Origin of the sequence: Methylophilus sp. 13 (assembly GCF_015354335.1) — a bacterium.
Classification (GTDB): domain Bacteria; phylum Pseudomonadota; class Gammaproteobacteria; order Burkholderiales; family Methylophilaceae; genus Methylophilus; species Methylophilus glucosoxydans.
Genome location: NZ_JADKYR010000002.1, coordinates 460613 through 517903 on the forward strand (window position 1 = coordinate 460613; position 57291 = coordinate 517903).

General features: G+C 50.2%; 56 protein-coding genes and 1 tRNA gene (1 of these 57 running past the window's edge). 23 read left to right on the top strand and 34 right to left on the bottom strand.

Features of this window, described 5'->3' with window-relative positions; all coding sequences use genetic code 11:
* Window positions 1-214: the 5' portion of a pirin family protein gene (locus tag INP77_RS06390; RefSeq protein WP_194748182.1), read on the bottom strand. 497 nt of this gene lie to the left of the window's left edge; 214 of the gene's 711 nt are visible here — the first part of the coding sequence; it begins with the start codon at window positions 212-214; its stop codon lies beyond the left edge, outside the window.
* Window positions 215-373: 159 nt separating this feature from the next.
* On the opposite strand from INP77_RS06390, the gene INP77_RS06395 reads away from it, so the two are divergent.
* The 3 genes from INP77_RS06395 to tadA are packed head-to-tail and all read left to right on the top strand — an operon-like array spanning window position 374 to window position 2250.
* Entirely contained in the window at window positions 374-1291 is a 918-nt protein-coding gene (locus tag INP77_RS06395) for a LysR family transcriptional regulator (protein ID WP_194748183.1), read from the top strand.
* A 36-nt stretch (window positions 1292-1327) separates the two neighbouring features.
* Entirely contained in the window at window positions 1328-1783 is a 456-nt protein-coding gene (locus INP77_RS06400) for a phosphate-starvation-inducible PsiE family protein (RefSeq protein WP_194748184.1), read from the top strand.
* A 2-nt stretch (window positions 1784-1785) separates the two neighbouring features.
* Window positions 1786-2250: a tRNA adenosine(34) deaminase TadA gene (gene tadA, locus INP77_RS06405; protein ID WP_194748185.1), complete on the top strand. Its 465-nt coding sequence runs from the start codon at window positions 1786-1788 to the stop codon at window positions 2248-2250.
* 81 nt (window positions 2251-2331) lie between these two features.
* On the opposite strand, the gene INP77_RS14880 is transcribed toward tadA, so the two are convergent.
* The 11 genes from INP77_RS14880 to INP77_RS06460 all read right to left on the bottom strand — a co-directional run bounded on the left by INP77_RS14880 (window position 2332) and on the right by INP77_RS06460 (window position 13886).
* On the bottom strand, window positions 2332-3201 hold the full coding sequence (locus tag INP77_RS14880) for a PEP-CTERM sorting domain-containing protein (RefSeq protein ID WP_228518758.1): 870 nt from the start codon (window positions 3199-3201) through the stop codon (window positions 2332-2334).
* Window positions 3202-3283: 82 nt separating this feature from the next.
* Entirely contained in the window at window positions 3284-4036 is a 753-nt protein-coding gene (locus tag INP77_RS06415; RefSeq protein WP_194748186.1) for a PEP-CTERM sorting domain-containing protein, read from the bottom strand.
* A 236-nt stretch (window positions 4037-4272) separates the two neighbouring features.
* Window positions 4273-6756, bottom strand: coding sequence for a TonB-dependent receptor (locus INP77_RS06420; RefSeq protein ID WP_194748187.1), 2484 nt, complete (start codon window positions 6754-6756; stop codon window positions 4273-4275).
* 246 nt (window positions 6757-7002) lie between these two features.
* Window positions 7003-7689, bottom strand: a complete 687-nt coding sequence (locus tag INP77_RS06425; protein WP_194748188.1) for a Bax inhibitor-1/YccA family protein — start codon at window positions 7687-7689, stop codon at window positions 7003-7005.
* 112 nt (window positions 7690-7801) lie between these two features.
* Window positions 7802-8701 (bottom strand): lipid A hydroxylase LpxO, encoded by a 900-nt coding sequence (gene lpxO / locus INP77_RS06430; protein ID WP_194748189.1) that lies wholly within the window; start codon window positions 8699-8701, stop codon window positions 7802-7804.
* Between the two features lie 72 nt (window positions 8702-8773).
* On the bottom strand, window positions 8774-9820 hold the full coding sequence (nagZ, locus tag INP77_RS06435; protein ID WP_194748190.1) for a beta-N-acetylhexosaminidase: 1047 nt from the start codon (window positions 9818-9820) through the stop codon (window positions 8774-8776).
* Between the two features lie 23 nt (window positions 9821-9843).
* Entirely contained in the window at window positions 9844-10971 is a 1128-nt protein-coding gene (locus INP77_RS06440; protein WP_194748191.1) for a class I SAM-dependent methyltransferase, read from the bottom strand.
* Window positions 10972-11010: 39 nt separating this feature from the next.
* On the bottom strand, window positions 11011-11703 hold the full coding sequence (locus INP77_RS06445; protein WP_194748192.1) for a queuosine precursor transporter: 693 nt from the start codon (window positions 11701-11703) through the stop codon (window positions 11011-11013).
* Window positions 11700-12497 carry an ABC transporter permease gene (locus tag INP77_RS06450; protein ID WP_194748193.1) on the bottom strand — a complete coding sequence of 266 codons (798 nt, stop codon included), beginning with the start codon at window positions 12495-12497 and terminating at the stop codon, window positions 11700-11702. Before INP77_RS06450 ends, INP77_RS06445 begins: the two co-directional genes overlap by 4 nt.
* Entirely contained in the window at window positions 12494-13405 is a 912-nt protein-coding gene (gene nikB / locus INP77_RS06455; protein WP_194748194.1) for a nickel ABC transporter permease, read from the bottom strand. The genes INP77_RS06450 and nikB overlap by 4 nt, the downstream gene beginning before the upstream one ends.
* Complete coding sequence (locus INP77_RS06460; RefSeq protein WP_194748195.1) at window positions 13398-13886, bottom strand: L,D-transpeptidase; 489 nt, start codon at window positions 13884-13886, stop codon at window positions 13398-13400. Before INP77_RS06460 ends, nikB begins: the two co-directional genes overlap by 8 nt.
* Before the next feature lie 156 nt (window positions 13887-14042).
* Between INP77_RS06460 and INP77_RS06465 the strand changes: the two genes are divergently transcribed.
* A complete protein-coding gene (locus INP77_RS06465; RefSeq protein ID WP_194748196.1) occupies window positions 14043-14738 on the top strand; it encodes a VIT family protein in 696 nt (231 codons plus the stop codon).
* Between the two features lie 6 nt (window positions 14739-14744).
* Here the strand turns inward: INP77_RS06465 and INP77_RS06470 are convergent, their stop codons facing one another.
* Together INP77_RS06470 and rlmD are read right to left on the bottom strand one after the other, a co-directional pair.
* A complete protein-coding gene (locus tag INP77_RS06470) occupies window positions 14745-16145 on the bottom strand; it encodes an ABC transporter substrate-binding protein (protein WP_368667927.1) in 1401 nt (466 codons plus the stop codon).
* 70 nt (window positions 16146-16215) lie between these two features.
* Entirely contained in the window at window positions 16216-17589 is a 1374-nt protein-coding gene (gene rlmD / locus INP77_RS06475) for a 23S rRNA (uracil(1939)-C(5))-methyltransferase RlmD (RefSeq protein WP_194748197.1), read from the bottom strand.
* A 67-nt stretch (window positions 17590-17656) separates the two neighbouring features.
* Between rlmD and INP77_RS06480 the strand changes: the two genes are divergently transcribed.
* On the top strand, window positions 17657-18145 hold the full coding sequence (locus tag INP77_RS06480) for a hypothetical protein (RefSeq protein ID WP_194748198.1): 489 nt from the start codon (window positions 17657-17659) through the stop codon (window positions 18143-18145).
* Here the strand turns inward: INP77_RS06480 and INP77_RS06485 are convergent.
* Window positions 18142-18930 (bottom strand): 3'-5' exonuclease, encoded by a 789-nt coding sequence (locus tag INP77_RS06485; RefSeq protein ID WP_194748199.1) that lies wholly within the window; start codon window positions 18928-18930, stop codon window positions 18142-18144. The genes INP77_RS06480 and INP77_RS06485 overlap by 4 nt on opposite strands.
* Before the next feature lie 290 nt (window positions 18931-19220).
* On the opposite strand from INP77_RS06485, the gene INP77_RS06490 reads away from it, so the two are divergent.
* A complete protein-coding gene (locus tag INP77_RS06490; protein ID WP_194748200.1) occupies window positions 19221-19916 on the top strand; it encodes a hypothetical protein in 696 nt (231 codons plus the stop codon).
* Between the two features lie 121 nt (window positions 19917-20037).
* Here the strand turns inward: INP77_RS06490 and INP77_RS06495 are convergent, their stop codons facing one another.
* Window positions 20038-20517 (bottom strand): hypothetical protein, encoded by a 480-nt coding sequence (locus INP77_RS06495; RefSeq protein ID WP_194748201.1) that lies wholly within the window; start codon window positions 20515-20517, stop codon window positions 20038-20040.
* Window positions 20518-20565: 48 nt separating this feature from the next.
* Here INP77_RS06495 and INP77_RS14980 point away from each other — a divergent pair, with 48 nt between their 5' ends.
* Window positions 20566-20691 carry a hypothetical protein gene (locus INP77_RS14980; protein ID WP_255521184.1) on the top strand — a complete coding sequence of 42 codons (126 nt, stop codon included), beginning with the start codon at window positions 20566-20568 and terminating at the stop codon, window positions 20689-20691.
* A 318-nt stretch (window positions 20692-21009) separates the two neighbouring features.
* Window positions 21010-21660: an outer membrane beta-barrel protein gene (locus INP77_RS06500; RefSeq protein ID WP_194748202.1), complete on the top strand. Its 651-nt coding sequence runs from the start codon at window positions 21010-21012 to the stop codon at window positions 21658-21660.
* A gap of 90 nt (window positions 21661-21750) precedes the next feature.
* Here INP77_RS06500 and INP77_RS06505 read toward each other — a convergent pair whose 3' ends face one another.
* From INP77_RS06505 to cysM, 4 genes are read right to left on the bottom strand one after another with little or no spacing between them, the layout of a single operon-like run.
* Entirely contained in the window at window positions 21751-22203 is a 453-nt protein-coding gene (locus tag INP77_RS06505) for a YdbL family protein (RefSeq protein WP_194748203.1), read from the bottom strand.
* Complete coding sequence (locus tag INP77_RS06510) at window positions 22200-22448, bottom strand: hypothetical protein (protein WP_194748204.1); 249 nt, start codon at window positions 22446-22448, stop codon at window positions 22200-22202. Before INP77_RS06510 ends, INP77_RS06505 begins: the two co-directional genes overlap by 4 nt.
* A 42-nt stretch (window positions 22449-22490) precedes the next feature.
* Window positions 22491-24425 carry a hypothetical protein gene (locus INP77_RS06515; protein ID WP_228518759.1) on the bottom strand — a complete coding sequence of 645 codons (1935 nt, stop codon included), beginning with the start codon at window positions 24423-24425 and terminating at the stop codon, window positions 22491-22493.
* 50 nt (window positions 24426-24475) lie between these two features.
* Window positions 24476-25369: a cysteine synthase CysM gene (gene cysM, locus INP77_RS06520; protein ID WP_194748206.1), complete on the bottom strand. Its 894-nt coding sequence runs from the start codon at window positions 25367-25369 to the stop codon at window positions 24476-24478.
* Window positions 25370-25594: 225 nt separating this feature from the next.
* Between cysM and INP77_RS06525 the strand changes: the two genes are divergently transcribed.
* On the top strand, window positions 25595-26722 hold the full coding sequence (locus INP77_RS06525; RefSeq protein WP_228518760.1) for a GGDEF domain-containing protein: 1128 nt from the start codon (window positions 25595-25597) through the stop codon (window positions 26720-26722).
* A gap of 38 nt (window positions 26723-26760) precedes the next feature.
* Complete coding sequence (locus INP77_RS06530; protein ID WP_228518761.1) at window positions 26761-27855, top strand: hypothetical protein; 1095 nt, start codon at window positions 26761-26763, stop codon at window positions 27853-27855.
* Here INP77_RS06530 and INP77_RS06535 read toward each other — a convergent pair.
* Window positions 27800-28300 (bottom strand): disulfide bond formation protein B, encoded by a 501-nt coding sequence (locus INP77_RS06535; protein WP_194748208.1) that lies wholly within the window; start codon window positions 28298-28300, stop codon window positions 27800-27802. The genes INP77_RS06530 and INP77_RS06535 overlap by 56 nt on opposite strands.
* A gap of 139 nt (window positions 28301-28439) precedes the next feature.
* The gene (locus INP77_RS06540; RefSeq protein ID WP_194748209.1) at window positions 28440-29390 is read right to left on the bottom strand and encodes a lytic transglycosylase domain-containing protein; all 951 of its coding nucleotides are present in this window, start codon (window positions 29388-29390) and stop codon (window positions 28440-28442) included.
* A 252-nt stretch (window positions 29391-29642) separates the two neighbouring features.
* Here INP77_RS06540 and xseA point away from each other — a divergent pair, with 252 nt between their 5' ends.
* The 9 genes from xseA (at window position 29643) to prmB (ending at window position 40049) form a co-directional block, all read left to right on the top strand.
* The gene (xseA, locus tag INP77_RS06545; RefSeq protein WP_194748210.1) at window positions 29643-30857 is read left to right on the top strand and encodes an exodeoxyribonuclease VII large subunit; all 1215 of its coding nucleotides are present in this window, start codon (window positions 29643-29645) and stop codon (window positions 30855-30857) included.
* Window positions 30858-30979: 122 nt separating this feature from the next.
* The gene (locus tag INP77_RS06550; RefSeq protein ID WP_194748211.1) at window positions 30980-32863 is read left to right on the top strand and encodes a potassium transporter Kup; all 1884 of its coding nucleotides are present in this window, start codon (window positions 30980-30982) and stop codon (window positions 32861-32863) included.
* Between the two features lie 156 nt (window positions 32864-33019).
* Window positions 33020-33832: a M48 family metallopeptidase gene (locus INP77_RS06555; protein WP_194748212.1), complete on the top strand. Its 813-nt coding sequence runs from the start codon at window positions 33020-33022 to the stop codon at window positions 33830-33832.
* 100 nt (window positions 33833-33932) lie between these two features.
* Entirely contained in the window at window positions 33933-34760 is an 828-nt protein-coding gene (gene dapD, locus INP77_RS06560; RefSeq protein WP_194748213.1) for a 2,3,4,5-tetrahydropyridine-2,6-dicarboxylate N-succinyltransferase, read from the top strand.
* Window positions 34761-35029: 269 nt separating this feature from the next.
* Window positions 35030-37102 carry an EAL domain-containing protein gene (locus INP77_RS06565; RefSeq protein ID WP_228518762.1) on the top strand — a complete coding sequence of 691 codons (2073 nt, stop codon included), beginning with the start codon at window positions 35030-35032 and terminating at the stop codon, window positions 37100-37102.
* Between the two features lie 79 nt (window positions 37103-37181).
* The gene (locus tag INP77_RS06570) at window positions 37182-37535 is read left to right on the top strand and encodes an ArsC family reductase (protein WP_194748214.1); all 354 of its coding nucleotides are present in this window, start codon (window positions 37182-37184) and stop codon (window positions 37533-37535) included.
* Window positions 37536-37540: 5 nt separating this feature from the next.
* On the top strand, window positions 37541-38686 hold the full coding sequence (gene dapE, locus INP77_RS06575; RefSeq protein WP_194748215.1) for a succinyl-diaminopimelate desuccinylase: 1146 nt from the start codon (window positions 37541-37543) through the stop codon (window positions 38684-38686).
* 32 nt (window positions 38687-38718) lie between these two features.
* Window positions 38719-39090, top strand: a complete 372-nt coding sequence (locus INP77_RS06580; protein ID WP_194748216.1) for a GxxExxY protein — start codon at window positions 38719-38721, stop codon at window positions 39088-39090.
* A gap of 56 nt (window positions 39091-39146) precedes the next feature.
* Window positions 39147-40049 (top strand): 50S ribosomal protein L3 N(5)-glutamine methyltransferase, encoded by a 903-nt coding sequence (gene prmB, locus INP77_RS06585; protein WP_194748217.1) that lies wholly within the window; start codon window positions 39147-39149, stop codon window positions 40047-40049.
* Window positions 40050-40121: 72 nt separating this feature from the next.
* Here prmB and thiD read toward each other — a convergent pair whose 3' ends face one another.
* The 6 genes from thiD to INP77_RS06615 all read right to left on the bottom strand — a co-directional run bounded on the left by thiD (window position 40122) and on the right by INP77_RS06615 (window position 46924).
* Window positions 40122-40994 (bottom strand): bifunctional hydroxymethylpyrimidine kinase/phosphomethylpyrimidine kinase, encoded by an 873-nt coding sequence (gene thiD / locus INP77_RS06590; protein WP_228518763.1) that lies wholly within the window; start codon window positions 40992-40994, stop codon window positions 40122-40124.
* A 35-nt stretch (window positions 40995-41029) separates the two neighbouring features.
* On the bottom strand, window positions 41030-42136 hold the full coding sequence (gene rluB, locus INP77_RS06595) for a 23S rRNA pseudouridine(2605) synthase RluB (protein WP_194748218.1): 1107 nt from the start codon (window positions 42134-42136) through the stop codon (window positions 41030-41032).
* Between the two features lie 203 nt (window positions 42137-42339).
* The gene (locus INP77_RS06600; RefSeq protein ID WP_194748219.1) at window positions 42340-43065 is read right to left on the bottom strand and encodes a transposase; all 726 of its coding nucleotides are present in this window, start codon (window positions 43063-43065) and stop codon (window positions 42340-42342) included.
* 221 nt (window positions 43066-43286) lie between these two features.
* Window positions 43287-43973: a hypothetical protein gene (locus INP77_RS06605; RefSeq protein WP_194748220.1), complete on the bottom strand. Its 687-nt coding sequence runs from the start codon at window positions 43971-43973 to the stop codon at window positions 43287-43289.
* Between the two features lie 276 nt (window positions 43974-44249).
* Entirely contained in the window at window positions 44250-45932 is a 1683-nt protein-coding gene (recJ, locus tag INP77_RS06610; RefSeq protein ID WP_194748221.1) for a single-stranded-DNA-specific exonuclease RecJ, read from the bottom strand.
* Window positions 45929-46924 (bottom strand): hypothetical protein, encoded by a 996-nt coding sequence (locus INP77_RS06615; protein WP_194748222.1) that lies wholly within the window; start codon window positions 46922-46924, stop codon window positions 45929-45931. Before INP77_RS06615 ends, recJ begins: the two co-directional genes overlap by 4 nt.
* Window positions 46925-47143: 219 nt before the next feature.
* On the opposite strand from INP77_RS06615, the gene INP77_RS06620 reads away from it, so the two are divergent.
* Window positions 47144-49246 (top strand): EAL domain-containing protein, encoded by a 2103-nt coding sequence (locus INP77_RS06620; protein WP_194748223.1) that lies wholly within the window; start codon window positions 47144-47146, stop codon window positions 49244-49246.
* A gap of 760 nt (window positions 49247-50006) precedes the next feature.
* On the opposite strand, the gene INP77_RS06625 is transcribed toward INP77_RS06620, so the two are convergent.
* The gene (locus INP77_RS06625; RefSeq protein ID WP_194748224.1) at window positions 50007-50273 is read right to left on the bottom strand and encodes a hypothetical protein; all 267 of its coding nucleotides are present in this window, start codon (window positions 50271-50273) and stop codon (window positions 50007-50009) included.
* On the opposite strand from INP77_RS06625, the gene INP77_RS06630 reads away from it, so the two are divergent.
* A complete protein-coding gene (locus INP77_RS06630; RefSeq protein WP_194748225.1) occupies window positions 50272-51051 on the top strand; it encodes a hypothetical protein in 780 nt (259 codons plus the stop codon). The genes INP77_RS06625 and INP77_RS06630 overlap by 2 nt on opposite strands.
* Before the next feature lie 12 nt (window positions 51052-51063).
* On the opposite strand, the gene INP77_RS06635 is transcribed toward INP77_RS06630, so the two are convergent.
* Window positions 51064-52164, bottom strand: coding sequence for an SH3 domain-containing protein (locus INP77_RS06635; protein WP_194748226.1), 1101 nt, complete (start codon window positions 52162-52164; stop codon window positions 51064-51066).
* 376 nt (window positions 52165-52540) lie between these two features.
* On the opposite strand from INP77_RS06635, the gene INP77_RS15080 reads away from it, so the two are divergent.
* On the top strand, window positions 52541-52870 hold the full coding sequence (locus INP77_RS15080) for a helix-turn-helix domain-containing protein (RefSeq protein ID WP_368667920.1): 330 nt from the start codon (window positions 52541-52543) through the stop codon (window positions 52868-52870).
* On the top strand, window positions 52783-53787 hold the full coding sequence (locus INP77_RS06640) for a tyrosine-type recombinase/integrase (RefSeq protein ID WP_368667928.1): 1005 nt from the start codon (window positions 52783-52785) through the stop codon (window positions 53785-53787). The genes INP77_RS15080 and INP77_RS06640 overlap by 88 nt, the downstream gene beginning before the upstream one ends.
* Before the next feature lie 34 nt (window positions 53788-53821).
* Here the strand turns inward: INP77_RS06640 and INP77_RS06645 are convergent.
* The 4 genes from INP77_RS06645 to pheT form a co-directional block, all read right to left on the bottom strand.
* Window positions 53822-53898 (bottom strand) — tRNA-Pro (locus INP77_RS06645).
* A 109-nt stretch (window positions 53899-54007) separates the two neighbouring features.
* Window positions 54008-54436, bottom strand: coding sequence for a MerR family transcriptional regulator (locus INP77_RS06650; RefSeq protein WP_194748228.1), 429 nt, complete (start codon window positions 54434-54436; stop codon window positions 54008-54010).
* Window positions 54437-54450: 14 nt separating this feature from the next.
* Window positions 54451-54765, bottom strand: a complete 315-nt coding sequence (locus tag INP77_RS06655) for an integration host factor subunit alpha (RefSeq protein ID WP_194748229.1) — start codon at window positions 54763-54765, stop codon at window positions 54451-54453.
* Window positions 54766-54902: 137 nt separating this feature from the next.
* Entirely contained in the window at window positions 54903-57269 is a 2367-nt protein-coding gene (pheT, locus tag INP77_RS06660; protein WP_194748230.1) for a phenylalanine--tRNA ligase subunit beta, read from the bottom strand.
* Window positions 57270-57291 lie beyond the last annotated feature (22 nt).

A 57291-nucleotide genomic window follows, 5' to 3' on the forward strand; every position in this document is an offset into this window, starting at 1 on the left:
CCCCCGCCAACATGTAGGTAATAATTTCCATATCCTGATGGCCATGCATACCAAACCCCGTGCCAGGGGCGATTTTGTCGTCATTGATCACCCGCAACACCGAGTAGCTCATATGCTCAGGGTCGTAATAACTGGCGAAAGAAAAACTGTGAAAGCTTTGTAACCAGCCATGATTAGCATAACCACGGCTATTTGAAGGGCGAACATGCAACATTTATTCACTCCATTTGAAAGTTTAAATGTATGATAAAAAAACACTTAATCTTTAGATAGCAAAACATTTTGCATCACTTGTTCAGATTTTTTGATGAAGCCGTTAGCGCTTAAACTACCATGAACCACCCCGCCCTTTTTCAACCTTATCCCTTCAGCTATGGCCATTAAACTGAGTCTGGAAGCCCTTGAAGTCATTGATGCGATTGACCGCAAAGGCAGTTTTGCCGCCGCGGCAGAGTCGCTATACCGCGTCCCTTCGGCACTCACCTACACCATCCGCAGACTGGAAGAAGATTTGGGGCTGGAGCTTTTTGACCGCAGTGGCCACCGCGCCACGCTGACCGAAGCCGGTGCCGAACTGCTCAAAGAAGGCCGTTATTTGCTGGATGCTGCCCATGCGCTGGAGCGGCGCGTACAACGCGTTGCGACCGGCATTGAAACCGATATTGCCATTGCCATCAGTGATTTGTTCGACTTCGACCCGATACTCAATCTGCTACAAGCCTTTTACCAGCAGGGTTTTGGTACCCGCGTGAAGTTAGTCCGTGAAGTCTATGGCGGGAGCTGGGATGCATTGCAGTCGGGCCGGGCTGATATTTCTATTGGCGCTCCGGGAGATGCGCCACCTGGGGGCAGCTTTTCTACGCATTTGCTCGGACAACTGGAATTTGTGTTTGCTGTGGCCCCGCATCATCCGCTCGCCGCATTACCGGAGCCACTGAGCGCCAGTGACATTGTGCAGTATCGCGTTGTAGCGGCCGCAGACAGTTCGCTCAACCTGCCCCCGAGGACCTCAGGCATTCTTTCTGGCCAGGATGTACTCACCGTGCCTGACATGCAGACAAAATTAAAGGCGCAAATGGCAGGAATTGCCATCGGCTATCTACCCAAATTTATGGCACAAGCTGCCGCTGCGCAGGGCAAACTGGTGCTAAAACAGGTATCAGAACCGAAACCGGTAGGGCCCACCTTTATTGCCTGGCGCCAACAACGGCCCAGTGAAATGGGCAAGGCCATGCAATGGCTGCTCAAAGCCTGTTGCGAGATTCCACTGGAGCAATTGCTGAGCAAATGATTTATCATCCTTGCTGTCGCATTGATTGGATCCAATATGTCGCAAGAACAACTACCTGAAGAATTTGCACCACTCAACCGCATCGCCATCAAGGCCATGCTTTGGCTCAATGGGTTCGCGCATATTATTATCGGCCTGGCTCTGGCTACCTCTGTGCTGATGTTTACCTGGCTATTTTTCCTCGACGTGAAGGAAGCGGCTTACGCACACAATCTGGTTCATGGTTTTTTGCGCGCCTTGGGCACCTTGATGTTGCTGTGGTCAATCTCTGCCCTCATCTCGGCAGAAATTCGCTACCTGCGCGGCCACAAATTACTGGTAGAAACCTTTGTCGAGGTGGTACTGGTCATGTTTTTGCGCAAACTGATTGTGCTACCTGTACAAGATGCCACACCGACTTATGAAGAAATCGCCATCTGGCTGGCCGGCGCATTTGTCATGGGCCTGGTGTACATACTGATCCGCCTCGCCGATAAAAATAGTAGTAGATAAGCATGCAAGACGAAGCATTTATGCGTATAGCCATCGCGCTGGCAAATGAGGCAGCAAGCCTGGACGAGGTCCCAGTCGGCGCGATTGTGGTCAAAGAGGGGCAAATTATCGGCAAAGGCCGCAACGCCCCCATCAGCCTCAATGACCCCACCGCCCATGCGGAAATCCAGGCCATGCGTGAAGCAGCGCAGCACTTAGGTAACTACAGACTGGTTGGCTGCACTTTATACGTCACCCTTGAGCCGTGTGCCATGTGTAGCGGCGCCATACAACATGCCAGAATTGCGCGTCTGGTTTACGGTGCCAGCGACCCCAAAACGGGTTGTTGCGGCAGTGTAGTGAATTTGATGGCGGAGCAGAAACTCAATCATCACTGTGAGGTGAGTCATGGCGTCTTGGCTGATGAGTGTGGCGCGTTATTAAGTGATTTCTTCAGGCAGCGTCGCTTAGCCAAATCAAATGGATAACGACCAGATCAAGAGCGCTCATTTAGTCATACAAAAAACAAACCCGCCAAAGGCGGGTTTGTTTAATGCAAAATCAACTAATTAAGCAGATTTACGACGGCGAACGATGCCACCAATCAGACCTAAACCCGCCAGGAGCATTGAATAAGTTTCAGCTTCAGGCACTGCGGTCACTGATGTTGCCAAGAAGTTCAATCGTCCATTCGTAGCATTCATAAAGGGCCGATACCAAGCACTGGTATCACTAGGAATGCCGGAGTTACCGGCAATTGGTTGTAATCGCAACCAAGCATAGGCACTAGGCTGAACGCCATCTTGGTTAGCTACTGGACTACTTAGCAGGCTAGCGACGCTAAATCCATTGTATGCTTGCCCCTTATTCGGGCCATCGCTAAGAGTGCTACCATTGACAAAATCAAATGTAATAGTCTCTCCATCCGTCCAAGATCCCAATTGAACATTAAATTGTTGCTGGAAGAATGCCCATTTGTGACTTGTAGCGGTTCCTGCGGTTCCATTACCAACGGAACCATGCTCAGCCCATTCGATACCACCTTCATCCCCACCATTCAAGGTATAGTTCCCAGAAATGTTTCTGTAACTCTCAACAGTATCAACCCAATCCTTGCCACCACTGGAAATACCCGTACCAAGGAAATTCAGTTCAAGAGTATTCGAGCCGTAGTTACCAAACTGAGAGAGATTTTGTAACTGCGCTTGAATACGCACACCAGTTTTACCATCTCCCAAGTTCAAGTCAGCTAAATCTGTAACTTTTAACCAACCTGCACTTTGACCGCCCAGACTGGATACTGATGCACCGGGAGTTAAGTTTGCTGCTGCATTCGCTTGAGCAATGTAATCAAAATTCAATAACACTGACTGCGCAAAACCATGCGCAGAAAATGTAAACATTCCTCCGATAATCAAAGCTTTTATTAAACCATTCATTTTAGAGTCCCCTCAATAAGGGTGGACTGTGCCACCCTTAGTTATAAATTATTTTTCAAGTTAAAAGCAAGTATTATTAGTATTAAGCTTGCTTGTTCTGACGCCTAGCAGCTATGCCAATCAAGCCCAAACCAGCCATCAACAAAGCAATATTTTCTGGCTCAGGTACTGGAACCGCAACAGTTGGAGCAAACGCGGAGATGTATAGTGAAGCTGGGGCACCTACATCTTCACCGGTTGATCTGAGGAACATGCCGTATGCTGAGGCAGATGTTCCAGTAATCGTTGTAAAAGCAGTTGCATTAGTATTAATCACATACCAACCTGATGTAGGTTTACCCTCTTCTACAGAAATGTCTGAACGCAAATTGATGAAGTCTGATTTATAAACATCTGTAGCAGTACCAATCGAATCGGTATGCCCAGCGCTTTTCAATCTGAATCCTTGACTCGCTACGTTGCTACCAGCATCCTTAAACCAAGTCACATCGGTAGTAAAACCTGTATAGCCGGAACGAACAATATCATTAACTTCATACCCTGCCGTATCCATGACGACACGTGTAAAGAATGAAAGCTGACCAGTTGTATTGTTCTTCCATACTTGATCCAAGACTGAGCCTACAGAGTCTCCAAGGAAGCTTAAAGTCTGGCTAGAGGAAGCCAACATCGTCATATTGCTGCGTGGATCTAATGTATACAACTTATCATTACCAAGTGTTGCAGACCCAAAGACACGCAAGGTTGTGGCATCAACTACGGCCGCTTGTGAGCATAAGCTAACAGCAGAAAACGCAACACTCACAGCCAATTTCATCACTTTTTTATTAATCATACATACTCCTCCAAATGTCTAAAAACAATTAACAGCTACTAGCCATCATGCGAGCATCAAAGACTAGTTAACTCTGGAATCATTACAGCTTCCAAAAGCTATAATGCAAATCTGATGCCAATGAAAAAAAATAGTGCAAGCCATTGAAAATAAAATAAATTTATAAGGAAAAATATTTCTCGCTTTAAATCATGGCTGCAAACAACCGCAGGAAGGCTAAAATCAACCACCACCTATTAGAAATCCCAACCAACTCCTAGCCACGCAGCTCTAGGAGCGCCAGGAGCATAAGAGGTAACACGCTCCCAATTAGATGAGTTGTGATTAAATCCACTAACCCCAAGATTCCCAGGAGCACTGCCAGAACTGACAAATGGATTCGTTACCAAACTGCCTGCAGTGTAATAATGGCGATCAAAAATATTGTTTACCTTAACGAAGAGCGTTATATCTTTGCGAGGCTTGTAACGAAGCTGTAGGTGAAAAACAGCATAGCCAGGGATTTGACCGGAGTTTTGAAAAGTACGCGACTCGGTGGTCCCTGTGTTATCAATCACGCTCACCACCGTGCCCGCTTTATGTTCGTTATTTTCATTACCGCGAACATAAGCTGAACTAAAGATATTCGCATTGATATCAAGATCAAACTTTGGTGAAAAATAATACTCAAGCCCCAACTTCAATTGATGATTAGGTACCCCTGGAAGTTGATCACCTGGTTCCACTTGATAACTAAACCGCTCACTCAGCTTGCCAAAATTGCTGACATCAAATTGTGATGTGCTATTTGCATTATTTCTCAACCTTGCTGCTGTCTGGTAAGTTGCCATCAAGTAGGTGTAATTAATGTCAAACTTGAACTTTTCTTCGATAATACTTGTGCCCAACTCTATACCTTGGCGACGCGTCTCGCCAAAGTTAGTGAAGTAGCCCATTTGATTACTGACCGGGGAACCAACAAACAAGATGTCATTTTTTAGATCAGTATTGAATATTGCAAAATTCCATGTGGATTTTTTACCCCACATCCCCCGTGCACCGATTTCAGTGGTCGTTGACATAACTTGCTTTAAATAAGGGTCATCCGTTAAAGCAGAGGGTACTCGACAGGGCGCATTAGGATTTGCACAAGCCAGCTCCAGGGCAGATGGCAAACGATTCCCGCGACTAACACTCCCAAATACATTTAGCCGTGGAGTGATTGACCATGAACCTCCAATTGAGGGAGTAAACGATTTGTAATCAAAAGATTCGAATTGCTCTGGCCTGTAAAAAATACTGTCATCCGCAGACGAGAGACCATTACGACTGCTGATGAGGTTATTTGACACGGTTGCACGCGTCCAACGTCCTGAAAATGTGAAATGTATGTTAGGGCGTGGGGAATAGGTATCACTAAAAAAGGTAGCCTTAATCACCTCATCACCACGGAGTCGGTTGATTAAAATATCCTCACCAGAATTCACCGGATAATCTGGTAAAGAAACTGTTTGCACTACACGATCACTATCAAGTGTCGCCAACCGTGAGCTGCTTTGATATCGGACATCCTTAGTGTCTTTTGAGACACCGAGAAGGAAATTGTTTTTCTCCCCCTCAAAACGATAGCTGAAAGTCACCCCGTTTGCAGACAAGTCCGATTTGGTTTTATTAAGCAACGCAATTGGCGCACCATCTACTTGGCCGCCAGGATCACCTAACCCTCCTTTCTTGCCATCATAATCACTGTCATTAAAGTCATCATTCCAATCGCCATTTTCTGTATCGCGTTTGGTTTTTCGTGAAAAAGTCATGAATTCGAAACGATGCTCATCACTAACTTGCCAACTACTACTAAAGTTATAGTGATTAGTTTTATTATTAGTAATATCGGGAGCTGTAAAAATACTCGACCAGTCTTTTTGTAGCATAGACAAAGGCGTTAAGCCGTTACCAAACAAACTATTATCAGCATTCAAAACACTCAGCGAAGTATCAAGATTCCCTACCCGACCTTCCAACTTAAGAAAGGCTTGCCGTACTTCCGTAGGTGTTAACTGTCTCCATCCGGTTTCTTCAAAACGATTGACAGCTAAAAATGCAGCCAGATGCTCGTTAGCTGAACCACCAACTGACATCTGAACTTGCTTGCGGCCCCAAGAACCAGTTGAAGCTTTAATCTCATTGACGTCGCGCGAAAAACCACTTTTAGTCCTCATGGTGATTGCACCACCAATAGTGTTTAGGCCAAACAATGGATTCGAGCCGGGTACAAGATCCAAGCGTTCAATCGCATTCATGGGAAAAGTATCCCAAGTCACGGTATCCCCAAAAGGATCATTCATACGAGCGCCGTCAAGATATACCGACATGCCTTGCGCAGTTCCAAGTAGGGGGGATGCGCTAAAGCCACGAAAATTCACATCCATCTGAAACACATTGCCACCATAATCGTTGACATTCACAGACTGCATGCGGTCACCTAAATACTCACTCAGGCTGGACGACTGTGCACGCTGTATATCTTTCGCAGTTTTAGACTTTATATTCGAGACACTCTCTTCTTGAGTGACCCCAAGATCAGGAACAACTTTTGGCGCAGTTACTTCAATTTCGTCTAGGTTAATCTTCTGATCATCTTGATTACGTTTATTTGCTTCAACAGGCTTATCAGAATCAACCGCATATGCCCCACCCGAAAATGCAGCTAATAAAAGCATTGTTTTTATTGTGTACTTCAAAGCATCCCCCTCTCTCCAAGAATGCTTTACAGCAAAAAGCAGACCATATACCCCCACAATTTTTTCTCTATTTAAAACAATGTGTTACGAATTACAAAGTTGAATGAACCAATTCATCTGGTTGTAATAAACCACATCGGCTAAAGTCAACCAATCACAAACTCTTTTTTCGCATGAACTAAATTGATGCAAATAAAAAACCCGCCAAATTCTTGGCGGGTTTTTTGAGATGAAAAAACTCAGAACTTAGTCGCGGTTGCCTAATACTGCCAACAAGATATTCAACAGGTTCACAAACAGGTTGTAGATATCCAGATACAGATTCAAGGTCGCCATCACATAGTTGGTCTGACCGCCGCGCACGATCTGGTTCACGTCGTACAAAATGTAGCCGGAGAAAATCAGCACTGAGACGCCAGAGATCGCCAATGACAAGGCTGGAATCTGGAAGTACATATTAGCCAAACCAGCGACAATGGCCAGAATCAGACCTATCATCAGGAACTTGCCGATACCGCTGAAGTCACGGGCTGGGGATGAGCCGATACCAGCCAAACTCAGGAAGGTAATCCCAGTTCCCGCAGCTGCCAAGCCGACAATTTCAGCGCCGTTGCGCAGATGCAGGGCAAATTGCAGGATAGGGCCAAGCATCACGCCAAAGACAAACGTCAGCGCCAACAGCAACCACACGCCTACACCACTGTTCTGGTTAACCGCGATCAGTTTGAACATGCCAAACATCACGGCCATAAAACCAATAAAGAACATGAATGGGTGTGCCGCCATCCAGCCAAAATTCATCTTCAGGCCAACATAGGCACCGATCACGGTTGGCACCATGCTCAAACCCAGCAAGGCGTATGTATTGCGCAGTACGCGATTTTGCGTTTCGGATAATTGACCGTCACGACCTAAAACTTGCATATCTGACATAGTGTATTTCCTCTTTTCAATTAAAACTAAAAACAGCTTCTGTAGTTAAGATAATGGCAAACACCTAAAGTTTCAAGGCTTTGCGTGACATTTGTGTGAACAATCGTTCAGTTTACAGCTTCCACAGTCCGTAAATGACTACCGCAATCAGCACGATGCGCGTAATTTGATAAACGGTTTTATTCCACTTTTTAAAACGGCGCCGGTACTGACCGATCACCCAGGCATAATGAAACAGGCGGTTAATGACGCCGGTCTGGTCCCCGGCCTCGTTTGGCGAGCTGGCTGCAGTGACGATGGTATTGGCCAGAAAGCGGTTGACTGCCTGCGCCCAGCGATAGCGCATGGGGCGTTCAATGTCGCAAAACAGAATCACACGCGTTTCATTGGTCTTGTTATAGGCTTCATGGATATAGGTTTCATCAAACATGACGGCCTGCCCATCACGCCAGCTGTAATCCTCACCATCAACGCGGATAAAACACTGATCGTCATTAGGGGTGGCAAGCCCTAGGTGAAAGCGCAAAGAGCCTGCATAGGGGTCACGGTGTGGGCGCAGATGCGCGCCAGGCGGCAGCTCGGCAAACATGGCGGCTTTGACGCTGGGGATGCTTTGCAGCAAGGCGACTGTTTTTGGGCAGTAAATGCTGGCAGAGGGATGATGTGCGTCATACCACTTGAGGTAAAAACGCTTCCAGCCAGTTTTAAAGAATGAGTTAAACCCGGCATCGTTATTGGTTTTGGCCGCAGCAATGCGCTCCTGTTCGCGTACATACAACGCTTCTTCACGGATTTCCTGCCAGCGGTCGGTGATCGCTTTCAGTTCCGGGAAGTCATGCACCGGTAAATACGGCGTGGTCGGCGCTTTGGAGAACAGGTATAAGAATACATTGAATGGCGAAACAATGCCGGAATGGTCAAATATCTGGCGATAAAAGCGGTGCCTGACCTTGCCCCTGAAGTGCACATAACTGACCGAAGCCAAGAAAATGCCAAGAATGATCCATTTCATAATTGATACCGATGTTTACGCCGTGATTAGATTGTCATCAATAATTGTCTAGCTTACCGCAACCTTCCGGCTTCAAGCAAACAAATCCGCCTCTTTTTGACCGACCATGGCCACACGCTTGACCGCTTCTACATAGGCCGCAGACTCACGTAATGCCACCATATCCTGCGGATGATGACCGCCATGCATACGTGCCAGGCGCGCAATACTTTGTGCAGAAATCTTCCACGTTAACTTGCTTAACAATTCATCGGCCAAGTCCGGGCGGTTGCATAACAACACCATATCGCACCCGGCGTTCAAGGCAGCCATGGTTCGTGCAGTGACGTCACCTGCCACGGTGGCGCCCTCCATACTTAAGTCATCACTGAAAATCACACCATTAAAACCCAAGCGCTCACGCAGCACCTTTTGCAGCCAGCGGGACGAGAACCCGGCCGGTCTATCATCGACCTTGGGATAAATCACATGTGCGGGCATCACCGCATGCAAGCCCTCGTCTATCATGCGTACAAAAGGTTGCATGTCGTTTTGTGCAATCTGGTCAAACTCGCGGTCATCCACCGGAATGCTCACATGCGAATCAGCCACCACAAAACCATGCCCGGGGAAATGTTTGCCCACCGCAGCCATGCCAGCCTTTTTAAGGCCTTGCATCAGGCTAAACGCCAACTCATTAATCGCCTGCGGATCACGGTGAAACGCGCGATCCCCAATCACCAGGCTGTCGCCATAGTCCATATCCAACACTGGCGTAAAGCTGAAATCCACGCCATGCGCCCTTAGCTCTGCGCCCAGCACATACCCGGCCTCTACCGCCAGCTCTTTCGCTTTGCGTGGGTTTTTGTCCCAAATATGGCCAAACTCGCGCATGGGCGGGATTTTGGTAAAGCCTTCTCGGAAGCGCTGCACCCGGCCGCCTTCATGATCCACGGCAATCAGCAGCGGCGGCTGACGCACCGCATGTATACTGGCAGTGAGCGCCTTGAGCTGCGCGCAACTCTCAAAGTTACGCGCAAACAGTATCACCCCGCCGACTAGCGGATGTTGCAAGCGGCGGATATCATCGGCGGTGAGTTCCTTGCCGACCACATCCAGCATGACGGGACCTAAAGACATAACAAATTCCTATTATTCAAAATTCAAACGCATTTTAACCGATAAAGACTGGTTACTTCTTTGGCACGGGCAGCATATAACGGATCCGATTGATCGCTGGCCTTGGCATGTGTTGGCGCAATATCCAGCTTGTCGACCACCTGCAACCCTGCTTCATGGATCCATGTATTTAAGGCCTCAGGCTGGCGCAAGCCAATCTGCTCAGCCAAATTAGACATTATCAGCCACCCCTCGCCCTCAGGATTTAAATGCGCTTTCAAGCCACTTAAAAAGCCTTTCAGCATCTTGCTTTCGGGGTCATACACGGCATGCTCAATCGGCGCATTCGCTTTGGCAGGTAGCCAGGGAGGATTACAGACAATCAGGTCCGCACTACCCGCTGGAAACAAGTCTGCCTGCATGACTTGAATATGGCTTTGCATATTCAACCGCTGGATGTTTTCGGTGGCACACGTCAATGCTCGCAGCTGGTTGTCCGTTGCGACGACTTGCTTGACGCCCCGCGCTACTAAAATGGCGGCAATCACCCCCGTGCCGGTACCAATATCCCAGGCCACCTGCGGACTACTAAGCGGCGCCTGGTCAATGAGGTCGAGATACTCACCACGTACGGGCGAATACACCCCGTAATGCGCATGTATATTGGCATTCAGCGCATGAATCGGCACGCCTTTTTTACGCCACTCATGTGCCCCGACCATGCCCAGCAACTCACGCAGTGAGAGCACAAGTCTTGCAGGCAGTTTGCCGGTATTGTCATCCACAATCAAAGCCGCCTGCACGGCCGCTTTGACGTCTGGCGCACGCGGCAAATCGCAGGCACCATACTTAAGCTCGATTAATACTTTATTCGTAATATTGGCACGACCGATCTGGCGCGCGCGATGCTGGTGAAACGCTTCCAGCAGGCTAGCCGCCGGTTTGACTGGTTTTCGGTCTACACGCCGCGTAATCGCTTGCAGCAATTGCTTGGCATTTTGAAAGTCACCGCGATATAGCAAGGCGGTGCCCTCACACGCCAGACGGTAGGCTTCATCCGCTTTGGTGGTGTCGTCTGCAATCACCACGGCTTTGGGCGCAGGGTTACCCGCTTCTGACTGCCAGTCAGCGGCTTGTGTTTTGTTTTTTTCGTACCAGTTAATCAGGGTCAATGGGGTTCCGATAATCAGAAGTTGTCAAAGGTAGCCAGTTTAAAGCTTAAACGGGCTAAAGTCGGTATGGGTATCGTAATAGTCTTCTTTTTCTGCCCGTTTGAGAAAAGCGACGATTTTATAGGTGACTGGCGTAAAAGCGACTTCTACCAGCACTTTGGCCGTAAATTGCGCCAGCACAATTTGCGGCATCATGGCATCTGGGAATTCGCCTGAGCCATAAAAGGCCAGCGGAAAAAATAACATGGTATCAACCGCCTCGCCAAAAATGGTCGAGCCTATGGTGCGGCTCCATAACCAGCGGCCACTGGTCAACACTTTCATTTTGGCCAGGACAAAGGAATTCACAAACTCACCAGCGACAAAAGACACCAGCGAGGCCAGCGCAATGCGGGCAGTCGAGCCAAACACAGATTGATAGGCCGCCTGATCATGCCAGTCCGGTGCGGGCGGCAAGGCCACAATCACCCAGGCCATCAGGCTGGCAAAAGCCAGGCAGATAAAGCCGGTCCAAATGACGCGGCGCGAGGCGGCATAGCCATACACCTCAGTGAGGATATCGCCAAAAATAAAACTGATGGGGAAAAACATGATGCCCGCGCCAAACGTGAGTGCACCCAGCACAGGGGCGTGGATTTCAGTGATTTTACCGGGGCCGATCAGGTTGGAACAAACCAGCACAACCGCAAATGCGGCCATAATGAGGTCGTAATAACGGTATTGTTTTTTCATGCTTGCACTCCCTGACGCACATCCAGCTTGTCCCGCAAGACATCCCCCCCCAAGTTAATTGCCAGGATCAGGCTCATCATGCACACGCCTACGGTCAACACATAATGGGGGGCGACCAGCATAAAGCGCACCGCATCACGCAACATGGCACCCCAGGAGGCTTCCGGGGCCTGAATCCCCAGGCCAAGAAAGGACAGCGAAGCTTCTGCAATCATGACACTGGCCATGCTGTAGGCAGCCTCAACCATTAAAATCGACAGCAATAGCGGCAAGATGTGGCGCAACATGATACGCCATGCGCCAGCACCTAATGACTCAGCCGCCAGCACATGCAGGCGCTGGCGTAGTGCCAGAGCTTGCCCGCGCGATAGTCTGGCGTAGGTCACCCAGCCGGTCAGACACAAGGCCAGGATCAGGTTATTGAGACCCGCACCCAGCACGGCGGCAAACGCAATCGCCAGCAAGATCCCGGGAAACGCCAGAAAAATACTGGTGATTTGCATGAGTACGTCATCCAGCCTGCCGCCATGATACCCGGCCAGCAAGCCTATCGTCAGGCCTATCGCCATGGTCATGGTCGTCACGATCACCGTCACCATGAATGACACTTCTACGCCATGTAATACGCGCGCCAGAATGTCACGGCCCAGATCATCAGTCCCCAGCCAGTGTTGTGCACTTGGCCATTGTAAAATCGCATCCAGATCAATCTGGTTGGGGTTCATCTCGACCAGGCGACCAAGTAGTACCGCCAGCAGCCAAAACGCCAGGGTCAGCAGCGAAAAGGTCTTCATGCCTGACCTCGCGTGCGTGGATCCAGCCATCGATAGGCCAAATCTGTGCCCTGGTTAATCAGTACATAGCTCAAGGCAATCACCAGCACACAGGCTTGCGTCACCGGGTAGTCGCGTTTTTCTATGCTATCCACCAGAAGGCGGCCGACGCCATTCCAGCCAAAAATGGTTTCTGTGATCACCGCCCCGGCCAGCAAACTGCCCATTTGCAGACCAACAATGGTCACCAGCGGCAACAAGGCCGCCCGCAGGGCATGTTTAAGGATCACTTGTTGCTCACTTAAGCCTTTGGCGCGCGCCGTGCGGATATAGTCTTCATGCAAGACCTCGAGCAAGCTGGTGCGTGTCATGCGCGTGAGAATGGCACTTAAGCCCAAGCCCAGAGTCAGCGCGGGCAACACTACACTTGCCGCGCTTTCCATCCCGCTCACGGGCAACCAGCCCAGCCAGACGGCAAACACCAGCATGAGTAACGGTCCTAGCCAAAATGCCGGCATGGCCGCGACACGGATACTGAACAAGGTGATCATCATGTCTTGCCAATGTCCTGCCTTGAGTGCAGACCAAACGCCCAGCGGAACACCAATGCTGATGCCTATGCACAAGGCCGACACCGCCAATAGCATGGTCGCTGGATAGGTTTGCAGCAACAAGGTTGAAATATCGGTATGCGTGTGTATGGAGACACCAAAGTCACCGTGCAAGAGATGGGCGGTATATTGCAAAAACTGCTGCCGCATTGGCTGATTCAGGCCGAGTTCTGCTTTTAGTGCCTCGCGGTCGGCCACACTGGCAGACTCGCCCAGCATGACATCCACCGGATCGCCCGGCACCAGATGTAGTAGCAGGAATGTCAGGCAGAGCACCCCGAGTACCACAGGCAGCAATGTCAATAAACGCTTAATCATCCGCCTCGTGCAGATGGACTGGGGTACCCACAGGCACCAGATCAAATAACTCAATCAGGTCAGTATTACGCATGCGTACACAGCCGTGCGAACCGGGCTTGCCGAGCTCGGTGCTGTCAGGCGTGCCATGAATGTAAATATACCGCTGCATGGTGTCTACTTCTCCGAGGCGGTTTTTACCTGGCTCGGTACCACTGAGCCATAAAATGCGGGTCAGAATCCAGTCACGTTCAGGAAACGCCTGTTTCAAGGCTGGTGTAAAAATCTCTCCCGTGGGCCGGCGGCCAACGAATACGGTGTTTTCCGGCGCGCCCTCGCCAATTTTGGCGCGAACAATATGGGTACCTAGCGGTGTACAACCGCTGTTTTTGACACAGCCTACCCCATTCGCCGCCGTTGACACTGCGTACTGTTTGCGCGGCTGGCCCTGATCATCAAACAAGGTCAGCGTTTGCGCCGGAATTGAAATATCAATATGCATAGTTATTATTCTAAGCCATTTAATCGCAATTGCATGGCCGTTGACCGCAGATTTGCAAGTCGAGCGTCTGGGGCAATATAAATTGCATTACAATCGTTGCACCAATGCTTTTAAACTCTACCCTCTATCGCAACCCCTCAATCGTACAGGTGCGCCATGCAACATCATGAAAAACATTTTTTACAGCGCAGTGGCTGGTTACGTGCAGCCGTATTAGGCGCCAATGATGGCATTATCTCTACCGCCAGTTTGCTGATGGGCGTGGCAGCAGCAGGGACTGCGCAACAGGCATTAATGATGACGGGCATTGCCGGGCTGGTCGCGGGGGCGCTATCCATGGCTGCGGGCGAATATGTCTCGGTGAGCTCGCAAACCGATATTGAACAGGCCGACCTAGCGCGTGAGGCGCAAGAGCTCACACAAAACCCTGAAAGCGAGTTACGCGAACTCACTGGCATTTATATCCAGCGCGGTTTGTCGCCTGCGCTGGCAAAACAGGTCGCCCAGGAGCTGTCACAACATGATTCTTTAGGGGCACATGCGCGTGACGAATTAGGCTTGCATGACATCAACCAGGCTAAACCACTGCAAGCCGCATTTGCCTCCGCATTAGCCTTTTCTAGCGGGGCGCTATTGCCATTGCTGACCACGCTACTCGCCCCGCATGCACAAGTGCAGTCGTGGCTGATGTTCAGCACCTTGCCATTTTTGGCCTTGCTAGGCATGGTGGCCGCACGTACTGGCGGGGCCAGTGTCAGCAAAAGCGTCATCCGCGTGGTGATCTGGGGCGCGCTGGCGATGGTCGCCACGGCGCTGATTGGCCACTGGTTTGGTGTTCAGGCCCCGGTTTAAGCAAGCTTAATGTGGCGCAGCGTGAAAAGCCACTTTGGTCAACCCATCCCAATTGCCATCCGGCGCCGGGGTATAGCGTTTAATTGATCCTCGATAGGCGGCAAACTGACCTTCATACCAGAGTGGGATCACGGGCAACTGCTGGTGGACACGTTGCGTGACGGCAGGCCAGTCTTCTTTCTCCAACAAGGCATCCAGTTGGGCATCCTGATACCGCCCTCGGTTAAAACCTGTGGGCGGAATACTCTTGGAACCAAAGACTTTGCCATAGATTTCCGGGGTTTTAATGCCCACCCAGGTTAAGCCGTAAAGTTGAAAATTGCCTTTTTGCACATCGGCAAAAAAAGTGCCCCAATCCAGGCTCTTGATTTGCAAGTCTATGCCTGCGGCTTGCATCTGTGCCTGCAAAATCGTCGCCAGCCGCACCCGTTGCGGGTCTGTGCTGGTTTTATAGATCAGCGTCAATGGCAGCTTGACCCCGGCAGCTGCCAATAACTGTCTGGCGCGAGCGGGATCGTAATGATATGGCTGCAATTGCGCATTGCCCGCATAATGTTCGGGCGGCAGGATAGCACTGGCTTGCCGACTTTGACTGACCATGACTTTATCGATGATGGCCTGTGGATCAATCGCATACGCAATCGCTTGCCGCACGCGCGCATCCTTTAAAAAAGCTGCCTGGGCATTAATGCCCAGATAAGAGTAATTGGCACCCACCCCGGTATTCACCGTGATATTCGCTTGTGTTTGCAGATACTTGACCAGCTCAGGCGGCAAATCGCCCTGAATCAAATCGGCCTCACCACGCTTGAGCTTGAGCACGCGCACATTCGGGTCTTTGACTTCTTCAAAGCGCACCTTGAGTCCATCTCCCAATCGCTCCAGCACCAGCGAAGATGACCAGCCATCGAACTTGAACGGCCCACTGCCCACTGGCGCATGGCTAAAGTCATGCGCAGCCGCAATTAATCGTGCGGGGAGGATGCCGACAATCATACGCGCCGCAAAATGGGGATCGGCATGCGCCAACGTAAAGTCTATGGTCTTTGCATCCGGGGTGCTAATGTTGCGAATATGCCTGAATTCGGCAGTATGGGGCGAGTCTTTGAGTGTGAGCAGGCTATCGTACGTCGCTTTCACATCGGTGGCCGTCAAAGGCTGGCCATCATGAAATACTGGGGCCCGCAGCAAGTGAAAACGGTAATGCAGGGGATCCAGTTGCTGCCACGAAGCCAACCCGGCGACCTCGTGTGATGCGGCATCAAACTCGACCAGTCGCTGATAAACCAGGCGATTGACCCGCTCTGAAGCCGCATCGGTAGCATAGCGCGGATCCAGATTGAGTGGCGCCTGCGCCACTGCAAACACCAGTGTATTCGGTGCATTGGAAGAATGACAGCCGGCCACCCCTCCCCCTAAACAGATCAACGCCAAAAGGTGCGCCAGCTTGAGCCAGCGCAGAGGAACAGCTAGCACATCAATCCTTCTCAAACACAGCAATCGATTCAACGTGCGCCGTATGCGGAAACATATTCATCACCCCGGCCGCCTCTAAGCGGTAACCCTTGACCTGAGTCAGAATGGCAGCATCGCGTGCCAGCGTGGAAGGGTTACAAGAGACATAAACAATGCGTGAGGGCGCGTGACTGTCATTCGGATCCTCAGCCTCGGGCAATGCCTTGATCAGTTCAATCGCACCATCACGCGGGGGATCAATCAGCCATTTGTCAAACGCGCCCAAGGCTAATAATGACTCAGGCGTCATATCAAACAGATCAGACTCGGCAAACTCGACATTGGTCACGCCATTGAGGCCTGCGTTTTCAATCGCCCGTTTCACCAGCGCCTGCGCACCTTCCACCCCATACACCGTGGCGCCACTGCGCGCAATCGGCAAGGTAAAATTACCGAGCCCACAGAAAAAATCGGCGATACGCTCACCCGCCTGCGGCTGCAACAACTGCATGGCACGACGGATCATGACACGGTTGATGGCAGGGTTGACCTGCGTAAACTCCGTCGGATTAAAGGGATACTCCAAACCAAACTCAGGCAGGCTGTAGTGCAATTTATCGCCATGATCAAACAAAGGCTTGACCGTGTCGGGACCTTTGGTTTGCGTCCACATTTGCACACCATGCGCCTCTTCAAAGGTTTTCAGCAAGGCCACATCGTCCTCGGTCAGCGCTTCCAGAATGCGTAGCACCAGTACCGTAGCATCTTCACCTACCGCCAGTTCAATCTGTGGTAGCGACTGTTTAACTGAGAGCTGTCCAATCAACGCTTTCAACGGCAAGATCAAATCCGACACCGGTTGGGTCAGGACTTCACAGCTGTCCATAAAAGTGACATAGCTGCTGCCCTTTTCATTAAAGCCCACCAGCACCCCACCCTTTTTCTCGACATAGCGCACGCGTAAACGGGCTTTGTGCCGGTAGTGCCAAGGCGTGCCCTGAATAGGCGGTAAAATCTTGGCAGGTTTGACACGGCCAATATGCCACAAATCATTTTCCAGCATGCGTTGCTTGGCTGCGACCTGTGCCGAAAACTCCAGATGTTGCATGGCACAGCCACCGCAAATGCCAAAATAAGCACAGCCAGGGGTCACGCGCTGGCTCGAAGCTTTCAGAACCTCAGTCGCGGTCGCCAGCTCATAGGTCGATTTGACATGGTGCGAAACAAACAGGACTTCTTCAAATGGCAGGGCCCCTTCGATAAAAATCACCTTACCATCGACATGGGCAACGCCCCGTCCTTCCTGGTCGAGTGATTCAATGCTGGCATGGCGCGGAGTTTGCGCTGCCTTCGCAGCGGGGGATAAATTGGATGATCGTTGACGGCTATTTCTCATAACCTGTTATTTTACCTGATTTGGGCATACAATCGTTTCAAGGTCTAATCAAAATGAGGAGGTCACCATGTTAAAAAAATATTGCCTTTCACTCGCCATCTGCCTCTCGCTATTCGCGGCCGGGGTGTGCCATGCCGATGAGATTTCCATCCAGCAGGATGTGCATGGGGTGCAGTACGTCACTGGCGGCATAGGCTCAGAAGAAGTGGAGGCCATGGAAGCCTTTAAAAAACAATTCAATTTGTATTTCCTGTTTTCCGAGGGCAAGGCGGGTCGCGTCATTGATGATATCCAGCTGGCCATTCTGGACAGTAAAAATCAGGAAATATTTACGCTAGACCATGCTGCACCGAGACTGTTGCTCAACTTGCCGAGTGGCAAATATCAGGCGGTTGCCAGCTATCTGGGTAGCGAGCAGCGCTACCGTTTTGTGCACGACGCAAAAAAATCTAAACGCATCATTCTTAATTGGAAAAACAAGATTGATGAGGATACTGTCGAGCCGGTCACTGACGATCAAAGCGCTGAGGAACCCGCACCGACAGCGACGCCTTAAACAGTGGAATCCATTGCGTCCCAGGCAGCCATAAACTGCTGCCAGTGTTCGCCAGGATAGGCTGCCAGCGTATCCCGCACCAGCTGGATTTCTGACTGGTAACAAGCCTCATTCAAATGCCCACGCATTTTTAAAAAGCGCAGGTACACCAAATGCGTATTGGCAACATCCGTTTCGCAATAATCGCGGATCGCCTTGACTTCACCGTTAAGATAGGCCTGCCAGACCTTGCTGCCATCCATGCCAAGCTTGCCTGGAAAGCCACACAGCTGGGCCATGTCATCCAGTGGGGCATTGGCACGTCCGCTATACATGGCCAGTACATCCATTAAATCCAGATGGCGCATGTGATAACGGCTGATGTAGTTATTCCATTTAAAATCCTTGTCGTCTTCGCCCAGATCCCAATAGCGTGGCGCAGCAATGCCATGCACCATGGCGCGGTAATGCAGCACCGGCAAATCAAAACCACTCCCATTCCAGCTCACCAGGTTAGGGGTGTATTTTTCAATCCCGTCAAAAAAGCGCTGGATAATTTCTGCTTCACTGGCTTGCTCATCGCCCAGCGTCCAGACGCGAAATTGGTTCCCTTCACGCAAGGCGCAGGAAATCGCACACACGCGCTGCAAATGATGCGGCAGAAACTCCGTGCCATTTTGCTGGCGCCGCTGATGAAAAGCGATATTCGCCACCTCGTCGTCACTCAAACTGGCTGGCAGATCATGTAACTGGCGGATCCCGGCAACATCGGGAATCGTTTCAATATCAAACACCAAACTAAGCATCGGATTTCCTGTTAAAGAGTCGCTTTTAAAATAGCACAGCGCCAGTGCTGACAGCAATCTATGCAGTCAGCTTGTACAAAAAAGACTGCGTTTGTATCAAAAGATACAATCAGTGCACTTTTGTATCAATTGATACATTTAAATATATGATTTATAAAGGTTTTTTATGTTTTTTTAGTCTATCAAACCAAGAGGTGCCGTATTACTCTGTATCCGTTCAGTCAACAAGAGCATTGCCAGGGAGCAATTGCTTCAGCCCTGAACCTTTAAAAACTTACGGAGTACTCATCATGACATCTATCAATTCAATCGGCAGTAACAACTACATTCAATCGCTTTCGCAAGTAGGGCAGCGTAATGGCATGCAACCGCCGCCTCCGCCGCCAGATGGCGACAAACAAGGCAAGGATGGCGGCGGATTTTTAGGGGCGATAGACGCAGCGCTGAAAAGTGCTGGCATTTCAGGCGGTCTGGAATCTCTCTTCGGCAGTCAGGGGACTAACAGTGCAAGTACCAGCACAGAGAGCACAGATACAAGTAGCACAACAAGCACGAGTACAGATGCCAGTGATGCATTAAGCAGTTTTTTACAAAACCTGATGGGCGCCCTGCAATCACAGGGGACGGCTGGCAACAATACAGAAAGTACGAGTGACAGTACAGACAAGACGAGTGTTGATGCCACCACAACAGCAGGCGTACACCGTCATTTCGGCGGCCATGGCAAACAAGATATGGAAGCAAAACTACAAAGCTTGATTAGCGCTTTAAATACAAGTAGTGATTCCAGCAACACAACGGCCAGTAACACGACCACCAGTGGATCAACAAACCAGAACAGTGCGCTGGAGAGCAGTTTTCAGTCACTGGTTAGCGCACTCGGTGGCAGTAGCAGCAATGCCAGCTTGAGTGGCTTTTTGCAGGCCTTATCCTCCAACATGCAAAATCGTGGTCCAGCAGGGAACGTCGTCAGCACTGAGGCTTAGAGATAACAGCATCTGGCCCCAGATCCACCGCAACTACCACTGTGAGAGACTCTGTAATGGTGGTAGTTGTCGCTTGATTCCGATAATTTGGAATCAAGCTTGCCCCCTGATTAAAGCGCGGTCAGGCAAATTCCAGTTGCATAATATCCGTCTCAGAATCTTCCTCCAGCCATTCCGCAGGCGCTTTATGCAATCGGATAGGCGTTTGCATTTCTTCACCGTCAAACGTCAGAATCGCGTAACTGACTTCCTGGGGCGCGGCCATCGGCGTGAATTTACCAAAGCCAAAATGCGCATTGCGCATGACTTGCCATGCACCAGAGGGTTCAGTGTATTCAGGCCTGGAAAAATAATGTGCAATTTGCTTGTCGGTGGCGGCCTTGAGCGCGCAGTCTTGCTCACGCGACAGCACCGACCAGCGATAATCCAGTCCATCCGCAATTGGTTGCAGCTGCATCAAATACCAGTGCACGTTTTCGCGCGCCAATTGGATCAATGATCGCACCCGACCGGTGTGATGATTCAGAATGTAGTAAATCCCCAGATCTTGCTGATGAATGCTTTCACCCAGACGGGGTAGAACGAAAAGATTAGTTGGCACAACAAACTCCTTTCATTGGGACACGCACTTTGATTGTATGCAATGAACATGCCTGAAACTGAAATCAATGACTTTTACCTGTTTGTTCTCAATCTAGATGAGAGAAGCAACCGGCCGGAATTGTTCAATGCGGCACACTTTGGGGGCACTATTGGCAGTGGTGATTTGCTTTAAGCAATTGATTTGATTGATGACATACCTACGGTTCACCACGAGGCAAGCCAAAAATAAGCATCGTGGTCATTTTGAGCCGGCCTGTGCAGCCACAGCACCACTGTGACCATCTATGGCAGTAGATAAGTTGCCTTTTTAGTCATTTAGCGCGGTTTTATGCACCATCCTGACACTTTACTGCTCGGCGGTCTTAGATGACCGATTTGTGACAGCCCACACCTACAAACATAGTCACACCAAAAGTTACTTAATTTAACCTTTTCTGCTAAAGTAACAAAAAAACAAATCATTCCTCAATCAGACCGTAAAGGCACTTCTATGAAACTATTGCGTACAACTTCTCTCTTGGGACTATTGCTGATGTCAGCCGCCAGCGCTGTGAGTGCCGCTGAGCCAGAAAGCCAGCATGGCTTGCAACAAACACCGTTTTATTTTGGTTTGGATGTCGCTTACCTTCGGCAAAAAAATCAAACACGTGACTTCAAGGAAGCGTGGTTTGATGAGTTTGGTACAACCCCCTCGGTAAAACAGGATAGAAATGCAGGCGCAGGACGGATATTTGCGGGCTACAGCGTCAATGAAAATCTTTCCCTGGAACTTGCGTACTTCAAGACCACTAAAGAAAAAATCGACGCCTCTGATAACATCAGATCAGCGAGCATCAAATACGATGCCAAAGGCGTTGAGTTATCAGGCTTATTCAGCCCTAGCCAATTCCCCAATTTTTTTGTTAAAGCGGGTGCCATTTACTCAGAGTTAGATGCACGTATTAGCGCATCGGCGGGTAACAATGTAGGAAGTAGCTCAGTAAACGATAAAGGCTGGGGCTATGTCGCCGGCTTTGGCTACAAGTATCCGATCAATCAAGTGGTCGATATTAAAGCGACCTATGCCTACTATGGCAGAGTGGCTGGCGACAGTGACTCACACATGAACCTGTTGTCTCTGGGCTTCCAATATCACTTTTAAGCTTATGCTGGCAGGCGGCTTACATCGTCTGCGCAAAACAATCAAGCCGAAATGGAGCTTTCCATTTCGGCTTTTGCATGTTCAGACCGCTTATTTCTTAAGCCACTGTCCATCCTTCTGCACAAACCAGCCCGCTTGCGCTTTATCCATCCAGCGTTGGGCAAAGGTGCGCTGAATCTCGCCTGTCCACTCTGGATGCCCATTGGCGGCAGCAATGCCCTGGTAGAGCTGGGTGCGATCATTGTTCTCCTGATTGACCAAGCTGGTAACCATGTTGCGTTGTGATAATGGCACTCCGCTGGCCTCTTTGATGGCAATATAGCCATCCGCGGTAAAGCCAATTGCGCCTGACTGGTAGTAAGGCAGTAATTGCGGATGGCGCGCTTGCATGCTGGCTTTAACTGCGGCCAGTGCAGGCGTGTTGATATCCAAATCTGCGGCCGCCAATGCGACAGGCGGTGCGGCAACCAGCAAGATGACAGTTAGCATAGCGATTGCAGACTGACGATAGCGGCACAACAGGTTAGACAGTGCATGGATCATGGTTTGATCTCCTGAACAGAGGGTGACACAGGGTCTTGAGTCGTCGCCGGCGGGGTCGGTGCGGTCGAGCTGGCTGGCAGTTGCCAGACCTCATCAATCACCTTGTCGGCCGCTTTTTCAGCGGCAGCGGCGGGAAAGTAAATATTAATGGTGACACATGCACTGAGCAGCATGGCCAGGCTGAGTATCAAACGCTTGAAGACGACGCTGTGCCTTTGAACCGTGTTTTGTTGTTGCCTACCCATCTCGCGAATTCCTTTCTTTAAAACTATCGCCATTGAGTGCGCTTATTTGACGATCATTTTGCTATTGCTATCAGTGATCCGCCGCATGCGGGCCAGCATATCTTTCCAGCTGACATATTCGGTATAGCCATTCACGTTGACTGAGGGAATCCCCTCACCTTTGACGATGACGAATCCGCCCGGAATCTGCTCAACACCGCCCATTTTACAAACATCCCCACGCAGCTCGCAGCTTAAGCCCATTTTTTCATAGCCAAACTGTTTGAAAAAACGCAAAAACGTCCGTTGCAGGGCCGCCGCCGTGCCCTCACCACCCAAGGCAGTGATGTTTTCAACCGCGCGTTGAGACACTTTTTTCTCAAAAGGGCCATCCGCAGTCTGTATCACAGCATTCATAGAGACAGGCTTCCAGTTTTGTAAGCGCAAATGCTGGACATCACCTTCTAGTTTGCCGGTAATCGAACCAAAATTAAACGTCCGCGTGATCTCACCCATATCAATCTCTCGCATGCGCAGATTGGCATGCAGCTTGGGGACAGCCCCCAGCGGATCATCGACTTCCAGATCAGAGAGCGCGACTTGCCCTTTAAACAAGCTCAACTGCATCTCCCCATCCATGCGCAAGGCATGGTTGGCATAAGTCACGAGTGGAATCTGGCCTTTGATCTCACCACGCATGACAGGCCAGCCGAGCGCCTGGCTAAAGGTGCGCATGCTGATGGGCTGCATGTCCATCTTCAGGTGCCAGACCATGCTCTGATGTATCCAGGCGGCAGACACGTCTTCAAAGATCAAGGCGCCATCCAGCACAGGCAAGCTCAAAGTTGGACTGGTAATCGAGAACCGATTCACGTTTGCCTGCCATTGCGTTTTTCCGAGCGGAATCTTAAGCACATGGCCAGAGGCATAGCCCATGCTGATCTGCTGCGGCTGATCGTAATCCCAGGGAATATGCGCATTCAGATGGGCAAAGCCAAACTTGCCACGTTGATCTTCAACCGTGGCATCCGCAACATCCAGCTGAAACTTCACCGGCTGCAGGCCTTTGGCCTCAAAAGACCAGTCGGCTTTGCCATTCACCTTGAGCTGTCCGAACACGGAATCAGGCAGCAAAGGCTGGATAAACGACTGGTAAAGGCCGTTAAAATCGACGTCTTTGGCATCCAGCTTTAAAAACTCAAAGCGCTGGCTATCCAGATTAAACCGGCTTTGACTGTGTAACGTGCCTACGCCTTGCAATGACAAGGTCGCTGCTTCAATCTCCAGGATGGGCGATGCATACAGGCCACGGATTTCAAATCGCTTGTTGCCCTCGGCAAAATAAAATGGTTGCCAGAACAACTCGCCTTGTTGCCATTCAAATACGCCTTGCCAGCGCCAGCCATTCGCCACCTCATGCGCAGCAATATGCATCACGCCGGTCAGTCTCTCTGCCGCGTGCAAGCCTGCGGCATCACTGAATTTGGCGTCTTTCACCGCCAGTTGCAGCTCAAGCCCTCTGCTGGCCTTGGTGTTCGATGCAGTGTGCCAGGTCGGCATCACCGTCAGATTAAACGGGATATGTGAACGGACATCATGATACAAGCCATCATTACACTGCCAAGTCTCCTGACTGGCTTGTGTCGGCAACTGGCAATACACCTGGAATTTGCCCCAGACCTCATCTTGCATCGCTTTGACTTCAGCATCAACCGTCATCAACGGTTGCCGAGTTTGCAGACGGTAATCCAGATAGATGCGCGGGCGGCGTACCTGGTAATCAGGCATTTTTAACTGCTCGGAGGTAATCAGCAGGCTGGGGCGCGTACTGATCTCCAGTGTCATATCCGGGTGATCAATGCTGGCATTGCCCACCTGCAAGCGCTCGGCATGAATTTGCACATGCTGTTTGCGCTGCAAGTTCACCACCGCATGCGGGTGGTCGAGTTGAAAGAAATCGCCTTGGATGCTTTCGGCACTGAGGCTAAGCTCGGTCATGGCCCAAAGCGGCATAGACCAACAGCACAGCAGCAGTGCCCACAGGCGCATCAATCGGGAAACACACCTGTAGACAAGTAGCGGTCGCCACGATCGCACACAATGGTGACAATCACCGCATTGTTCACTTCTTTGGAGAGTTGCATTGCCGTATACAAGGCACCGCCGCTGGAAATCCCGGCAAAAACGCCTTCTTTGGTTGCCAGTTTGCGCGTGGTCTCTTCCGCATGCTTCTGGCTCACATACCGCAACCCGTCTATGCGTTTGGGGTCATAAATTTTAGGCAGATAGGCTTCTGGCCATTTGCGGATTCCCGGGATTTGCGCCCCCTCCTCCGGCTGCACGCCGATGATCTGAATGGCAGGATTTTGCTCCTTGAGAAAGCGCGAAGTGCCCATAATCGTGCCAGTGGTGCCCATGCTGGATACAAAGTGTGTCACCGCTCCGGCGGTATCACGCCAGATTTCCGGCCCGGTCCCTTCATAATGCGCTTGCGGATTATCCAGATTGCCAAACTGATCCAGCACAATGCCCTCGCCCTCTGCTTGCAACTTCAGTGCCACATCGCGTGCCAACTCCATACTGCCGTCTTTGGGTGTCAAGATCAGCTCAGCACCATATGACTTCATGCTTTGACGGCGTTCGACGGACTGGTTTTCCGGCATCACCAACACCATTTTGTAACCGCGCATGGCCGCCACCATGGCCAGTGCAATGCCGGTATTGCCACTGGTCGCTTCAATCAGCGTATCGCCTGGCTTGATTTGCCCGCGTTGCTCTGCCCGCACAATCATGCTGTAGGCAGGCCGGTCTTTAACTGACCCGGCCGGATTATTGCCTTCCAGCTTGAGCAAGATCGTATTGCTCGGATTCGGGTTCATACGCTGCAAAGCCACCAGCGGCGTGTTTCCAACAAAATTGTCCAGGGTCAGGTAAGGTTTCATAGGGACCGATAATCTGTTTTCGGGGATGAAGTAAGACCACCCCGAAACATAAAAATTTGTGAATGCACGCGTACGATGACACGCAGCAGCTTAATATATGTAAAATTCAGCGGTAATGTACAGCTAACGACAAAGTCTCAATTTTACATAATCTGATCGCATCACAAAAACAATTATTCTTTAGGATACCGGATGTTGAAAAAGTGGTTTAGCCAAGTGCTTGTCATGATGTTGCATCCCATCAAGCTTTTTCCAGCGTCCGGCGATGCGGACCACATGCGTTACAAGGTGGTTTTCCTAAACAACGTGTTCACCTTCTTTGGCATCGTATCTTTTAGCATGGGCATCATCCGCTGGCGCGTGCATCCGCTCATCGGCATCGTGGATATTGTGTTTGGTCTGATTGCGTTTGCCTTGCTATGGGCCTTGCGCCGCAACAAACAACGCGTCGAACTGATCTCTGGCATTGCCCTCTGGTTATGTTTTCTCCAGTTTTTGACGGTCTATTTTCTGGCGACGGGCAACAGTACCCGGAGCGGATTATTGCTCCTTATTCTTGCTGGAGCGTTTTACCTCAAAGGCAGGCAGATGGGCTACCAGATGCTGGCGATTTTACTGTTGCTGGTGGTGGGCAATCACTTAACGCATCTCTTCCCCTCAGAATATGGTCGTCTGGATATTCTGAGCTTGTGCCTCTACCTGCTTGGACAGTTTTTCATCATCCGCAACTACGAATGCCTGCGTGAAAGCCAGACCAATCATTTAAAAGCCCTGAATACCGATCTCGAAGCATTGGTCAAACAGCGGACCGAACAACTGGCTGCGGCCAATACCGCCCTGCAAGTTGAAAAAGAAAACTTAAAAACGCTGTCCAGCACCGACTTTTTAACTGGCTTGAGCAATCGTCAGCACTTTGAAACAGTGTTTGCTGAGCATACCCACACGGTCGGCAGAAAAATCTCGGATGCGCTGATTCTGATAGATATAGACCGTTTTAAATCCATCAATGACACGCATGGCCATGTCATCGGTGACCAAGTGATTAAAACCGTCGCCGAATGCATCAAGAAAAATACGCGCCTGTCTGACATTGCCGTGCGCTGGGGAGGCGATGAAATGATGATTTATGCGCCCCGCATCACACTTGCTCAGGCGGCAAAGCTGGCCGAAAAAATCCGGCAGCAGGTGCATGCCAGATCTTTACCCGACATTGGCCAGATCAGCATCAGTTGCGGCGTGGCAATGTTGCGGATGGGGGACAGCTTGACACAGTTGCTGCATCGAGCAGACCAGGCACTATATGAGGCCAAGCAGGCCGGACGCAATCAGGTCGCTATCTCCGCCGCAGAATAATCATTACAATGGCGGCCACTTGCCGCTGCTTTCTATCTATGACCATTGATTTTATGCTATTCAAAAACGCACTTCCCGCCTGTCTGACGCTGTTTACAAGCTGCCTGTTTACCAGCCCACCCCTGCATGCCGAACAATGGCATACGGTGCAAGGACGGGAAAAGTTTCTGACGGTGTCGGTTGATTTAGACTCCATGCAAGTCGGCCAGCACGAAGACATTATCCTTTTCAAGCTGCGTACAGACGATCATGACGATACGATTGCCACCAAATTGGTACAAGCCTCCTGCAGCGAGTTTTCGATGGAAGTTGAACGCGAAGTGGTATTTCACAAGTCCGAGCTTGCCTCAGAGACGCTGGACTGGAAAAACGATCAGACGCTCAAGCAACGGCCAGATTATGCCTCTGCCAGACTGTCGTTCTGGGGGGTGACGCAAGCCTACGGCCAGGCCATTTCGCTGGCATGCCGCATGACGGGCAATCGCGCACCGGAACGTCTGCAAAGCATGCAGCAAGACCAGTGCAGCGTCTCTAACCCGCTGTATAAAGTCGCCTGTGCCAGCCATCCCAATTGGCGGGCCAATTACAAATTGTATCTGTCCCGCTCGCACGACGTCATCCACAACTGCGGCATTTCTGACGAACGCATGACCAAGCAAGCAGCCTGGTTGTTAAAAAGCGTGATGCGCTGTCAGGATGAACGCTGTGGCAACGAAATTCTGGAATACTGGATTAACCAGCGTGGCCGCGATATTGCCAGTGTGATCCATATGCAAAAGACCTCGGGCAAGGCCTGGACCATCCCCAGCGAACCCGTCCCCTTGTGCCAATCGCTGAATCAGGCTGATCAGGCAATCGCCAGCCTGCAAACCGAAGAGGTGTATGCCAAAGCCAAATATCTGGGTTGCCTCAAGCGCGAGGCTGCCAAGCTTAAGGCCGCCAGCGTGCCGGCAGAGAGCATCTCGCAACAAGCCGAGCAGTCATGCGAAGCGCATTTTAAAGCCTGGCATGACGCGATTGAAAAACAAGCGGCCATGCTGGATGAAAGCACACCCGAAGTTGAGATCGAGACTTTTGCTATCCAGCGCGACGGCTACGAAATAACCAGCCAGCATACACCGCAAACAGAGTAAAACTGATCAGACCCAATTGGGGCAAGGTTAATCCCAGAAACGTCCAGTCTATGGCGGCACAATCGCCCGTACCACGAAATACCAGGGTAAGTGCTTTTTTCAGCGGGAAGTTTTCAAACATGTAATCAAAGCCGACACCACAATCGGCAAAGATTTCTTCTTTGTGTGCCTGTAGCCACCAGTGGCGTATCGCCACCCCCGCGCCGCCAAGCGCCGTCAACACCTCGATCAGGGCCAATCCGGCATGTAGCCAAGATCTTGGGGAGACAAAGACGTGCAGCAAAAACAACAAGCCCAGGCTCATGAAAATGATGCGTTGCGAGATACACAAGGGGCAGGGTTCAAGCTGGTTTTGTACTTGAATATACAAAGCGAGTGCCACAATGCCAAATCCGGCCAAAAATCCCAATACATAGCCGCCACGCCCTTTAAACCATGCTGCCATTGCCCGCTCCTACCCGATGATCAAATGCAAATTGTAATGGATAACGCAGCTAAGAGGCACCCTGGGTGTGGATGGTTCCGTGTTTTTTAAGTTGGCCGGGATCTCCCGGTCAAACAGCGCAAACAGTCAGCAGAAAGATTCAGGAGTTGGCCGCCGGGCTCTGCCCGTCACGCATGGCCGCAGTTTGCCTGATTTCGTGATGTTTTTTCTTGTAGTAACGCGCCACGCGCTTCACATAGTCGCGTGTCTCCGGGTAAGGCGGGATGCCCTGATGCCTGGACACCGCATGTTCCCCGGCATTGTAAGCCGCTACGACGCGCTCGACATCGCCATCAAAGTAATTGATCAACCAGCGCAGGTAGGACAAGCCCCCTTTAATATTTTGCTCGGGATCATAAGCATCCTTGACGTGAAACCTGGCCTGCGTCTCGGGTAGCAATTGCATCAGGCCCTGGGCCTTTTTGCGTGAAGTTGCTTTAGGATTAAAGCCGGACTCCACTGCAATCACGGCCATCGCCAAATCAATGTCTACCCCATAAGCTGGCGCATGTTTTTTGACCAGCGTGTAAATGGGGCCGCGTTTACGGAACAACACTTCAGCCGCTGACTGCCCCTGATTTTGCATGCAGGCGGGCAGCTTGGCCGCGGAGGCATCACCAGCGCCCTGGTCCAACCAGATCCGGGCATCGCGATGGCCTTGAATCGCCGCCAGGCTGAAAAAACGCGCGGCAATATCATGATTGACCTCCACGCCTTTGCCCATGCTGTAAAACCAGCCCATGGCAAATTGCGCATCAGGATCACGGGTTTCTGCAGCCAACGCACAGTAATGGGCGTGCGCCTCGGCATAACTGCTGATCCCTAGCGCATTTTTTGTGCCCGTTGCCAGACTCACCTGTAATTTAATGAATTGCTTGTAGGCGTCATTCTGCATCACCGCCTGCTCGCGCTTGTAGCTGGCCACGACAGGACTCGTGGTCTCGACCGCGGCGACTTCCGTCTCGGGCGGCGATTTGTCAGACGTTTCATCCGCCTGCGCCAGCGCAACCAGTCCCAAGCCATGCACAGCACTTGTGTACAGACAACACATAAAAAATGATCGCGCAAAAAATAAATATTTTTTCATTCGCATACAATCCTGAGGGAAATGACCTTGTTTCAAGGTCAGGCAGTCATCAACTATTCCCATGCTGCTCATATCAAGACGCCGCTTTTACGCAAAAGTGCCCCTCTATCTTGAATCAGTGCTCAGTATCCCTTCACAGAACGCCTCTGCTCCAACGCAAGCCATTCGATGAAAGACGTAGCCAAATGCAGCGGGGCTGAGGGATAATGTGCAGCTATGGCTAGCTTGTTATCGACATCATTCAAACAAATCTTGAGTGTCAGCGACCTCACCCGACTCACCAAAGAGTTGCTGGAAACCAGTTTTCCCCTCTTTTGGATCTCGGGCGAGCTCTCAAACTTCACCCGTGCCGCCAGTGGCCACTGGTATTTTTCGCTCAAGGATGAACGTGCACAAATCCGTTGTGTGATGTTTAAAGGGCGCAATAGCGTATTAGGCATGGTGCCGCGCGAAGGGGACCTCATTGAGGCGCGTGCCACGGTCACGCTGTATGAAGCCAGAGGCGATGTGCAACTGACAGTGGAATTTATGCAGCCCGCTGGCCTGGGCAAATTGTATGAAGCTTATGAACAACTCAAGCAACGCTTACAAAACGAAGGGCTGTTTGCTGCCGAGCGTAAACAAGCCATTCCGGCCAATCCGCAACGCATAGGCGTGGTGACCTCAGCGGATGCCGCCGCCTTGCGCGATGTGTTAACCGCCATCCGCCGCCGTGCGCCGGCCATGTCTGTCATCATCTACCCGACGCCAGTGCAAGGCAAAGGCGCTGCCGAACTGATTGCGCAAGCCATTCATCTGGCTGATCAGCGGCAAGAGGTTGATACGCTGCTGATTTGCCGCGGTGGTGGCAGCATAGAAGACTTATGGTCATTTAATGAAGAGGTGGTTGCACGCGCAATCGCCGCTTGTCGACTGCCGACCATTAGCGGGGTGGGCCATGAAACAGATTTCACCATTGCCGATTTTGTCGCTGACTTGCGCGCGGCTACACCGACAGCGGCAGCCGAATTGGCCTGCCCGGATCAGGCGCAGCTTCGCGATCAACTCAGGCAATTACAATTAAGGCTGGGCCGGGCCATGCAATCTTGCTTGCGCCAGCAAAGCCAGACCCTGGACTACTTGTCCAGACGCCTGATCTCCCCCACCCAGCATCTGCAACAACAGCGCCGCGGTCTGCAGCAATGGCAACACAGACTGCAACTGGCCATGCAGCAAGGTTTACAAACGCAACAACGCAAACTGCAATACCTGTCCGCCAGCCTGCAACAACTCAACCCGCATCAGGTGTTGGCCAGGGGCTATGCCATTGTGCAAAAAGCCGATGGCCGCGCAGTGACCGCGGCCAGCGAACTCAGCCTGCAGACGCCCTTGAAACTGACCTTGCATCAAGGTCAGGCAGAGGTGGTGGTGACGCAAATCAGCCCCGACTAGGCGCTCCACTTTTCGTGTAATCGTCCACATGCATTTAGGTCATCAAGATAATTTGCGTCAAAATCTTTGGTGAAGCTCTAAAATTACCCGATAATAATCGTTTGTCTTTAGCTGTTCACACAATGGACCATACAAAAAATCAGCAAACGGCGCTCCATACCATGGCTCTCGCCGCGCTAGGTGTCGTTTTCGGTGACATTGGCACCAGCCCGCTTTACACCATGAAAGAAGTCTTTGCAGTCGGGCACCACCCGCTATTACTGACACAAGCCAATGTCTACGGCATCTTGTCGCTAATCACCTGGGCGCTATTGCTGATTGTGTCGTTCAAATATGTGGCCTTTATCATGCGGGCAGATAACCGTGGTGAAGGCGGCATCATGGCGATGCTATCTTTGGCCAGCCGTTATGCGGGCGGCGAACCCGACCAGCGCAAACGCATCATGCTGCTAGGCATTATCGGGGCCTGTATGTTTTATGCCGACGGCATGATCACCCCCGCCATTTCCGTGCTCTCAGCGGTTGAGGGCCTGGAGGTGGCAGCACCGCAACTGGATAGCTGGATCGTCCCCATTACTTTGTGCGTCCTGTTTGTACTGTTCTGGGCACAAAGCAAAGGCACCGCTGTCGTCGGTGCTTTTTTTGGTCCCATCATGCTGACCTGGTTCTCGGTATTAGGCATTTTGGGCATCCTCAATATCAGTCATCATCCCGAAATTCTCAAGGCCTTAAGCCCCTTCTACGCTTATCAGTTTTTTGCCACCCAGCCCAAAATTGCGTTTATTGCGCTCGGTGCGGTGGTGCTGGCCGTGACCGGAGCCGAAGCCTTATATGCCGACATGGGTCATTTTGGCCGTAAACCGATTCGCCTGGCCTGGTTTTTGTTCGTGTTGCCTGCACTGATTTGCAACTACTTTGGGCAAGGTGCACTTATTCTGGCCGAGCCAGAGTCCATTCAAAACCCGTTTTACCACCTGGCCCCAGACTGGGCCTTGTTCCCGCTGATTATCCTGGCAACCCTGGCGACCGTGATTGCCTCCCAGGCCGTGATTACCGGCGCGTTCTCTGTTTCGCGCCAGGCCTTGCAACTTGGCTTTATTCCGCGCATGCATGTTTCGCACACCTCAGAGCAAACAGAGGGCCAGGTCTACATGCCTCGCGTCAACTGGGGCCTGATGGTCGCAGTCATGGGCCTGGTGCTGATTTTTGGCAGTTCTGGTGACCTGGCGGCAGCCTACGGTATTGCCGTCACCGGCGATATGGTCATCACGACCTTGCTGGCAGCGGTGGTGTTCCACCACCTGTGGGGCTGGAGCAAACTCAAAACGGCCTGCCTGATTTCGCTATTTCTTGTCATTGACCTCTCGTTTTTTGCGGCCAACATTCTCAAAATCCCGGATGGTGGCTGGGTGCCCTTGTTGATCGGCATCATCATCTTCACACTGATGCGCACCTGGAAAACCGGGCGCAGACTGCTTTACCAAATTCTCAAGTCCGAATCCATGGAGCTGATCCCCTTTGTGCAAGCGATTGGGGCGCACCCGCCCGCCCGCGTCAATGGTGCAGGCGTGTTTATGACCCCCAACCCGGATGGCGTGCCACATGCGCTGCTGCATAATCTCAAACACAACAAGGTACTGCATGACAAAGTGGTGATCCTGACGGTGCGTTTTGTTGATTACCCCTACACCACGCTGGAAGAGCGCGCCTCGATGGAGGTGCTGCCTTACGGTTTTTACCGCGTGACCTTGCGTTACGGTTATATGGACGAACCAGACTTGCCACGTGACTTGCCATTGACCGAACCATTCGGCCTCACGCTGGACACCATGGATACCTCGTTCTTTATCGGCAAGGAAATCCTGCTGGCCTCGGATAAACCCGGCATGGCGTTCTGGCGTAAAAAAATCTTTATTGGCTTGTTTAGAACGGCAGAGTCGATTACCAACCAGTTCAAATTACCGCCTAACCGGGTGGTAGAGCTAGGCTCGCAAGTCAAAATTTAACCGGAATGACTGATACTTAAGAATCAGGCATTCAGCGATCAGCAACGACATGCATTCCGCACTGAATGGGTAGACTGATCGTAGCACCTGAATGGAATGATCATAAAAATGAATGGTCACTGCCAATACGTGACCTAGAAACAAGAGGAGAAACACATGCCGACCATTAAAACCCTGGGAATCGCCTGCCTGTGCGCCTTGCTGTCTGCCTGCGCCAGCACCACCAACAATAGCGTCTCGGGCGTACAACGTAGCCAGCTCTTGCTGTTGCCATCGGCGACCGTGGATAAAATGTCTGCGCAATCGTATACGCAAACCCTGCAAGATGCGCAAAAGAACCATACCCTTAACGCGGATAAGACCTTGCTGAATCGCGTGACTACCATTTCTCACCGCCTGATCGCCCAGGTCGGCGTGTTCCGGCCAGATGCCACCAAATGGAAATGGGAAATCAATGTCGAAAAAAATGACCAGCTCAATGCCTACTGTATGCCTGGTGGCAAGATCATGGTGTTTTCCGGTCTGGCCGAAAAACTCAATGCCACCGATGATGAGTTAGCCGCGGTGATTGGTCACGAAATCTCGCATGCATTGCGTGAGCATGGCCGTGAGCGTATGTCACAAGCCTATGTACAGCAGTTCGGTTTACAGGCACTCGCGGCCTACATAGGCGGCACCGCTGGAAATATGGCGGCACAAGGCGCCAGCATGGGCAGCCAGCTGTTCTTCTCCTTGCCCAATGGACGTGAACAGGAGCGTGAAGCGGATCGCATAGGGCTGGAGCTGGCGGCGCGCGCCGGTTACAACCCGGAAGCCGCAGTCAGCTTATGGAAGAAAATGATGGCGGCCAACAAGGAAGCGCCCCCGGAATTCTTAAGTACGCACCCTTCCAGTGAAAACCGTATTAAAGACCTGCAGGCACTGGTGCCCAAGGTCATGCCGCTCTACTTAGCTGCCAAAGGCAAGTAAGTGCTGGCGTAAAGGGCCGTCTTTCATCGACGGCCCCTGCCCTTTCAAAATTAGGTTAAAATTTCGGGTTTACTGTTTTTCAATCGAACAAGAGAAGATTATGGATCCACGTCAAAGCATTATTGAAGCGGCCTTTGAAGACCGCGCCAACATCAACCCTGCCAATGCACCGGCAGACGTCAAAGCCACCGTGGCTTCTATTCTGGATGATCTGGATGCAGGCAAACTGCGTGTGGCTACCCGGATTGGCGATAGCCAGCAATGGGAAACGCATCAGTGGATCAAAAAAGCGGTCTTGCTGTCCTTCCGCCTCAAAGACAACTATTTGATGGATGATGGCGTCACCCGCTACTTCGATAAAGTGGATCCAAAATTTGCCAACTACACCGAAGAAGACTTCAAGGCAGGTGGCTTCCGCGTGGTGCCTAACGCCATAGTGCGCAAAGGCTCTTTCATTGCAAAAAATGCTGTCTTGATGCCGTCTTACGTCAACATTGGCGCCTACGTTGGTGAAGGCACCATGGTAGACACCTGGGCAACCGTAGGTTCCTGCGCACAAATCGGTAAAAATGTGCACTTGTCCGGCGGTGTTGGCATTGGTGGCGTACTGGAACCTGTACAAGCCGGTCCAACCATCATTGGCGATAACTGCTTCGTCGGCGCGCGCTCAGAAGTGGTTGAAGGCGTGGTGGTTGAAGACAACTGCGTGATTTCCATGGGCGTTTACATCGGCCAATCCACTAAAATCTATGACCGCGAAACCGGCGAAGTGCATTATGGTCGCGTGCCTGCAGGTTCTGTGGTCGTTTCAGGCAACCTGCCTTCCAGCGATGGCAAGTACAGCCTGTATTGCGCCGTCATCGTGAAAAAAGTGGATGCCAAAACCTTGGGTAAAGTTGGCATCAACGAGTTGTTGCGCGGCATTTAATACGCCTGCCGAAATAAAATAAAGAGTCACTTCAACCGGCCTGCTCAAGTTATTGCGCGCCGGTTCCGATAAAGGAGTGACTCTCAATACCGTAAAGATGTCCCGCAAGCAAGACAGCGTGAGCATTCTTGAATAGTTGAGTATTAACCCGTTGGAGAGTCAGTAGTCCGAGCAATCCCAGCAGTAAAGCAATGAGCAATACAGAGCAAGCACAAAGAACAAGTAGTCGTGCCACACATTAAACAATCAAAATAAACGTGCAATTACTTATGATAACAACGCAAATGCTATTGGTCGCACTCTTTACATCCAGCGTCGTTGGATGCTTTTTTGCGTTCAAACTGGTTGATCGTTTGCGTGTTGCCACTCCCAAAGAGCATGACTTCATGCTCAAAAAATATGCCGTCGTCATGGCAGCTGGTATCTTCAGCCTGCATGCTGGCTACCAGTTTCTCGCAGATAATATCCCTAAGGTTAGCCAACATCCTATCGACCTGATTGGCTGCATGCTGTGCAGCTATCTGTTGGCGGCCGCTATCCTCAAAACGGTCCATAAAAAAAGACTGCCCTTACGTGATCTGCTCTCCGCTTCTGCGGCCACCGGCATCAGTGGCTACCTGCTGTCTTATTTTTATCAGATCAGTGCCGGGGCCATCAATATCCGTATAGACAGCTGGACCGCCCTGTTTTCTCTGTTCCTGGCCTGCCTGACCGCCGCCCTGGCGATTGTCACCATCCTCTGGCTCAAAGGCTATAGCGGCAAACTCGAAAAACGTTTGAAGTGGATGTTTTCGATAGAAATTGCACTGGGCTTTTTGGCCTCGCACACGGCCATCAACCTCAGTATTGTGCATAACAATATGCTGATTGGGCAGCCCAGCGATCAAGCCGATAATTATTTAATGCTGTTGCTGGTTCTGGTCCCGGTCTTTTTATTTATCACCTCGTTTATTCTGGTGATTTTTTATGAGCGCAATATCGATCTAGCGCAAAGCAAACTGACCTTCCGCAATACGCAAACCGTCAATAAAAAATTCCTGGCCTATGATCCGCTCACACACCTGCCCAACCGGGATGCTTTAAACCAGCACCTGATCCTGAGTGCCAAGCGCTGTGACCGTAACGGGGAGTCGCTGGCCCTGGCTTATATCGACCTGGATCACTTCAAACCGGTCAATGACCAGTTTGGTCACCATATTGGCGATTTGCTGCTGATTGAAGTCTCCAAGCGTATCAGCAATGCCATCCGCAATTGTGATTATGTGGCACGTGCGGGTGGCGACGAGTTTATTGCCGTATTGAGTGAGATTGAAAATCACCAGAGCGTGGTCACCGTGATTCAGCGTGTGGTGGATGCGTTACGCGAAACCTTTGTCATTGAAGATCACGTGATTGAGATTTCGTGCTCGGTGGGCGTGTCCATGTATCCACAAGACGGCAACCTGCAAAAACTCAAACTGAATGCAGACGCCGCCATGTACAAGGCCAAGGAAAACGGCAAAAACCAGTATCGATTCTTTGATGCCGAGATCGAGCAAGCCTCTGACGAGATGCAACAAACCCGTATTGAACTCAAGCAAGCCATTAGCGAGCAAGAGTTCAGGCTACTGTTTCAGCCCAAAGTGGATGCCATCACGCGCATGGTCCATGGCGCCGAAGCGCTGTTACGCTGGCAGCATCCGGCGCGCGGACTGCTCTCCCCCAACAGTTTTATTGAAGCGGCTGAGCGCTTTGGCATGATTGAAGAAATCAATGCCTGGGTCATCTCCCAGGCCTGCCGCACAATTAGCCAGGCGCGCGATCGCGGCATAGACCTAAGCATTTCAGTCAACATGTCCAACCAGCAGTTCCGCAACAAACAGTTGGGCGCGCTGATTCAATCGATTCTTGAAGCGCATGCCGTAGAATCCCGCAACCTCATTCTGGAAGTGTCTGAAACTAACGCCATTCATCATCAGGGCCAGTTCAAGGACACATTGCGCCAATTTAAACAGCAGGGCCTTAAAATCTCGCTGGATGATTTTGGCTTGCATCCGTTCAGCCTCACACATTTAGAAGACCTGGAAGTCAGCGAAGTCAAACTGGACCGCTCCCTGACCAAAAATGTGGCGGTTTCGCACACCTCGCTCTCGATTGTTGAGGCTATCGTCAAACTGGCGCATGCACTCAATCTGAACGTCGTCGCCGAAGGCGTGGAAGACGAGGAACAGCGCAAAGCGCTGGTCAACATCGGCTGTGACCAAATGCAGGGTTTCCTGTTCTCAAAACCGGTAGAGCAACAATACCTGTTTGATGTATTTAGCAAACTGCAATCGCAGTCAGCAACCCAAAACCTGTTCTGAGGTTATGTGAACACCGCAATAAATGGCGACGCCATCTGCCGTGGCTGGTAAAATAAGTTTTTTAGCTTGATGATCAGCCATGAAACTATACGGCATCCCCAATTGCAATACCGTCAAAAAAGCGCGTGACTGGCTGGACCAACACGCCATTGCATACGAATTTCACGACTTCAAGAAACAGGGCCTGGATAGCGTCACCGGCCAAGCCTGGCTGCAACAATATCCTTGGGAAAAACTGGTGAACCGCAGCGGGATGACCTGGCGCAACTTGGCCGAACCGGAAAAAAATAGCGTAGTAGATGCTGCCTCTGCACTTACCCTGATGCAGTCCAAAACCTCGGTGATTAAACGCCCGGTATTGGTCAACGCCGATAAAATCATCGCCCTCGGTTTTAATGAAGCCGATTACCGCCAACTGTTTGCTCAAGAATAACCACTATGTCAAAAACACTGGATCTTGCCATTGATTTGCTTAAACGCCGCTCGCTGACGCCAGAAGATGCTGGCTGTCAGGAGGCCATGATTGCCCGCCTGGCGCCACTGGGGTTCAAAATTGAGCGCATGCGTTTTGGGGAGGTCGATAACTTTTATGCCAGACGCGGCACCACCGGCCCACTGATCGTGTTTGCCGGCCATACCGATGTCGTCCCCACTGGCCCTTTGGACCAATGGCATACGCCACCGTTTGAGCCTACGATTAAAGACGGCATGCTGTATGCACGCGGCGCGGCAGACATGAAAACCTCGCTCGCTGCGTTTATCACCAGCATCGAAGAATTTATCGCCGAACATCCTGACCATCCTGGTTCGATTGGCCTGCTGATCACCTCAGATGAAGAAGGCATTGCGATTGAGGGCACCGTCAAAGTGGTGGAGGCGTTGCAAGCCCGTGGCGAAAGCTTTGATTACTGCATTGTGGGTGAGCCCACCAGCAACAAAGTGGTCGGTGACATGATTAAAAATGGCAGACGCGGCTCCCTGTCTGGCAAACTCATCGTCAAAGGCATTCAGGGCCATATTGCCTATCCGCACCTGGTGAAAAACCCGATTCATCTGGCGGCTCCGGCCATTAAAGACATGGTTGAAACCATATGGGACAACGGCAACGAATATTTTCCGCCGACTTCCTGGCAGATTTCTAACATCAACGGCGGCACCGGCGCGACCAATGTGGTGCCTGGGCATGTCGAGATATTGTTTAACTTCCGCTACTGCCCTGAAGTCGATGGGCAAGGCAGCTCTGAGCAAAGTTTGCGTACCCGCGTCCACGCGATTCTGGACAGCCACGGCTTTGAATACAGCCTGGACTGGGAACATAACCAGTCCTATATCACGCCACGCGGCAAGCTGGTAGAAGCTATCAGCAACGCGATTGTGCAGAGTTACGGGGTCACGCCCGAGCTTTCTACCACTGGCGGCACCTCCGATGGGCGCTTTATTGCCGATATCTGCAAAGAAGTGATTGAATTCGGGCCGTTAAATGCCACCATCCATAAATTGAACGAATGCGTCGCCGTGGCCGATATCGAGCCTCTCAAGGAAACCTACAAGCGCACCATGGAATTATTGCTAACAGCTGATTAAGCCACAGATAAACACAGAAGGACACAGATAAGATGCTGTTAGAAACTGCGTTGACAAATAGGATAATCGGCTGTGCTTACGAAGTGAGTAATACATTGGGGGTAGGTTTTTTAGAAAAGGTCTATGAAAATGCACTCGCTATCGAGCTTAAAAATGCAAATTTGTTAGTAGAACAACAAGTCCCTCTTGATGTTACTTATCAGTCGACAATCGTCGGACATTTTGTATGCGATTTACGTGTCAATCAGTCAGTGATTGTTGAACTAAAGGCTTGCTCTGGCATTGATAACGCACATATTGCGCAATGTATGAACTACCTTAAAGCCAGTCAACATCGTTTTGGTTTAATTATCAATTTTGGCAAACCAAAAGTAGAAGTTAAACGTGTTGTAAATGGCTATTGAGTCTAATTGTTAAGGGTTTAATCTGTGTCTATCCGTGTTTATCTGTGGCTAAAATAATGACAACCAACCTACATACCATCCGCGACTGGCTGCGCTATGCCGTCAGCCGTTTTGAAAACTCTGACATTTTTTATGGTCATGGCACCGATAACAGCTATGACGAAGCTGTCTGGCTGATCATGAGCGCACTGCATTTGCCGCATGACACCCTGAATAACTTTCTGGATGCGCGTTTAACCACAGAGGAAAGCCAGCACCTGGCAACCTTGATCGACAAGCGGGTCACAGAACATACGCCAACCGCCTACCTGGTGAATGAAGCCTGGCTGCGCGGGTTCAAGTTTTACGTCGATGAACGCGTCATCGTGCCACGCTCATTTATTGCCGAATTGCTGGAAGATGGCTTGCAGCCTTGGGTTGAGTTTCCGGAAATGGTGGAATCCGCAGCGGATATTTGTACCGGCTCGGGCTGCCTGGGCGTGTTACTGGCCGAGGCCTTTCCCAATGCGCATATTGATGTGGTGGATATCTCCCCGGATGCCATTGAGGTCTGTAATATCAACATCCAGCGCTACGGCCTTGAACATCAGGTGCAAGCCGTGCAATCTGATATGTTTACCTCGCTCAAAGGCCGTAAATATGACGTAATTATCAGCAATCCGCCTTATGTGGATGCCCCTAGCATGGCTGAGTTACCAGAAGAGTACCGCAAAGAGCCGCAACTGGCTTTGGGCAGCGGCGTTGCCGGGCTGGACCATACCCACGTCCTGCTGACGCAGGCAGCTGAATACTTGAATGATGGCGGCGTGCTAGTGGTAGAAATCGGCCACAACCGTGACGCCTTGCATGAAGCCTATCCAGACTTACCCTTTACCTGGCTGGATACCAGCGGCGGCGACCAGTTTGTGTTTATGCTCACTAAAGAAGACTTGCTGGAAGCCGGGCTGCACACTGAATAACGTGTTATCCGCGCAGGCACACAGCAATACTGAGGTCTACGCTGTTCTTCTTGGCTTGGTAGCGATTAAACGCTATTCGCCGTAAACCTTCATTGCTTCGGGTGCAAAGCCATGATTGAGTGGTCCGACGCCCTCGCCTGTGCGCACATGCGAGCCCGCATATAAGGCACCGCGCACATAGGTTCTGGCCGCCAACACAGCCTCTGACAGGTTACAGCCCAAGGCAAGATAGGCAGCGATCGCGGATGAAAGCGTACATCCGGTGCCATGCAAGTTATGGGTAGAAATACGCACTGAATGCAAGCGCTGGATTACATTGTCCTGCCCATTGGCATGGGCTTGCACCAGAATATCCAGCACTTCATGGCCAGGCAGATGCCCCCCTTTGAGCAGGATGGCATGTGCGCCTTGTGCAAGCAAGGCTTGCGCGGCCTCGGCAAGTGCATCGCTTTGCGTCAGCGGACGGCCCAGCAACAACGACGCCTCATCCAGATTCGGGGTCACCACCAAAGCCCGTGGAAACAACTCGGACACCAGCACGGCAATCGCCTCATCAGAAATCAGTTTGGCACCATTGGCTGCCACCATCACCGGGTCCAGCACCACTTGCTTGAGACCATGGGCATCCAGCGCCTGGGCCACCGCCTCCACCACTTCAGGAGAATGCAGCATACCGATCTTGACGGCATCGACACCGATATCTTCGACCACCGCATCAATCTGGTCACGCAACATGCTGACCGGCACGCTATGAATAGCGCGCACCCCTTGCGTATTTTGCGCCGTCAGCGCGGTAATGGCCGTCATGCCATAGCAACCAAGGGCAGAGAATGTTTTGAGGTCGGCCTGAATCCCGGCACCACCACTACTATCAGAGCCAGCGATGGACAGCACACGCGGATATCGATGCGTGACCAGAGATTCTTGCATACGACTGTCAGTCATGCGATCGGCTTTTCCGTCAACACACGACGCGCAGATTAACCACGCCCCCGATTACGGTCAGTGCGTTTTTTAGCACCGCTATTGATACGCGCATTTTGCATGGAGGCCTGCTTCAAATCTGAATCCTGACGAATACGACGGTTGCTAGTTGGCGCGCGTGCAGGACGCTCTTGCTGCGTATCAACGGGATTATTCACAGTATCCAGCAAGCTACGGCGCTGCTTGCGTACTTTAGGCGTAAACACGCGCGTCGCACGGTCACGGTCATGCGGGCTCATTTGCTTGAGCGGTTTGCGCGGCACAGGCAAGCCTGCCCACTCCAGCAAAGCCACCACCTGTTTTTGTTCCAGCTTGAGCATGGTGCCGCGCTTGAGGCGGGGCGGCAACGCAACTGGGCCGAAACGCACACGCATCAGGCGGCTCACAGGCAGGTGAAATGCCTCAAACAGGCGACGGACTTCACGGTTACGGCCCTCTTTAATCACCACTTGGTACCACTTGTTGGCGCCTTCGCCCCCGTTAGGGAAAATACTTTCAAAGTTGGCTGGGCCGTCTTCGAGCTCAATGCCGTGTTTGAGTTGCGCCATCTGCTCTTCAGTCAGTTCCCCCAGAATACGTACCGCATATTCGCGCTCCACCTCATAGCGTGGATGCATAAACCGGTTGGCCAACTCGCCGGAATTAGTAAACATCAGCAAACCGCTAGTATTCATATCCAGACGCCCCACGGCAATCCACTTGCCCTGTTTGATGCGTGGCAGCTTGTCAAATACCGTGGCACGCCCTTCCGGGTCATCCTGACTCACAATCTCGCCTTCCGGCTTGTGGTACAGCAACACCTGCGGTAACTCCGCCTCAAACGGCAAATGCAGAATCCGGCTATCCATGCGCACCACATCATGCTCATCAACCACCGCGCCCACCTGCGCCACCTGGCCATTAATGGTAATGCGGCCGGTTTCGATCAAAGCCTCCATGTCGCGACGTGAGCCAAACCCCGCCATCGCCAGCAGTTTATGCAAGCGTTGACCTTCACGCGGCGCAGGCAGGGCTTCTTCGCCAGCCTCTACAGTGGGCGGCGTCACTTTGGGCGCACGAGGCGGACGAATCGGACTTTTGGGAGCTTTAAACGGACGGGCCATACTTCAACCTCTTGAATGAAGGCTATATTTTAACTGATTTAGGGTAAAGGGCCTAAAGCTGGTTAATTGTAGTCACAGTCCAAACCCGCCATTTGGTCAAAATAATCAGCGTAGTTTTATGCTGATGTCAGCATACTCACCTGATGGGCTTTATTTAAAAAAGCTATCTACAGATTAAGCAAGAATAATCAAAATCAATGGGGTCAGACTCGATTGATTCCACTCTTTAACTTTTGAAACTCACTAGATTTCCTGTCCCCGCCTTTAGCCATCTTATACGACCGTCGATTTAATTGGCTAGCGATACTTTGTTTGAAATAGTCACTGCCCAACACCCACGCCTTATTGGTCGCTTCACGTATTTGCTCCAGACTGATCTCGTCTACCTGCCCATCAAACAGGCTTCGATAGTGTGATTGCCTTTGTCCATCATCATTGCCCAAGGCCCAATACATCGCATGCGGCGTCACGATTGGGTCATGCTGCCCCAAGGCATTTACACAATAACTGCTCCAGGGATATTCAGCAGGATGGCCGACCATATTGGCTCTTACTGGATTCAGCTCTATATAGCGATAACAAAGCAGCGCATATTGTTCGCTGTCGATCAGGCTGGCTTTGTAACGACCTTCCCATAAAGTGCCACTGCGCTTGTAGGTGTAGTTATAGTACTGCACATAGTAACGCCCCAACATTTGCATCATTTTGGAAAGCCCATCTTCTTTGTGGGGTGTGGCTAACAGATGTATGTGATTGGTCATTAATACATAGGCGTGAATATCGCATTGATGCTTTTTGGCCGCGTCTGCCAATTTATCTAAGAAGAATTGATAATCCTCTTCCGCAGCAAAGACTGCGGCGCGGTTATTGCCTCGGATAATAACGTGTTGTGGGTGACCAAGCAAAACAAAACGAGGGAGTCGGGCCATGGCAGATACCGCTCTTAAAAAACACAGATAGATGCACGATAGTAAATTAATCCGACTAAATCAATCGAGTCTGACCCCATTGATTCAGACAAGCAAATTTGAAATTGCGTACTGGGCGTAGCTAGCCATTTATACGGCGAACCGCAGGCGGGTACGCCCTACGGGGCCTGACTTTTTTATTTTTACTCTGACCCCAATTATTCCCCTTCACCAATAGGTTTTCAAACCTTCTCACCAAATGAGAGATTTATTGCATCTATTTTGTACAGCATGGCTATCCATCTTTCTGAATATGCATCTGGCACAGTATCATTTTCGATATATTTATCGGTGAACACTTCTTTTATCAAATCATAACGATTCGGATTCACTGCTTTTGCACAGAGCAAACTAATGATGACCTGAATGGTAGGGTCTACTCCACCGGCTGTGTAGGGCCAAAGGTTAGCCATTGGTGAGTCATTTATTTTTGCTTCAACTGCCCTCAAATCAGCATATTTTGCATAAAAGGGCAAAGCGTGCTGCTTAAAAGCATTTGTGATTATCTGCGCGACTTTCTGTATATCTTCAGCGCGGGTTTCTGGATAAATTTTCAACTCTGACTCTCTGCTTTGCCAAGGTATAAAGGGAAAAGAAAGAGCAAGTGTGACATTCTGTTTTTGTGCCTCTTCACCATAGATAAGACCCATTGAGTTAAACAAATTTTGGATGACGTCATGACGCACACCAAATGCACAACCTATAGTTTTATAACCAGACCCCAAGTGTCCTTGATCAACTATCATAAAATCATCAAATCCATAATCCGTGTATCTGACGAAACTATTCCAGTCTTTCTTAAGCGCGAATCCCTCAGCCTCTAAAGTTGGCTTTATAAGCTTACTTATCTCAAGTTCTGTTTTATTCATTTTTAACCTTTACTGTGGGCCTGCCTTTTTATAGTTGATATTTGTGGGTGGGTACACCCAACCTTTTGGCATAGTCTTACCAGCCAAAACACCTTCAACAATAAATCCGTTACGCATTATATAAGGGTCATGCAAAAGCTGCATTGGTTGATGGGGTGAGCCCGCGTAGGGCGGACTCGTTTACAGCCCGCCGTATGAAAACTAACAGCCAAGGGGATGCAACAAGTTGATCACATAACGCTTTGTAATTTTTAAAGTCATCAATCAGCAAGCTTTTCAAACAACTGCATGCACCACTTGTAATTGCAAGCTACGGTTACCGTTGTACTCATTCACTTGTAACGAGTAGGCAAGTTCGACTTGTTCTGGCAACGGTTCAGCGTGCTGAAAATAAATGGCATCAAATTGCTGGTTGTGTTTTTGCAGGCGCAGTTTTAAGTGCTTTTCGGCCAATAATTTTTGTGACAAGACGTCAAACTGATCATAAAACACCGGTTGTGGAAAGCCTTGGCCCCAGACATGCTGGGTCAGTAATTCTGCAGTCTGCAAAGACATCTCAGTGAGCGCAAGCCCGCCATCGGTTTCCAGCATCTCTTGCAAGACTTCTGCGCTGATCAGGCTTTGCACGACCTGCTCAAACGCCTGCTGAAAGCGCGCAAAATCTTCAGCGCGGACACTCAAGCCGGCCGCCATGGCATGGCCGCCAAACTTGACGATGAGGTCGGGCTGCTGCTTGGTCACCAAGTCGAGTGCATCGCGCAAATGCAAGCCGGCTATCGAGCGGCCGGACCCTTTAATCAGGCCGTCTCCGGCATCGGCAAAGACAATGACGGGGCGGTGAAAGCGCTCTTTGATGCGTGATGCCAGAATACCAATCACCCCCTGATGCCAGTCTGGCTGGAATACGCTAATCGTGTATTGCTCTGGCCTGAAATCCTGCGTTAAATCGGCCATGGCGTCGAATTGCATCTCAGCTTCAATCTGCTTGCGCTCGGCATTGAGGCGATGCAACTGCTGCGCATATTGCATGGCTTCTTGTGGCGTCTCGGCCAGCAAACAACGAATACCTATTGTCATATCATCCAGGCGACCAGCAGCATTCAGACGTGGGCCCACATAAAAGCCCAAATCTTGCGCACTCACTTGTTGCGGATCGCGCCCGGCGAGCTTAAGAATGGCCTGAATGCCAGGGCAGGCTTGGCCATGGCGGATACGTTTGAGGCCTTGCCTGACCAGAATACGGTTATTGGCATCCAGCCGCACGAGGTCTGCGACGGTGCCCAGCGCGACCAGATCGAGCAAGCGCCCCAAGTGGACTTGGTCTTCAGCCAACTGGCCGCGCTGCTTGAGCTCGGCACGCAAGGCAATCAGCACATAAAACATCACGCCGACGCCAGCCAGATGCTTGCTAGGAAAACCGCAGCCACGCTGGTTGGGATTCACGATGCAATCTGCAGCAGGCGTTTGCTCGGCGGGCAAATGATGATCGGTAATCAGAACGCGTAGGCCCAGTGCCTTGGCCGCGGCCACGCCGTCTATACTGGCGATACCGTTATCCACGGTCAGCAGCACCTGCGGCTGCCGCGTGGCTGCCAGCGCGACAATTTCCGGCGTGAGTCCATAGCCATATTCAAACCGGTTAGGCACCAGAAAATCGACCTCGGCGCCCATCATGCGCAAGCCGCGCATGGCGACACTGGTCGCTGTTGCACCATCCGCGTCATAATCGCCGATGATTAAAATGCGCTGTTGTTGCGCAATCGCATCAGCCAATTGCCTTGCCATTTCCGCTGCGCCGGTCAAGGCCTCCGGTTTAAGCAGATGCGGCATGTCTTGCAAGCCCCAGTCAGCGCTTGTCACGCCTCTCGCTGCGAGCAATCTCGCCATCAATGGCGGCAAGCCCTGCGCTTGCAAGCCTTCCAGCGCAGCGATGTCATAAGTTCTCTGTTGAATCTTCATGGGTTGAATCCCGCTTGCTCAGTGGCGGAAGATAGCGATTGCTCGAGTTGCTGCAATAGCTTGTTTAACGTGGTGGGCTTGCGCCAGAACTGCCAGCGCGGACGTTTCTGGTAATGAATCTGTACACTACGTTCAGCAAACGGGAGCACGATGTGAAGTGCTTGAAGCGTGCCAGCTTGCAAGGCCTGGTTGAGCGCAGGCCAATCCAGCGTTTCAAGTTCATCGGTGATCCACAGCGCCTGTTGTGTACGCGGCAGTTGCATCACCTCAGCCAGCGTGGTCGCTTTGCATCTGGGTAATTGCAAGGCACTCAACCCAGCAAAGACCTCGCCTTGCCCGGCAACCAAATCAAACCCATGCTGCCAATCTGGCACAGGGCCCACGCTGGCAAACCAAAGGCTGTTGAGCGCTCCTGGCCAGTCAGCCATGGATGGCTCGGTGGCCAGTTGATGCAGCAGCATTTGCATCTCGTTGGCCCATTGCCGGATCAGGCCGGCATCAGGCCCTTGCGGCTGCCAGTGCATGGCTTGCTGAAACAGACAATCCTGTGGCCAGGGGCACTGCGCCTGAACCTGTCGCAAAGGTTGTAGCCACCAGTACCGCTGACCTGCATCAATATGCAGCTCAAAATCTGCTGCAAAATGGGCTTGTAGCCTCATTGTGAGCGCTTGATAAATCGCTGACGACAAGGGCACGACAGACTGCAAACTAAACGAATCACGTCGCATTACCAAATGGACAGGCAGCAGACAAAAGGCCGGCAGGACAGTCTCCTCCACTCTTGACGACAATACGCGACTGACTGGAGCGTGTGGTGCGCGGGAATCAGGCGCGACCAACTGCGTAAATAAGGCATTTAAGGGTGGCTGTGCAACTGTTTGCCAGCTTGCATATTGCAACGACGGACACTGATTCAAGAGTGATTCAACTTGCGCAACAGGCTGCGCAGCCGCTCCAGACAAGTAATCTGTGATATAAATTTGCTGAATCATGAGAAAACCAATACACTAGAACGAATCGAAAACTTGAATGCTTGCGGATGTCACCGGAATGAGTCAAACCTAGGCTGAACACGCGTGAGTAAGCAATTTTTGCAGTGACAAACATTAAACTTATACACGAAATTGGGGGGGATGTCATGAATCACCGGCGACGGCAGTGCAACCCATTTGTATTTGTGCTGATGTTATTTAGTATTTGACCTGGAATCCATGCAATTCTTCCAAAACCTGAGTATACAGTCCAGACTACTGCTTCTAGTCATCGGCCCCGTCTTCGCGCTTTCCTGCATTTTTCTGTTGTTCGACTTTAAAGAACAACTGCAACATGAAGAAGAAAAACTCAGTCAGCATGCCTTGACCACTGCAAAATTTTTGTCTGCGGTCATCCATAATCAAGATCAATTACATGGCAAGCCTTATATTGATCGCTTGCTCAAGGCAAGCCAGCTTAACCGTGAGCCCTATCTTTCACTGATCATTGCAGACGCCAATAAACAACCGATCGCCAATATAGGTGCAGTCTTCACTATGCAAGACGGCCTGCTCCAGCAAGACACGATGGTCATGCAGCAAGCCACGCACGACATCACCATGGTGAAAGTGTTTTCCACCACGCCCGCACATCAGCTTTTGGGGTATGTATTTGTATCCGTAGACAAAGCCGCCCTGATCGAAGACCATAGGCAGGCATTTATTAAAAATGTCGGCTATATCACGTTGACCCTGATCTTGTGTTCCATCCTTGTCAGCTGGGTCAGTCGCTCTATCAGTCAGCCAATTCGCGATATGACCGCGGCACTCAAGCGCTTTGTGATCGGTAGCCAGCAGGTCAGCCAGGTTAAAAACACCCTGCCAGAGATCAAATCCCTACAAAGTACGATCAACCAGATCTCGCGTGAGATGCAGCACGTCGAGGCAGACATGCGTCACCGCATTCAAGATGCACAGGCGCAATTGCGTTATCAGGCGCGGCACGACGCCTTAACCGGGCTGGTCAATCGACAGGAACTCGAAAGACGGTTGCAGCAAGCCTTGCAAGACGTCAAACAGCATCGTGCCAATCATGTCTTCTGTTACATGGATCTCGACCAGTTCCGCGTCATCAACGACACCTGCGGTCACCTGGCAGGCGACGAAATGCTACGGCAGATCAGCATGATCCTGAGCCAACGCATTCGTGCCGAAGACACCTTTGCCCGCCTGGGTGGCGATGAATTTGGCTTGTTACTGAGTTATTGCCAGGTTGAAAAAGCCATTGAAATCGCCGCACAACTGCGGCAAATGGTCGAGGCCTTTCGTTTCATGCACGAAGGTCGGCTATTTCAAACTGGCATTAGCATAGGCATCGTTGAAATCACCGCAGACCTCAAGGACGTTGGCCAGATTACGCGCCATGCGGATGCCGCCTGCTACGTTGCCAAAGACAACGGCCGCAACCAGATTCACCTGTTCCACAATGAAGATGACGTGATGCTCAAGCGCCATGCGGAAATGGAGTGGGTACTGCGCATCAACGAAGCCATCGAACACAACGAATTTGTATTGTATTGCCAAGGCATTTTTCCGCTACAGCAAAAAGAACTGCCCCCCTTCTATGAAATCCTGATCCGCAAGCGTGACGAAAACGGCGGCATTATCCCGCCTGCCGAGTTTCTGCCATCGGCAGAGCGTTACAACCTCATGACCAAAATTGATCGCTGGGTCATTCAACATGCCTTTATGGCATTACAACCCCTGTTCAAACTGCAATCCAGCATCAAACCGTTTATTGTCAGCATTAACCTCTCGGGCATGTCGCTTGGAGATCCACAGCTATTGCCCTACATCAAAAACTGCTTTGAAACCTACGAGATTTCGCCTGGCCACGTCTGCTTCGAAATTACTGAAACCTCGGCAATTATCAATATCGACAACACGATCAAACTGATTAAAGAACTACAAAAAATGGGCACCCGCTTCATGCTGGATGACTTTGGCAGCGGCATGTCCTCATTCAGCTACCTCAAGCACCTGCCCGTCAACTTCCTAAAAATGGATGGTGCCTATGTCAAAGACATCACCAGCAACAAGGTAGACTTAGCTATGGCCAAAGCCATTCAAAGCGTTGCTCAATCCATGGAAATCAAGACCATTGCAGAATATGTTGAAGACCAAGCCACCTTGGACTGCCTCAAAGAAATGGGCGTCGCCTATGCACAAGGCTTCTACTTAAACCGCCCGATGCCACTCAACGAAGCCCTGGCCCGCCATATTGGGACCATCAGCCAACAACTTCAAGTACCCGTAACCATTACCCCCGATCTCGCAGTTTAATTGCACAACCAAGACTATGTGGACCAGACTTAAAGCCACAATCTTCGCAGCCTCAGAAGTTTGATCTCCTCACATGATCAACCTCGTTGACAGCTTGAAATGACGTAAATCTTCAGTATTAGGTGCTGTACCCTTAAGACTTGAGGCATGCAGAAACAACAAGCCAGGATGAACTGCAAATGATGATTGGGTGCAATCAAAATCACTATTTAAAAAGTACTCCCCCACCAACACTGTCGAATTAAACTGACCCTTGGATTGAACCCAATAAAAAGCCTCAGCCGCTGCTGCTCCAAGCTGGGATCCATGCCCTCAGCCACTAGCTTTATGGCCTCTTCACGCTTTTGCTTGACTTGCTGTAGGGAGATATCTGGAAGTACCAGGGGGAAAGCAGCTTTTCTTTGCTGCAAAGCGACACTAGAGCCGCCACCACTTGCTAATGTTGGGGTAACTCACACTGGGGCTAAGTGTTGTTACCCCGTCACTTACCCCACTTTACTCGTGGATATCAATGAACTACTTTGGATGGCTGATACGTAAAAATAGCCTTGAAAGGTCGTTTCAAGGCTATTTTTTGGATGGTATTGAACCACCTTGGATATGTGTATGGTCGGGACGGCGGGATTCGAACTCGCGACCCCTTGCACCCCATTTACATCCGGCAAAACAGAAACCTAATTAAATCAATACCTTGCGACGCTTGCTAACGTCGATTTTAGGCCTTGATTAGCCTCAACATGGCTTATTTAGTCATGAAAGGTTACGTTATGGTTACGTTTTTAATCCCAAAATCCTCACCGATTTTCCATAGTCCCCAGCCATCAAGCATGGGGGCTGTGGGAAATTCGGTGAGGTCATTTCTATTTAAATTAATCCACACACAACGTGCAAAGCTTTTGAGGACTGCCGCACGGACAACGCGCGCCAGCCCGCAAAAAGCGCAGACGCGGAGCGTCGATCTTAATCTTGTAATAAGAACACTTACCAAAACAACATATTCAACTATTTGGTATTGAGGTGAAATCATGACCACCTTTAAAGACCTACAAGATGAAATCCTGAATGAATCAGGCCATCAATCATGGCATCGTGTAACCGTTCGTGATTTTGGTGACAAGAATATTGAAGTTTCAGTCATGCCATACGAAACATGGTCAGAGATGAGTGAAGAAGATTTACCGCATAAATCTAAACGCGGTGAAGGGGACAGAGAACGTTCAGCTGAAGTCGCGGCAAAACGTGCTAAACGTAAGGTAAGGCACCTATGCAAGATGCTTAAGGCTCGCTATATGCTCACGCTAACGACAAAAGAAGTTATCACCGATACCGAAGTTTTCCAGCGGTACTTTCAAGAGTTTGTGCGCCGGATTAGACTTGTATCGAATTTCCAATATGTAGCCACACATGAACTGCAAAAACGTGGTGCGTTACATCTGCATGTTGCTGTAGCTAATCGACAAGATTACAAGCTGCTTTGGTCAATTTGGCATCGTGTGGTTGGTCAAGGAAATGGGCGTGTTCATGTAACCTCTGGAAACAAAAAAGCATCCATTAACAGGATTGCTGCCTATATTTCTAAATACATCGCCAAGAGCTTTGAATCGGGTGAATTAAATAAACGTCGATACTGGGCAAGTAAAGGAATAGGCGAACCAATTAAGGAGGTTCACCTTCTTAGAAAAAACTGGGAGTTTGTTGAAGTCTTGATGTACATCGTTGAGATATTTAAAGACCGAGGTATTACATTCGATCTTAGTTGTAATTGGTGCAATGGTAATAAAGGACTATTTTGGATGAGTACATGAGTTTTTGAATGCCTAATGAAATTTTTCTATATATCTAGAGTTAACCCAACCTTGGATTTTTAGATCAGTTGATTCGTCGACTCTCTCAACCAATGACCAATCTCCGTCTTTCTTAATCAGACGCACAGTTTGCCCTATGTATATCTGCCCAAGAATTGCAGATTTGGATTTTGGTTTAGTTCTAACAAGTAAGATTTCGCATTTTACAAAACGGAACTCTCTGAGCTCTAAACTTCGAATACTATCTAGTGGAGTGGATCTTTTTACCTCCTTTATAATCTGACGCGGACTTTCTGGAGGTTTATCAAAATAGTGATGATCAATATAAAGAGTCATTACTGAGACAGCCAAAGGGCATAACAAGAGGCTAAATATAAGAAGTAAATAATTTTGCTTTTTTGGGCTACCAAGCTTTTTAAGCTCTTCAATTATTAATAAATATAATCTTTCCAAATTTTGAGTTGTTTCAATTTGGAATGACTCATTTACACGATTGCTTATATAACCAACCTCTTCAAAAGAGATATTTGTTTCTTCAACAGTAAAAGTGTTGTCATCATTGACCACTAACTTACTAAGTTCAATTTGATTTTTTTCTACTAGCGAATTTATTTGTCCTAAGACTTTAACTGCCTCATTAAAAGATGAGGTCTGAACACGCTCAACCATCTCTCGGTAAGGTTTGAAAGGATCATTGAAACGTTCTATTTGCTTTATAAAGTCGGTTTGATATTTAAATGGATTACTAACTCGCTCCATCTTCTCAATCATTTCTTGATAAGGTTTGAAAGGATCATTGAGTCGTTCTATTTGCTTTATAAAGTCGGTTTGATATTTAAATGGATTACTAACACGTTCCATCTTCTCAATCATCTCCCGATGAGACTTGAAAGGATCATTGAGTCGTTCTATTTGCTTCATCAAGTCGGTTTGATATTTAAATGGATTACTAACTCGCTCCATCTTCTCAATCATTTCTTGATAAGGTTTGAAAGGATCATTGAGTCGTTCTATTTGCTTTATAAAGTCGGTTTGATATTTAAATGGATTACTAACACGTTCCATCTTCTCAATCATCTCCCGATGAGACTTGAAAGGATCGTTATCGCTCATAAAAACAACCTTTGTTTGTTCAAGTTAAGAATATGCAAATGATTATGAATGAAATTTGAAACTACCACCATTAAGTCAACCACAACAAGAATTCACGCCAACAATAAATAACATTTGACGCGTGACTGAGAACATAATAATCTACAAATGAACGGTTTATATTTACGGCGTAAGTTGGATACGCCCCCGGCATACATAAGTCAAAGGTTTAATTCCAGCCCGTAGCGAACGCTTGGGTTTTGTACATATCAATTTGACATAAGCTAGCCGTCTCTTTTCTATCCAACCCCGTTCATGTGTCCCAATTCTTTTGGGTGCATGAATATCGTGCACCTATCAGATTTGGATTTATGAATTTGATACGGGAAAACTCCAAATGATTACTTTAAGCACTAAAGAGGCGGCTGCTTTCCTGCATCTGCACCCTACTACGCTGCTTGATCGCACTAAGTCTGGTGAGATACCCGCCGCTAAAATCGGCAAGTGCTGGGTATTTTTGCAAGTTGACTTGATAGAGTATCTGCGCTCAAAATACTCTCAGCAAGCGTCGCAGGGTGACGAAGGGAATGAACAATGTCACTCTACAAACGAAAGGACTCAAAGTTCTATTGGGTCAAAATCGCTGTCAACGGTCAAAAACCGGTATATGAATCTACTGGCACTACCGACCGCCAACAAGCGAAAGAGTACGAAGCGAAGCGGCTAAATGAAATTTGGGAGCAATCCCGCCTAGGTATTAAACCCAAGTATTTATGGGAAGAAGCTGTCGTTAAATACATTGATGAGACCTCTCACAGTAAGTCGCACTCAACAGATTTAACGTTTTTTAGATGGCTAAGCAAATATCTGGACGGGGTCTACCTCAATGACATTAACCGTGCCTTGCTAGACCGTATTACTTCTATACGTAAAAAAGAGGGAAATGTGTCTAACGGGACAGTTAACCGTTATATGCAAATCGTCAGTCGGGTATTAAGACGCGCTGCGCTAGATTGGGAATGGATAGATAAAACCGTGAAGGTACGGTCACTACCAGAACCAAAAATCCGCATTCGCTTTTTAACATCCGAAGAAGCGGCCAGATTAATAAATGAATTACCGCCCCATTTGGAAGCGATGGTTCGTTTCTCGTTAGCGACAGGGTTACGCAAAAGCAATGTCACTAAATTAATGTGGTCGCAAGTGAACTTGCAAGATAGGCGCGCATGGATTCCTGCAGACCAAGCCAAGGGTAAACGGGCAATCCCTGTCCCTTTGTCTAGTGAAGCGGTTGAAGTGCTGCGTAAAGAGTTATTTAAGCACCCCACGCACGTGTTTACGTTCCGTGGGAAGCCTATCACGCAAGTGAACACTAAGGCATGGCATGCCGCCTTAAAACGTGCTGGCATTGTTGATTTCAGATGGCATGATTTACGCCATACTTGGGCAAGCTGGCATGTGCAAAATGGCACGCCGATTTACGTTTTAAAAGAGTTAGGCGGCTGGGCTGATATGGAGATGGTGCAGAAGTATGCACACCTGTCACCTGGTCATTTATCACAACATGTTGAGAACGTTTCTGGCATTATCGACAGTGAAGTGAAAGAGGAACTGGTTACGAATTGGTTACGTTCTGGTCAGTAAATAAAAAAGCCACTCTCACGAATGGCTTGTTTATTGGTCGGGACGGCGGGATTCGAACTCGCGACCCCTTGCACCCCATGCAAGTGCGCTACCAGGCTGCGCTACGCCCCGAAGATTCAAAATCAAACGATAAAACCGTTTGAAAAAGAAGGTGGCATTATAAAGCAAAACCGCATATTCGCTAAGCAGAATATGCGGTTTTTATGGCTACGTTGTGCGCTTATGCAGGCACTTTGAGCAATTGCAGCACTTGTTGAATTTGTTCTCTAAGCGCCGCCACATCAATAGCGGATTGCGATATTTCTTCTGCCATCAAGCCCTGAGATTGTGGACTGCTTGAAACCGCTGATTCGGTGTTGCTGCGCGGTTTATCTGCTTTTTCTTCCACACCATCCAGGCGATTGCGGGCGCCACTGATGGTAAAGCCTTGCTCGTATAGGAGTTCGCGAATTTTACGGATCAGCAGGACTTCGTGATGCTGGTAATAGCGACGATTGCCGCGGCGTTTGACAGGCTTGAGCTGAGTGAACTCTTGTTCCCAGTAACGCAAGACGTGTGGCTTCACCCCGCATAGTTCGCTCACTTCACCAATCGTGAAGTAGCGCTTGGCGGGAATGGGGGGCAACGACACTTTTTGCGTTTCTAGCATAGGGTGTAATCAGATCAGGCTTGTGCTTGTAATGGATGTTCTGCGTAGTGTTCTTCTACGCGTAATTTCAATTTTTGGCTGGCATGAAAGGTCACCACACGGCGTGCAGAAATCGGGATTTCTTCACCGGTTTTTGGGTTACGACCTGGGCGCTCGGATTTGGTACGCAGTTCAAAATTACCGAAACCGGATAGTTTGACGCTGTCCCCTTCTTCTAGCGCATTCCGGACTTCTTCAAAAAACGCTTCGACCATATCCTTGGCTTCGCGCTTGTTCAGCCCGACTTGTTCGAACAACAAATCGGCTAAATCAGCTTTTGTGAGTGTCATTAACGATCCCCTGAACCTTCTTATTATGCGAGATGACGCTTGAGTTGTATCAACTGTTAATCCTTGGAGTAATGCAATGATGATTTAAATGGCATTATCCTGATGAATTACCTAAATGATGTTGCCCCTAAGTGATACTATCTTAGTGATGCAGCAAAATTGGATGACCAGTTATTGAGGATTCGCGCCACGATTGTATCGACTTCCTCATCGACCATTGTCTTGCAAGTATCTTGCATAAGTACAAGAAATGCAAGGCTTTTTTTGTTTTCTGGCACCCCTTTGCCTTGATAAACATCAAACAATTTTAGGGTTTGTAATTGCGGAATTTGCTCGGCAATAATGGCATCAATCATGGTTTGTGCTGACACATTTTGATCAACAATCACGGCAAGGTCACGGCGCACAGGTAAGAACTTGCTTACCTCGCTATACGCCGGCACTTGCGTCGCCAGCGCAGCGGCCGCATCAAGCTCAAACAGATAACAGGCGCTGGTCAGGCCATACTGTTGTTGCCATTGCGGATGCAATTTACCCAGCCAGCCTACAGCTTGATCGCCCAGGTAAATACGCGCTGACTGGCCTGGATGTAAGGCGGGATGCTGCTCGACCACAAAACGCACGGTTTGCGCGAACAGCGACTCGACGTGGGCCTTGGCATCATAAAAATCAAAAGCACGGGCTTCTGTCGCCCATTGTTCTGGCTGGACGCTGCCATAGATCAGGCCAGACAGTGTCAATGTTTCGATAAAGCCCTGGTTACCTTGTTCATAGCGCGCACCGAGCTCAAACAGCATGGCACGGGTTTGCTGACGCTTGAGGTTGTAGTCCAGGGCATCCAGCAGACCGCCCCACAAACCGGAGCGCATCACGCTCAGATTGCTGGCAATCGGGTTTTTAAGTGTAATCGGTGCTTCATTCCCGTACAAATCACGCTCCCAGCTTGCGTCAACAAAGCTGTAGGTGACCACTTCTTGATAGCCTTGATTAACCATGACATCGCGCAACCAATGCTTGCTGCGCTGCGCTTCTGGCGAGGCCAGCATGCCTTGCGGTGCCACAGGGGTCAGTGCCGGGATATGCTCGTAGCCATGCAAACGGGCAACTTCTTCAATCAGGTCTTCTTCACGCGCGATATCAAACCGGAAGCTGGGCGCATTGACCTGGAACACACCATTGCTTTCGGTATAACTGAAACCCAATTGTGTGAGCAACTGCCCTACACGCGCCAGGCTGATTTCTATGCCTAACACTGACAGCAGGTAGGCATAGCGCAAACTGACTTGCTTGCGTACCGGCAAGTCGGCAGTCACTGCGGTGACGGCGGCGGCCTGGCCACCACAAATTTCGAGCACCAATGCCGTCGCACGTTCAAGGGCATTCAGTGTGTTACCAAAATCCACGCCACGCTCAAAACGGTAAGAGGAGTCGGTGCTCAACCCCAAACGACGGGCTTTACCAGCCATCACATCTGGCGTAAAGAATGCGCTTTCTAAAAAGATCGCTTGCGTAGTATCGCTGACTGCGCTGGGGTTACCCCCCATGATGCCTGCCAACGCCAAGGGGCCGTTACTGTCTGCAATGACCAAATCATCGCCTTTGAGGGTGACTTCTGTGTCATTAAGCAATACCAGTTTTTCACCTGCCTGGGCAAAACGTACCTGAATATCGCCTTGCAGCAGGTTCAGGTCAAAGGCATGCAACGGTTGCCCTTGCTCCAGCAAAATATAATTGGTGATATCCACCAGCGCACTGATGCTACGAATACCACTACGCTCAAGGCGGCGGACCATCCAGTCTGGCGTTTTAGCTTGTGCATTCACGCCTTCGATCACCCGGCCATAATAGGCCAGGCAAGCCGTACTGGCTTGCAGCGTCACGTTTTTGGTCAGTGTCCCTGTCACCGCAGCAGGGGCAACAGTTGGTGCAGTCATTGGCGCGCCGGTCATCGCAACCACATCGCGTGCAATACCGACGATGCTCAGGCAATCCGCACGGTTAGGCGTGAGCTTTAACGTGTAGGCATGGTCGTTCAAATCCAGATACTCACGAATATCCTGACCAACCGGCGCGTCTGCTGGCAGCTCCAGAATGCCGTTGGCTTCTGTGGCAATGCCCAGCTCTTTGGCAGAACACATCATGCCAAAAGACTCAACCCCACGTACTTTGGCTTGCTTGATTTGAATGCCTGGTTGCCCATTGATTTCTGGCAACTGTGCGCCAACCAGCGCACATGGGGCTTTCAAACCGGCACGCGCATTAGGCGCACCGCAGACAATTTGCAAAGTCTCCTCGCCGACTTTCACCTTGCACACTTGCAGGCGATCAGCGTCTGGATGTTTGGCCGCCTCCAGAATCTCGGCCACAACGACGCGGTTAAAGGCTGCCGCAACAGGCGTGAGCGCTTCAACCTCCAGGCCTGCCATCGTTAGCGCATGACCAAGCTGCTCGGTATCCATCGCTGGATTCACCATGGATCGTAACCATTGTTCGGAGAACTGCATATCTGTCTTACCTTGTCTTAAT

What these genes read in the sequence shown, in the direction of transcription:
- INP77_RS06395 (WP_194748183.1), top strand. Translation starts at nt 374, where the DNA reads ATGGCCATTAAACTGAGTCTGGAAGCCCTTGAAGTCATTGATGCGATT.
- INP77_RS06400 (WP_194748184.1), top strand. Translation starts at nt 1,328, where the DNA reads ATGTCGCAAGAACAACTACCTGAAGAATTTGCACCACTCAACCGCATC.
- tadA (WP_194748185.1), top strand. Translation starts at nt 1,786, where the DNA reads ATGCAAGACGAAGCATTTATGCGTATAGCCATCGCGCTGGCAAATGAG.
- INP77_RS14880 (WP_228518758.1), bottom strand. Translation starts at nt 3,201, where the DNA reads ATGAATGGTTTAATAAAAGCTTTGATTATCGGAGGAATGTTTACATTT.
- INP77_RS06415 (WP_194748186.1), bottom strand. Translation starts at nt 4,036, where the DNA reads ATGATTAATAAAAAAGTGATGAAATTGGCTGTGAGTGTTGCGTTTTCT.
- INP77_RS06425 (WP_194748188.1), bottom strand. Translation starts at nt 7,689, where the DNA reads ATGTCAGATATGCAAGTTTTAGGTCGTGACGGTCAATTATCCGAAACG.
- lpxO (WP_194748189.1), bottom strand. Translation starts at nt 8,701, where the DNA reads ATGAAATGGATCATTCTTGGCATTTTCTTGGCTTCGGTCAGTTATGTG.
- nagZ (WP_194748190.1), bottom strand. Translation starts at nt 9,820, where the DNA reads ATGTCTTTAGGTCCCGTCATGCTGGATGTGGTCGGCAAGGAACTCACC.
- INP77_RS06445 (WP_194748192.1), bottom strand. Translation starts at nt 11,703, where the DNA reads ATGAAAAAACAATACCGTTATTACGACCTCATTATGGCCGCATTTGCG.
- INP77_RS06450 (WP_194748193.1), bottom strand. Translation starts at nt 12,497, where the DNA reads ATGAAGACCTTTTCGCTGCTGACCCTGGCGTTTTGGCTGCTGGCGGTA.
- nikB (WP_194748194.1), bottom strand. Translation starts at nt 13,405, where the DNA reads ATGATTAAGCGTTTATTGACATTGCTGCCTGTGGTACTCGGGGTGCTC.
- INP77_RS06460 (WP_194748195.1), bottom strand. Translation starts at nt 13,886, where the DNA reads ATGCATATTGATATTTCAATTCCGGCGCAAACGCTGACCTTGTTTGAT.
- INP77_RS06465 (WP_194748196.1), top strand. Translation starts at nt 14,043, where the DNA reads ATGCAACATCATGAAAAACATTTTTTACAGCGCAGTGGCTGGTTACGT.
- rlmD (WP_194748197.1), bottom strand. Translation starts at nt 17,589, where the DNA reads ATGAGAAATAGCCGTCAACGATCATCCAATTTATCCCCCGCTGCGAAG.
- INP77_RS06480 (WP_194748198.1), top strand. Translation starts at nt 17,657, where the DNA reads ATGTTAAAAAAATATTGCCTTTCACTCGCCATCTGCCTCTCGCTATTC.
- INP77_RS06485 (WP_194748199.1), bottom strand. Translation starts at nt 18,930, where the DNA reads ATGCTTAGTTTGGTGTTTGATATTGAAACGATTCCCGATGTTGCCGGG.
- INP77_RS06490 (WP_194748200.1), top strand. Translation starts at nt 19,221, where the DNA reads ATGACATCTATCAATTCAATCGGCAGTAACAACTACATTCAATCGCTT.
- INP77_RS14980 (WP_255521184.1), top strand. Translation starts at nt 20,566, where the DNA reads ATGCCTGAAACTGAAATCAATGACTTTTACCTGTTTGTTCTCAATCTA.
- INP77_RS06500 (WP_194748202.1), top strand. Translation starts at nt 21,010, where the DNA reads ATGAAACTATTGCGTACAACTTCTCTCTTGGGACTATTGCTGATGTCA.
- INP77_RS06505 (WP_194748203.1), bottom strand. Translation starts at nt 22,203, where the DNA reads ATGATCCATGCACTGTCTAACCTGTTGTGCCGCTATCGTCAGTCTGCA.
- INP77_RS06510 (WP_194748204.1), bottom strand. Translation starts at nt 22,448, where the DNA reads ATGGGTAGGCAACAACAAAACACGGTTCAAAGGCACAGCGTCGTCTTC.
- INP77_RS06515 (WP_228518759.1), bottom strand. Translation starts at nt 24,425, where the DNA reads ATGACCGAGCTTAGCCTCAGTGCCGAAAGCATCCAAGGCGATTTCTTT.
- cysM (WP_194748206.1), bottom strand. Translation starts at nt 25,369, where the DNA reads ATGAAACCTTACCTGACCCTGGACAATTTTGTTGGAAACACGCCGCTG.
- INP77_RS06525 (WP_228518760.1), top strand. Translation starts at nt 25,595, where the DNA reads ATGATGTTGCATCCCATCAAGCTTTTTCCAGCGTCCGGCGATGCGGAC.
- INP77_RS06530 (WP_228518761.1), top strand. Translation starts at nt 26,761, where the DNA reads ATGACCATTGATTTTATGCTATTCAAAAACGCACTTCCCGCCTGTCTG.
- INP77_RS06535 (WP_194748208.1), bottom strand. Translation starts at nt 28,300, where the DNA reads ATGGCAGCATGGTTTAAAGGGCGTGGCGGCTATGTATTGGGATTTTTG.
- INP77_RS06540 (WP_194748209.1), bottom strand. Translation starts at nt 29,390, where the DNA reads ATGTGTTGTCTGTACACAAGTGCTGTGCATGGCTTGGGACTGGTTGCG.
- xseA (WP_194748210.1), top strand. Translation starts at nt 29,643, where the DNA reads ATGGCTAGCTTGTTATCGACATCATTCAAACAAATCTTGAGTGTCAGC.
- INP77_RS06550 (WP_194748211.1), top strand. Translation starts at nt 30,980, where the DNA reads ATGGACCATACAAAAAATCAGCAAACGGCGCTCCATACCATGGCTCTC.
- INP77_RS06555 (WP_194748212.1), top strand. Translation starts at nt 33,020, where the DNA reads ATGCCGACCATTAAAACCCTGGGAATCGCCTGCCTGTGCGCCTTGCTG.
- dapD (WP_194748213.1), top strand. Translation starts at nt 33,933, where the DNA reads ATGGATCCACGTCAAAGCATTATTGAAGCGGCCTTTGAAGACCGCGCC.
- INP77_RS06565 (WP_228518762.1), top strand. Translation starts at nt 35,030, where the DNA reads ATGATAACAACGCAAATGCTATTGGTCGCACTCTTTACATCCAGCGTC.
- INP77_RS06570 (WP_194748214.1), top strand. Translation starts at nt 37,182, where the DNA reads ATGAAACTATACGGCATCCCCAATTGCAATACCGTCAAAAAAGCGCGT.
- dapE (WP_194748215.1), top strand. Translation starts at nt 37,541, where the DNA reads ATGTCAAAAACACTGGATCTTGCCATTGATTTGCTTAAACGCCGCTCG.
- INP77_RS06580 (WP_194748216.1), top strand. Translation starts at nt 38,719, where the DNA reads ATGCTGTTAGAAACTGCGTTGACAAATAGGATAATCGGCTGTGCTTAC.
- prmB (WP_194748217.1), top strand. Translation starts at nt 39,147, where the DNA reads ATGACAACCAACCTACATACCATCCGCGACTGGCTGCGCTATGCCGTC.
- thiD (WP_228518763.1), bottom strand. Translation starts at nt 40,994, where the DNA reads ATGACTGACAGTCGTATGCAAGAATCTCTGGTCACGCATCGATATCCG.
- rluB (WP_194748218.1), bottom strand. Translation starts at nt 42,136, where the DNA reads ATGGCCCGTCCGTTTAAAGCTCCCAAAAGTCCGATTCGTCCGCCTCGT.
- INP77_RS06600 (WP_194748219.1), bottom strand. Translation starts at nt 43,065, where the DNA reads ATGGCCCGACTCCCTCGTTTTGTTTTGCTTGGTCACCCACAACACGTT.
- INP77_RS06605 (WP_194748220.1), bottom strand. Translation starts at nt 43,973, where the DNA reads ATGAATAAAACAGAACTTGAGATAAGTAAGCTTATAAAGCCAACTTTA.
- recJ (WP_194748221.1), bottom strand. Translation starts at nt 45,932, where the DNA reads ATGAAGATTCAACAGAGAACTTATGACATCGCTGCGCTGGAAGGCTTG.
- INP77_RS06615 (WP_194748222.1), bottom strand. Translation starts at nt 46,924, where the DNA reads ATGATTCAGCAAATTTATATCACAGATTACTTGTCTGGAGCGGCTGCG.
- INP77_RS06620 (WP_194748223.1), top strand. Translation starts at nt 47,144, where the DNA reads ATGCAATTCTTCCAAAACCTGAGTATACAGTCCAGACTACTGCTTCTA.
- INP77_RS06630 (WP_194748225.1), top strand. Translation starts at nt 50,272, where the DNA reads ATGACCACCTTTAAAGACCTACAAGATGAAATCCTGAATGAATCAGGC.
- INP77_RS06625 (WP_194748224.1), bottom strand. Translation starts at nt 50,273, where the DNA reads ATGATTTCACCTCAATACCAAATAGTTGAATATGTTGTTTTGGTAAGT.
- INP77_RS06635 (WP_194748226.1), bottom strand. Translation starts at nt 52,164, where the DNA reads ATGAGCGATAACGATCCTTTCAAGTCTCATCGGGAGATGATTGAGAAG.
- INP77_RS15080 (WP_368667920.1), top strand. Translation starts at nt 52,541, where the DNA reads ATGATTACTTTAAGCACTAAAGAGGCGGCTGCTTTCCTGCATCTGCAC.
- INP77_RS06650 (WP_194748228.1), bottom strand. Translation starts at nt 54,436, where the DNA reads ATGCTAGAAACGCAAAAAGTGTCGTTGCCCCCCATTCCCGCCAAGCGC.
- INP77_RS06655 (WP_194748229.1), bottom strand. Translation starts at nt 54,765, where the DNA reads ATGACACTCACAAAAGCTGATTTAGCCGATTTGTTGTTCGAACAAGTC.
- pheT (WP_194748230.1), bottom strand. Translation starts at nt 57,269, where the DNA reads ATGCAGTTCTCCGAACAATGGTTACGATCCATGGTGAATCCAGCGATG.